Here is a 56,636-nt window from a genome sequence, read left to right on the forward strand (position 1 = left end):
GGTTGCGGGGGCGTGAGCCGCATGGGCCCGAGGCATGCCTCGGGCGGGTTGGGCAGGACGCCCAACCCCGGTCTTGCCGTGTGCGCAGGATTGCGCACACGAGCAAGCGGCGACCGAGCTTACATGGACGTACTTGCAGCGGCCCCTGCAAGCGGACCCACCCCGCCATCCCACGGATAGTCAGCTTTTGCCTTTGCCTTTACCGTTGCCTTGGCAGGTGCAGGGCTGCAAGCCCTGCCGCAAGCACACCCCTCATACCACCGGAATGCTGTGCTGCCCCAGATTCCGGTACGGCGGCGTGGACATGACCATCTCCGCCAGCGAATAGGCCAGCTCGCGCTCGGCCATCACCGTGCCATCGGCACCATGCTCCAGCAGATGCTTCACTTCGGCATCGCTGTGCGCACGTGCCAACAGGGTCAGGTCCGGGTTGATCGCACGCAGCTTGGCCAGTGCCTCGCCGGCTTCCAGCGGCTGTGGGATCGCCAGCACTGCGATCTTGGCCCGCTCCGGATGGGCCTCGGCCAGCACCCGGTCGGCGGCGGCGCTGCCGCGGATCGCTGCCAGGCCCCTGGCGTGCGCCTGCTCGACGTGCTCCTTGTTGTCATCGATCACCAGCACCGGCACGCCGCGATCGCGCAGCACCTGTGCCAGCTCGCTGCCGACCCGGCCATAGCCGATCACGATGGCGTGGTCATGCAGGTCGCGCGACGGGCCGGTCGCCTCTTCCGGCTCCGGCGTTTGCGGCTGTGTTTCCTGCTTGGCCTGCCAACGGTCGAGCAGGCCGAACACCAGCGGGTTGAGCATGATCGATACCAGCGCGCCGGCCAGCACCAGCGACTGGCCTTCCTTCGGCAGGATCTGCAGCGCCACGCCGAGGCCGGCGATGATGAAGGCGAACTCGCCGATCTGGGCGAGGCTGGCCGAGATGGTCAGCGCAGTGCTGGTCGGGTGGCCGAACGCACGCACGATGAAGAACGCGGCTGCCGACTTGCCGAACATGATGATCAGCACCGTGGCCAGCACCTGCCACGGATGCTGGACGAGGATGTTGGGGTCGAACAGCATGCCGACCGAGACGAAGAACAACACCGCGAACGCATCGCGCAGCGGCAGCGAATCGTGCGCGGCCTTGTGGCTCAGTTCCGATTCGTTGAGCAGCATGCCGGCGAAGAACGCGCCCAGCGCGAACGAGACGCCGAACAGCATCGCCGAGCCGAACGCCACCCCCAGCGCGATTGCCAGCACCGACAGGGTGAACAGTTCGCGCGAACCGGTACCGGCGATACGTTCGAGGATCCAAGGGATGACCCGGCGCCCGACCACCAGCATCACCGCCACGAACAGGCCCAGCTGCACGAAGGTCCAGCCGATGTCGGCCAGCACGCTGCCCAGCGAGTGCGACTCCTTGGCCGCGTTGGGGCCGAACACACCGGCCATCACCGGCATCATCACCAGTGCCAGCACGCAGGCCAGGTCTTCCACGATCAGCCAGCCGACCGCGATCTTGCCGCGCATGGTCTCCAGCAGACGGCGTTCCTCCATCGCCCGCAGCAGCACCACGGTACTGGCGGTGGCCAGCGAGAAACCGAAGATGACGCCATGGATGGCGGGCCAGCCCATCAGCGAGGCCACGCCCCAGCCGAGCAGGGTGGCGACCGCGATCTGCCCGATGGCACCGGGAATGGCGATGGCCTTGACCGCCATCAGGTCCTTCAGCGAGAAGTGCAGGCCGACGCCGAACATCAGCAGCATCACGCCCAGCTCGGCCAGCTGGTTCGCCAGCGCCTGGTCGGCGACGAAGCCGGGTGTGAACGGACCTACGCAGATGCCAGCAACCAGGTAACCGACCAGAGGAGACAAGCGGAGCTTGTTGGCCAGCGCGCCGAAGATGAAGGCGAGCCCCAGGCCAACGGCCACGATGTTGATCAGGTCGGTGTCATGGTGCATCGGCACTCGCAGGAAATCGGGGGAATGCCCCGATTTTCACCGATGCGGCCACATACGGCAAACCCGGCCAGCGTATCGGATCGTTGAGTGGGCGGAGCCATCAGTGGTCGGCGTCCGGCCTGGCGTGTGCGGCGCGATCGAGGGTGGCGCTGTCGGGATCGGACCTATTTGGGGTGGCCAGTGGCTCTGGACCGTGAACCGCAGCCAGGCCGACGCCACCCGAGAAAGGCACAGGAAGGGGATGGGTTCGATACGCGGCGGTGCCATCGCAGGACCCTTTGCCCCTGTGCGCCAAGGTTTTCAGTCGATGCGACAGCATCCAAGGGCCGGTGGCCGGCCGGGAGGCGCAGGCGAGGGGGCTGAAGTTTGCAATCTGGCGGAGGGTTCCTCGAGTCCGGAACACGTCACCATGTGTCCGCTACTCCGTTCTGCTGACCAATCAGAGGGGCCTGCTCTCTCCAGACCGCATGGGCGAACGACCACGTGAAGCTTCCCGCCATTGACGTAGTGATTCAGGCGATAGGTCAAGACACAAGCTCGGCGCCCCTGTCCCGCTTGTTCCTTGATCTGGAAATTGGTGAGCGCGACTTTCGTCACTATCCGTTGAAGTTGGCGGGAATGCGGTTCTGGACTGACGAGGAAAATACGCTGCAGTTGGAATTCAAGGACGTCGGGCTGCTGGTGGGCATTCCTTGCCACGACCTGGGCGAAGGGCCCTGGGTACTGACGAGCGTAGCGCTCTGGGGAGCGAGAGTGAGTAAGAAGAACAGAGTCAGGAAGGAGAATCCTGCCTACTCAGGCCCGTTGCCCTGTGGACTGAGCTTTTCCATGCTGCGCCAGCATGTAAGGGAGCGACTCGCCGCGTTGAGTGCAGGGAATGCTGTTGAAATGGGACTTGATGGTGAGGTGGATGTCTGGTGCATCAGTGGCTTGGAGCTTGCGGTTGATTTCTCTGGTCCAGATGACTCGATTCGCTGCATCTCGTTGAGCATCCCCATCAAGCGTAGCGATCACCATCCGTAAGCGCTACGTAGGCGCATCTCGCCCATACAGATAGGCGGAATTTCATGAATCATCCCACCGTTGAAGAGTTCATCGCCGCGATCGGTAGAGATTCGGAATCGAAGGAGCTCGAAACCATCTTTTCCAGGATCGGAATCCAGCTTCAGAATCTGGATGATTACCGCCTGGGTGTCAGTGGTCGCCGGATCTGGGCAGATGACGCTGCTGGACTGCAGCTTGAATTCAAGGATGCCGGTCTGGTCTCAGAGACCGCCTATCACGACATCGATGATGGCCCCTGGATGCTCACCGACGTGATCTTCTGGGGCTGGCGAAATGACACCGGCACCCAGTATGAAGGGCCGATGCCTTTCGGCCTGAACTTCCTGATGTCCAGGCACCAGATCAGGTCGGACGCATCTGCCGATCTGGGGGCGCCAATGGTGTTTGGTCTGTCTGGCAATGTCGACGCATGGATGCTCGGAAAGCTGGAGCTGGCTGTCGACTACGACGGTGAAAGGGGAGTCCGCTGCGTCAGCCTGGGGCTGCCACAAGAGGAATGAATGGACCTACAGGCGATAACGGCCCTGTTTGGCAGAAGCGCCACTGACCCAGCCGTCTCAACGATGCTGCAGTCGCTTGGCGTCAGGCGAAGGCCAGAGCTGGCCCGTCCTGCCAAAAGCCCTTACGAGGCGATTGTGCGTGTGAGCGCGCGGGGCATGCTGTTCTCCTTCAGCGAGCGCAACTACTGGAACGGGCGATCCATTGCTTCGCACGGCAAGAGCGGTGAGCTGATCTTCACCAACGTTGCGGTGACGGCCGGCATTCCGGATGTCATGCGCAGGTACGAAGGCGACCTGCTGTTTGGCCTGCAATGGGAGGACGATAGGACGACAGCGCGTGAAAGGCTCGCCACGGCGGGCTTTGGGGACAGCTTGCACGCCGGCAGGCGTGACGCGTGGTGGTTGCCTGACTACCGCATCCGTCTGACGTATCAGGCTGGATGCATCAAACAGGCAGGAGCGTGTGGGATCTTTGATATCAGCTTGGGAATTCCCATGCATCCATTGGCTTGCGCACCGGCAACGCGCGAGTACCCTTCGGCGGAGCAGGTGCTCGCTGTCCTCGGCAGATCGACCAATGACCCCGATTTCCAGGTCGCGTTCCGGGACCTTGGTCTTGCGAGTCTGATGGCGGAGGCGAGCAGCGAGGTCGTTGATAGAGCCGACGAGCATGGCTTCATCCTTTACTTTGACAGTAGGCAGGGCGTGCCCGGTAGCCATCCGGTATGCACCGGCATCAGTTTCGTCCGCGATCGACTGGGAAACTCAAGAGCCTGGGCTGGGCCGCTGCCATTCGGCCTTCAATTCGATGATCCGCCGTCCATTCTCGAAGAGCGCATGGATCAACGAGCCAGTCGTTGGCTTGATGAAGGAACGTTTGGCAGCGCGAGGTGGTCGCTGCCTGGTCTTCAAGTGAGCGTGAATTTTGACAGTCTGGACAACTGTCTCGAGTCTGTCCGTGTGATCGCAGAAGGTCATCGCACGTCCAATTGCCAGCCGCGCGGCTGATCTTGCCCGCAGCACATAACAAAACACCCGCCGGATCACTCCGGCGGGTGTGAGAGATGTGGCTAGGAGTTGCCGGCCAGCGGCCGGCACTACCCCTTACCATGTGTACTTGATCCGCCCGTACACATACGCGCCGTTGAAGCCGAACGGCGAGTAGTTGCTGTACGGCAGCATGCCGAAGGTGGAGTTCTGCAGGTCTTCGGTGCGGTCCGGGTACTTGTCCAGCAGGTTGTCGGCGCCCACGGTCAGGGTCCAGTTGCTGCTCGGCTTGTAGCTGGCCGAGGCATCCACCACCCAGGCATCGCCGTAGGTCTGGTCGCGCAGCGCGGTGGCCGAGTTGCGCACGGTGAACTTGCCGTAGCGGGTGGCGGCCAGGCCCAGTTCCCAGTGATCCGAACGCCAGGTGCCACTCAGGATCGCCTTGTCGCGCGGGTAGCTGTCCTCGATGCGACCGATCTCATCACGGCCGATCAGCGACTGGGTCAGGCCCAGCGTGCCGAACACCGCCGGAGTGCCGCCGACGCGGCGCACTTCGGTGTCGTTGTAGCTGTAGGCGGCGGTCAGCTCCAGGCTGCTGGCGCTGAACGGCACCGTATAGCTGGACACGAAGTCGACGCCGCGGGTGCGCGTATCCAGGCCGTTGGTGAAGTACGAGAACGCGGTCACCTGCGGCAGGCCGAGGGTGCCCAGCAGCGCGCTGGTGGCGGCGTTGGTGGTGATGCTGGACGACAGCGCGATGCGGTCATCAATGTCGATCTGGTACGCATCGACGGTGATGTACAGGCGGTCGACCGGCTGCAGCACCAGGCCCAGGCTGTAGGAGGTGGAGGTTTCGGCCTTCAACGGCGAGGCGCCCAGCGCCTGCGCGGCCGGGCTGGTGGTCGGGAAGGTGCCACGCTCGACGAACACGCCATTGAGGAACTGGCTGGTCACCGCCTGGTAGCCCTGCTGCGCCAGCGAGGGCGCGCGGAAACCGCTGGAGGCGGTGGCACGCAGCGCGACCTTGTCGGTGAATGCATAGCGCGCCGACAGCTTGCCGGAGAAGCGGTCGCCGAAATCCGAGTAGTCCTCGTAGCGGCCGGTGATGCCGGCCGAGAACTTCTCGGTCAGGTCCGCTTCCAGGCCGGCATAGACCGCGTAGTTGTGGCGGTCGGCATGCACTTCATTGGTCGGGGTGAAGCCCGCGAAGCCCTGCGCGCCGCTGCCGGTGTACGAGTTCAGCTCGCCCGGGTTCTGGTCCCACTTTTCCTTGCGGTACTCACCACCGAAGGACAGCGTGACCGGGTAGGCCAGGCCCCAGTCCAGTGACTTGGTCAGATCGGCATTGAAGATGTCCTGCTGGTACTTCAGCGTGCCGTCGTAGAACGAGCGCGGGCTGGTCGCACCGAGGCTGTAGTTGATGCTGTTGCGGGTGTGGAAGTCGAGGGTGTTCTCGCCGTGGTTCAGGCTCAGGTCCCAGGTCCAGCCGCTGTCGGTGTTGCCCTTGACCCCGGCCACCAGCGAGCGGTCCTTGGAGTACTGGTTGATCTCCGGCACGTAGCCGTCCGGGTAGGTCTGCGCCAGCAGCGCGCTCTGCCCGCTGTGGTTGCGCGAACGGTAGAACGCGAACGAGGTGATGTCGCGGTTGCTGAGCAGCGCGCTGGCGTAGCCGGTCACGTGGTCGCTGAAGTCGAAGCTGGCGTTGGCCGAGGCGGCGGTGGCATCCACGCGCGGGTCGCCGACGATGAAGGTCTTCTGGCCGATGCTGGGGAAGTTGCCGGTATTCGGCGTGGTGCCGCGGTACGGGCCGGCGCGGTTGCTCTCGTCCTGCTGGCTGATCTGGCCAGCCACGTGCACGCGACCACGGCCGTTGCCGAACTCGACGCCGGTATCGCCGGAGAGCTGGTACTTGTTGCCGTCACCGGCCGAGTACTGGCCGTAGTCCACGGCCAGGCTGCCGCCACGGCCGCTGCCCTTGAGCACGATGTTGATGACGCCTGCAATGGCGTCCGAGCCGTACTGTGCCGACGCACCGTCGCGCAGCACTTCCACGCGCTCGATGGCGGCGATCGGGATCGCGTTGATGTCCACCGCCGACGAGCCACGGCCGATGCTGCCGTTGACGTTGATCATCGCCGAGGTGTGGCGGCGCTTGCCGTTGACCAGCACCAGCACCTGGTCCGGTGACAGGCCGCGCAGCTGCGCCGGGCGCACGCCACTGGTGCCGTCGGTCAAGGCCGGGCGCGGGAAGTTCAGCGAGGGCAGGGCGCGCGACAGTGCGGTGGCCAGCTCACTGGTGCCGGTGGACTGCAGCGCTTCGGGGGTGATGATGTCGATCGGCGACTGCGATTCGGCGACTGTGCGGTCGGCCACGCGGGTGCCGGTGACGATCACCGTGTCCAGGGTATTGGCGGCGGTGCCGGCCTGCTGGGCAGCGGCAAGGAACGGAGAGCCACCGAGTGCGACAGCGACGGCGGCGGCGATCAGGCTGGTCTTGCGGGTCATCGGGATGGGGCTCCGGTTGGCGGGGGCGGCACCGGAATCGACATCACGGGGGTGAGGCGGACGGCGGTTGTTGCGGTGCGCAATACAGCAATTAACGGGATATTCAGTGCCTGTCAAATGCCGGTCATCGGAAAAAACGTTGCAGCAGCAACCATTTAGCCCGGACAGGCATCGGCGGGGAGGAGACCCGGGACGCGCGCGGCGAGGACGTGGGAGAGAGGAACGTCGGCCACTGCGCATCCCGGGACGCGTCAAGTATTCGTTAACGCTAGAATTGCGTCGCAGGAACAGTGCTCACCAGCACATTCCATCCGGTTATATGGACCCCTTCCCCGATGATCTCCCTTCGTAATTTCGCCTTGCGCCGCGGCGAGCGGCTGCTGTTGTCCAATGTCGACCTGACCCTGCACGCCGGTTACCGGGTAGGTGTGGTCGGCCGCAACGGTGCTGGCAAATCCAGCCTGTTCGCGGCGGTGAAGGGCGAACTGGAGGCCGACAAGGGTGACGTCGACCTGCCCGGCAAGGTCCGTATCGCCAGCGTGGCCCAGGAAACCCCGTCGCTGCCGGACCCGGCGCTGAGCTTCGTGCTGGGCGGCGATACCGAGGTGGCCGCGGTGCTGGCCGAAGAGGCCGAGGCGACCGCCCGCGAAGACTGGGAGGCGGTGGCCAACGCACACACGAAGATGGCCGAGATGGGCGCCTACGACGCCGAAGCGCGCGCCGGCAAGCTGTTGCACGGCCTTGGTTTCCCGGCCGAGACCCACCACCGCGCGGTGTCCTCGTTCTCCGGTGGCTGGCGCGTGCGCCTGAACCTGGCCCGCGCGCTGATGATGCCCAGCGACCTGCTGCTGCTCGACGAACCGACCAACCACCTCGATCTGGACGCGGTGTACTGGCTGGAACAGTGGCTGCTGAAGTACCCGGGCACCCTGCTGCTGATCTCGCATGACCGCGAGTTCCTCGACAACGTGGCCACCCACACCCTGCACCTGCACGGCGGCGGCGCCAAGCTCTACCCGGGCGGCTACACCGATTTCGAGCGCCAGCGCGCCGAACAGCTGCGCCAGCAGCAGATCGCGCACGAGAAGGAGCAGGCCGAGCGTGCCCACCTGCAGAGTTTCATCGACCGCTTCAAGGCGCAGGCCAGCAAGGCCGCGCAGGCGCAGAGCCGCATGAAGCGCCTGGCCAAGCTGGCCGGCACCGAAGCGGTGCGCGCCGAACGCGAGTTCCGCATCGAGTTCGCGCCGCCGGCCAAGCTGCCGTTCTCGCTGATCCGCCTGAATCACGTCGAGGCCGGCTATGGCCAGGACGCGGTGATCCTGCACAACGTCGGCTTCGGCCTGGAAGCGGGCCAGCGCATTGGCCTGCTCGGCCCGAACGGCGCCGGCAAGACCACCCTGGTGAAGACCCTGGTGGGTGAACTGGCGCCGATCGTCGGTGAGCGCATGGCGCACCCGGACCTGAAGATCGGCTACTTCGCCCAGCACACGGTGGAGTCGCTGCACGAAGGCCAGTCGCCGATGGAGCACTTCCGCGAGATTGCCCCGGATGCGCCGAACCAGTCGTTCCGCGATTTCCTTGGCAAGTGGAATTTCCCGGGCGACCGCGCGTTCGAGCCGGTGGATGGCTTCTCCGGTGGCGAGCGCGCGCGCCTGGCGCTGGCGCTGATCGCCTGGCAGCAGCCGAACGTGCTGCTGCTGGACGAACCGACCAACCACCTTGACCTGGAAATGCGCGAAGCGCTGGCCGAAGCACTGGCCACCTTCGAAGGCGCGATCGTGATGGTCTCGCATGACCGCCACCTGATCGGCCTGGTCTGCGATACCTACTGGCGCGTGGCCGATGGCGTGGTCGAGCCGTTCGACGGTGACCTGGATGCATACGCCGCGTGGCTGCGCACCCGTCCGCAGGCGCAGGGCACGAAGGCCCGCATGGAGCAGGTGGAAGAACCGGTGGTGGTCAAGACCGCCCCGGTGGCACAGGTGGTGCAGAAAAAGCCCGTGAACCCGCACAAGCTGGCCGCCGCCGAGGCCAAGGTGGCCGAGCTGGAAGGTGTGCTGGCCGAGCTGGACCGCCAACTCGCCGACCCGGCCAACTATGCCGATGCCACGCGCATGGCCGTGCTTGGCCGCGATCGCGAAACCGCCGCCGCGCAGCTGGAAAAGGCCGAAGCCGCCTGGATGGAACTGCTCGAGTCCTGACCGGTAGTGCCGGCCGCTGGCCGGCAGCGCGATGCGCCCACAACGATCAAGGGATTGCCGGCCAGCGGCCGGCACTGCCTACGCGCCCTGCGCCTGCAGCCACTCGCGGAAGCGCTTGGCCGGCTCGCGCTCGGCGCGCGAACGTAGCCGCGTCAGCCAGTATCGGCCCAGCTCCAGCGTGGTGTCGAACGGCTGCAGCAGGCGGCCTTCGGCCAGTTCCTGCTCGAACATGCGCAGCGGCAGCAAGGCCACGCCGGCACCGCCGGCGGCGGCCATCGCCACCGTCAGCGAGGAATCGAACACCGGCCCACGGGCTTCCACACCGCTGACGCCGGCCGCCTGCAGCCAGCGCGGCCATTCGTCGCTGCGATAGGAACGCAACAGCGGCAGCGTGGCCAGGTCGCGCGGCTGCTTCAGCCGCCGCGCCAATGCCGGGGCGCACAGCGGCGCGAAGGGCGCATCGAGGATCGCCGTGCAGGCCTGGCCCTGCCAGTCGCCATCACCGAAGCGGATGGCCAGATCCAGCCCTTCGCCGGCCAGGTCGATGCGGTTGTTGTGGGTCTGCAGGCGCAGCTCGATGTCCGGATGCGCGGCCTCGAATGCGGTCAGCCGTGGCAGCAGCCAGCCGGTGGCGAAGGTACCGACCACGCCCAGCGTCAGCACTTCACGGGCCGGCCCGCCGGTGTAGCGCGCGATGCTGGCCGAGATGCGTTCGAACGATTCGTTGAGCACCGGATACAGCGCTGCGCCTTCATCGGTCAGCGCCACGCCGCGCGGCAGGCGATGGAACAGGCGGATGCCGAGCCGGTCTTCCAGGCCCCGGATCTGGTGGCTCAGCGCCGCCTGGCTGACACACAGCTCCAGCGCGGCACGGGTGAAGTTCTGATGGCGGGCGGCGGCTTCAAAAGCACGCAGCGCGTTCAGTGGCAGGGTCGGGTGCAGCATCGGAAAGCCGTGAGCCATGGTGATGGTTGATCCTACCGTTCAATAAGGAATTTCGTAAATATCAACAAGTTGGTTACGACAGGCATGAGTTCAACTTATGGCTTTCCTTGATTTTTCGCGCTGGTCGGCTGCAGGGGAAGCGCCAATAATCGAGCGGTCACCAGGAGAACCCCTATGCTCGCCCGTCGCCGATTCCTGCAGTTCAGTGGTGCTGCCGTTGCTTCCTCGCTGCTTGCCCCGGCGTTGGCGCGAGCTGTTTCCCCATCGTCCGGCATATCCGCCGCGAACGCCGCCATTGCCGACGCCGCCGATTTCGCCGCGCTGGAGAAAGCCAGCGGTGGCCGTCTGGGCGTCACCGTGCTGAACGCCGGTAACGGCCGTCGCATCGGCGGACATCGTCAGGACGAGCGCTTCCCGATGTGCAGCACGTTCAAGTCGATGCTGGTTGCCCATGTGCTGAGCCTTGCCGATGCAGGCCGCGTTTCGCTCGACACACGTGTGCCCATCGCCGAAAAGGATCTGCTGTCCTACACCCCGGTGGCGCGCCGCCATGTGGGCAAGGACCTGACGGTGCGCGACCTGTGCCGGGGCACGCTGACCACCAGCGACAACACGGCGGCCAACCTGCTGCTGGAGGTGGTGGGCGGGCCGTCGGCGCTGACGGCATTCCTGCGCGGGCAGGGCGACAGCGTTACCCGCAATGACCGCAACGAGCCGGACGTGAATCTGTTCGCGAAGGGAGACCCGCGCGATACCACTAGCCCGGCCGCGATGGCCACCAGCTTGGCCCGCTTCGCGGTGGGCAATGGCCTGCAGCCGGCATCGCGCCAGCAGTTCACTGATTGGCTCATCGACAACCAGACCGGCGATGCCTGCCTGCGCGCCGGGCTGGGCAAGCGCTGGCGGGTGGGGGACAAGACCGGAAGCAACGGTGATGACACGCGCAACGACATCGCCGTGCTGTGGCCGCATGCGGGCGGCGCAGTGTGGGTGGTCACCGCCTATCTGCAGGGCGCGTCGGTCGATGACGACCAGCGCGCAGCGGTGCTTGCACGGGTGGGGGCGCTGGCCGACGCGATGATCGGATGAGGTAACCGGGGTCATTCGAAAACGGCTTGCCGGATCGGTTCAGCGCGCGCATCCTGCGCGCGTTCCAACCCCACGGAAGACCCCATGAGCCATGAACTGATCTACCTGCTGCTGATCTTCGCGCTGCTGGTGATCCCACGCGCGTTGCAGCGTTTCAGCCTGCCTGCCCCGTTGACCTGCCTGCTGTTCGGCATCATCGGCATGCTCTGGCTGGGGGATCAGGCACATGATGCGGTGATCGGACTGCTGGCCACCCTGGGCATTTCCTCGCTGTTCCTGTTCGCCGGCCTGGAAGTGGATCTGCAGGCGCTGCGCCGGGGCATGTGGCCGCTGCTGGCACATCTGGTCATCCGTACCGGCACGCTGTTCGGCGTCGGCTGGTTGGCCTGGCGTTACGCAGGATTGCCGTGGCAGGCCGCCGGGCTGCTGGCGTTGGCGCTGCTGACGCCCTCCACCGGCTTCATCATGGACTCGCTGTCGCGGCTGGGCCTGAGCGAGGACGAACGGTTCTGGGTGACCAGCAAGGCCATCGCCGGTGAGCTGCTGGCGCTGGCGGCGTTGTTCATCGTGCTGCAGGCCGGCGACCCGGGGCACATGGCGCTGTCCAGCCTGGCGCTGCTGGCGATGATGGTCGGCCTGCCGCTGCTGTTCATCGCGCTGGGCCGCTGGGTGGCGCCGCACGCGCCGGGCTCGGAGTTCTCGCTGTTGGTGATGGTCGGCATGGTGGCGGCCTACATCACCTACCTGCTGGGCGTGTATTACCTGGTGGGCGCGTTCATCGCCGGCCTGGTTGCGCGCCTGCTGCACCAGCGCATGCCGCTGCTGGCCTCGCACGAGAACCTGCACGCGCTGCGCCTGTTCGCCTCGTTCTTCGTGCCGTTCTACTTCTTCAACGCCGGCACCAAGGTGCCCAGCGAAGCGTTGAGCTTCGAGGCGCTGGGGCTGGGCATCGTGATCACCCTGGTGGTGCTGCCGCTGCGCATCGGCGTGGTCTGGCTGCAGCGCCGGGTGATGTTCGGCGAGAGCTTCCGCAGCAGCCTGCGCGTCTCGCTGGCGCTGGCTCCGACCCTGATCTTCACCCTGGTGCTGGCGGCGATCATGCGCGAGCGTTTCCAGATTCCGGCGGTGCTGTTCGGCGCGCTGCTGCTGTACGCCGCACTGACCACGCTGCTGCCGTCGCTGGTGTTCCGTACACCGTTTGACGTTGATCCGGTGGAGCAGGAGCCGGCCGGCGAGGGCGAGGCCGCGCCGGTAGCGGCGGCGACCGAAGCACTGCCGGCAGCACCGTCTGCCGAGCGCTGAGCGGGACTGGCGCGCGGTTTGCGCCCATCGTCCATGGCCGTTAGGGTTGGGGTATGAGACCGATTGCCGTTGCCACTACCGCCGCCCTCCTGCTCAGCCTCGCTGCGTGCACGCAGCGCTCCGACACGGTCGCCCATGACCTGGCGACCGCACCGGCCGATGCGTTCATGGCCGCCATCGCCGCACATTGCGGCCAGGCCTACGTCGGCAAGGTGGTGGAGGACACGCCTGCACCGACCGCCAAGGATCCGTTCGCCGGGCAGCGCCTGGTCATGCATGTGCGCGGCTGCGCCGACCCGGCGCACGAGCTGCGCATCCCGTTCCATGTCGGTGATGACCACTCGCGGACCTGGGTGCTGACCCGCACGCCGAACGGGCTGCGGCTGAAGCACGACCATCGCCACGAAGACGGCAGCCCCGACGCGATCACCCTGTACGGTGGCGACAGCACGCCGCCGGGCACCGCCGAGCGCCAGCAGTTCCCGGCCGATGCCGATTCGGTGGCGATGTTCCGTCGTGCCGACATGCTGGCCTCCACGCACAACACCTGGGCGATGGAGATCGACCCCGACCAGACCTTCGTCTACGAGCTGGGCCGCCCGGACGGCCGCCGCTTCCGCGTGAAGTTCGACCTGAGCAAGCCGGTCGACCTGCCACCGCCACCGTGGGGCGACGACAAAGCGCCCGCACCGTGATCGCGGGGTCGGATGCCTCCTGTAAAGCGCTCCGCCCCCGGAAAGACCCCCAGTAGATCCGCGCCATGCGTGGAAGCGGGATACCTGGTCGGGTCAGAGCCCCGGCCGCTGGCCAGGGATCCGACCCCGTAACTCAACGTGTACCGAAGCGCGCCCGGCAACCGTTGCTCACCCACACCTGGCCCCGTGCGTAGCCCCAGCTGCGGCCCTCCTGGCAGGCGCTGCCGGACAGCTGCTGCTGCAGCATCGGCCGGCCCTGGCGCTCATCCCAGTCGCAGTTCTGCGTGCGGTTGTTGTTGCTGCTGCAGGTGATGGAGTAGTTGCTGTTGCCGCCGCCCCAGCCACCGCCCCCGCCGCCACCCCATCCGCGAGCTTCGGCGAATTCGGCGCGGCAGCCGTTGCTGACCCACACCGCGCCGTTGCGCACCCCCCAGGTACGGCCTTCGTCGCAGGGGCTGCCGGACAGCTGGCGGACCAGGCGGGCATTGCGCCAGCCGACCGGGCAGCTGCGTTCGCGATTGTTCTGGCTCTCACAGCGGATGGTCTCGCCGGGCCGGCCGTTGTTGCCGCCCCAGCCACCGCCGTTGCCGCCGCCCCAGCCACCACGGGCCTCGACGAATTCGGCGCGGCAGCCATTGGTGACCCAGATGCTGCCATTGCGGCTGCCCCAGGTGCGGCCCTCGTCGCAGGCGCTGCCGGACAGCTGGCGGACCAGCTGCGCATTGCGCCAGCCTGTGTTGCACACGCGTTCTCGGTTGTTCTGGCTCTCGCAACGGATCACACCGCTTTGCGCGGCGGCCGGGGCGGAGGGCAGGGCGAGCGTGGTGATGGTGCCCAGGCTCAGGGTCACGGCCAGGCGGGCCAGGGACAGCGGATTCATGGCGGCATCCCATACGGTGGCAGGTGCCTGACTATAGGGAGGGGGATGATCAAGCCGGTGTGACTGGCCGGATTTGCCCCGGCCGGGGCCTCGGCCGCAGAATACGGGGCTTTCCGGCCCCCATCCGGTGCCGGCGTTCTCCAGCGGAGCTTCCCCCAATGCGTACCCACTTCTGCGGCCTGGTCGACGAGACCCTGATTGGCCAGACTGTCACCCTCGCCGGTTGGACCGACGTGGCCCGTAACCAGGGCGGCGTCTGCTTCATCGATCTCCGCGATCATGAAGGCATCGTGCAGGTGACCGTGGAGGTCGACAACGCCGAAGTGTTCGCCGTGGCGGCTTCGCTGGGCTACGAAGACGTGCTGCAGGTGGAGGGCGTCGTGCGCGCCCGCCACGCGGTGAACGACAAGATGCGCACCGGCAAGGTGGAAGTGATCGCCACTGCCATCACTGTGCTGAACAAGGCCGCGCCGCTGCCGTTCCACGCCCACGAGAACCCGGGCGAGGAAACCCGCCTGAAGTACCGCTACCTGGACCTGCGCCGTCCGGAAATGCAGCGCATGCAGCGCACCCGCATCAAGCTGGTGCAGGCCCTGCGCCGCCACCTGGACGAGAAGGGCTTCCAGGACATCGAAACCCCGATCCTGACCAAGGCCACCCCGGAAGGCGCGCGCGACTTCCTGGTGCCGGCGCGCATGCACCCGGGCGAGTTCTATGCCCTGCCGCAGAGCCCGCAGCTGTTCAAGCAGATCCTGATGGTGGCCGGCTTCGACCGTTACTACCAGATCGCGCGCTGCTTCCGCGACGAAGCACTGCGTGCCGACCGCCAGCTGGAGTTCACTCAGCTGGACATGGAATTCGCCTTCGTGCGCGAGCGCGACGTGCAGGACTTCGTCGAAGACATGATCCGCGCCATCTTCAAGGAAGTGGTCGACGTCCAGCTGGATGCCAGCTTCCCGCGCATGACCTGGGCCGAGGCGATGCGCCGCTACGGTTCGGACAAGCCGGACCTGCGCATCGCGCTGGAGCTGGTCGACGTGGCTGAACTGGTCAAGGACAGCGAGTTCGCAGTGTTCACCGGCCCGGCCAACGATGCCGAAGGCCGCGTCGCCGCGCTGCGCATCCCGGGCGGTGCAGCGCTGAGCCGCAAGCAGATCGACGAGTACGCCGCGCACGCCGCCAAGTACGGCGCCAAGGGCCTGGCCTACATCAAGATCGCCGACAACGGTGAAGTCAGCTCGCCGATCCAGAAGTTCTTCAGCGAGGCCTCCTTCGCTGCGCTGGTCGCCCATGTTGGCGCCGGCAACGGCGACATCGTGTTCTTCGGTGCCGGTGGCTACAACAAGGTCTCCGACTTCATGGGTGCACTGCGCCTGAAGGCCGGCAAGGACTTCGGCCTGATCGCCGATGGCTGGGCGCCGCTGTGGGTCACCGACTTCCCGATGTTCGAATGGGACGAGGAAGAACAGCGCTACGTCGCCCTGCATCACCCCTTCACCGCACCGGCCGTGGACGACATCGCCGACCTGCGCGCCAACGCCCGTACCGCCGTCTCGCGCGGCTACGACATGGTGCTCAACGGCAATGAAATCGGCGGCGGTTCGATTCGTATCCACCGTCCGGACATGCAGAGCGCAGTGTTCGAGCTGCTCGGCATCGGCCCCGAAGAGGCCCGCGCCAAGTTCGGATTCCTGCTCGACGCGCTGAACTACGGCGCGCCGCCGCACGGTGGCATCGCCTTCGGCATCGACCGCATCGCCGCGCTGATGGCCGGCACCGAGTCGATCCGCGACGTCATCCCGTTCCCGAAGACCACCGGTGCACAGGATCTGATGACCGACGCGCCGTCGCCGATCGTCGACGCGCAGCTGGCCGAAGTGCACATCCAGGTTCGCCCCAAGACCAACTGATCAGGAGATCCAGGCAATGACCGAGTTTGCGTTTTCGCTGGAGTGGGAAAAGCTGGGCAATGAAGGCTCCGAGGCCAACCTGGTCACCGAGCGTGCACGCGTGTTCGGTGGTTGGCTGGTCCGCGTCGGTACCAACCCGGCGGCGATGGCCCTGACCTTCGTCGCCGACGGCGAAGGCCGTTGGGACGGTGAAGACTTCGGCGTCGAGGATTACGAGGACGACGAAGAGGAAGAGTACGAAGAGGACGAGGAAGAAGAGGACCAGGACGAGGACGAAGAGGAGTACGAGGAAGAGGACGAGGAAGAGGACGAGGAAGAAGAAGCGGAGTCGCCTGAAAAGGCTTGACCCCCGCTTCGCGCTGGCGTCAACTTCCTGCATGTATTCGATCCGCCGCGCCACCGTGGACGATGCGCCGACCCTGTCGGCGCTGGCCTCCCGCACATTCACCGAAACCTTCGGCCATCTGTACCCGCCGCAGGACCTGCAGGCCTTCCTGGAGGAGGCCTACACGGTCGAGCGCCAGCGCGTGATCCTGGCCCACCCCGATTACGCGGTGTGGCTGCTGGAACTGGATGGGGAGGCGGTCGGCCATGCCGCCGCCGGCCCCTGTGGCCTGCCGCATCCGGATGTGAAGCCCGGTGACGGCGAACTCAAGCGCCTGTACCTGATCAAGACGCAGCAGAGCTGCGGCTGGGGCAGCCGCCTGCTGGAAACCGCGCTGGCCTGGCTGGAGCGCGAAGGCCCGCGCACGCTGTGGCTGGGCGTGTGGTCGGAGAACTTCGGCGCGCAACGCTTCTACGCGCGCTATGGTTTCGAGAAGGCCGGCGAGTACCTGTTCCCGGTCGGCAATACCAACGATCTTGAATTCATCCTGCGCCGCGCACCGCGCGCGGCCTGACGTTCACCGCCGCTTGCTGCGCGCGCGTGTTCAATCACCTCACGTTCCTGCCCCGCTGACCGCCAGGCTGTTTGCATGACTCCCCCCGTATTGCTGCTGCATGGCATCTGGAATGCCCGCGCCTGGGTCGGGCCGCTGGCCTGGCGCCTGCGCGCGCGTGGTTTCCAGGTGCATGCGTTCGGTTACTCCTCGGTGTTCGGTGGTCCCGACGTGGCGGTGCCCCAGCTGCTGGAACGGTTGGCCGATGCCGGGCCGTTGTCGCTGGTCGGCCACAGCCTGGGAGGGTTGCTGGCGCTGGAAGCGCTGCGGCGCAATCCGCAGCTGCCGGTGCAGCGGGTGGTCTGCCTGGGTTCACCGCTGCGTGGCAGTGGCACCGCACGCTCGTTGTCCGAGCATGGCTGGGGCCTGGCGCTGGGACGCAGCAGCGAGCTGCTACTCGATGGCCTGCCGGACTGGCAGGGTAGGGCCGAGGTTGGCCTGATCGCCGGCTCGGTGCCGCATGGTCTGGGCAGCTTGTTGGGTGCCATCGACGATGCCTCCGACGGCACCGTGGCACTGGCCGAGACCCGGCTGCCGGGCCTGGCCGACCATTGCGTGGTCCGCACCAGCCACAGCGGCCTGGTGGTGTCGCCCGACGCCGCGCGGCAGACCGCGCATTTCCTGCGTCATGGCAAGTTCGACCACAGCCGCGACGCGGCGGCAGCATAGGGGCAGGGGAGGCAGGGTCGCCCTGTGGAGCCGAGCCCATGCTCGGCTGCATTCCGTCGGGCCCATTGGGCCGAGCATTGGCTCGGCTCTACAACAATACGGGCCTAGACACGGTTGCAGCGCCCGATCAGGTAGAATCCGCGCCTTGATCCTGAAGCAGCCAGACGGTAGCACCCATGGGTAGAGGCCCCTCCATCGAAGCCCGCAAGAACGCGTCCGACGCGAAGCGCGGCAAGATTTTCACCAAGATCATCCGCGAGATCGGCGTTGCCGCGCGCGGCGGTGGAGGCGACCCCAACAACAACCCGCGCCTGCGCGTGGCCGTGGACAAGGGCCTGGCCGTGAACATGTCCAAGGACGTGATCGAGCGTGCCATCAAGAAGGCGACCGGTGAGCTGGAAGGCGTCGACTACGAGGAAGTCCGCTACGAGGGCTACGCCCCGGGTGGCGTGGCTGTGATCGTCGACTGCCTGACCGACAATCGCGTACGCACCGTGGCCGATGTCCGCCATGCGTTCAGCAAGTGCGGTGGCAACATGGGCACCGAGGGCTCGGTGGCCTTCATGTTCAAGCGCCTGGGCGTGCTCAGCTTCGCCGCAGGGGCCGACGAGGAAGCCATCACCGAAGCGGCCATTGAGGCCGGTGCCGATGACATCGTGGTCTACCCCGATGACGGCTCGATCGATGTGGTCACCAGCCCTGACGCGTTCAACGCGGTGAAGGATGCGATGGCCGCCGCCGGCCATGTCGCCGACCACGCCGAGATCACCTTCCGCGCGGACAACGACATCAAGGTTGAAGGCGACGTCGCCCTGCAGGTCAAGAAGCTGTTGGACATGCTCGAAGACCTGGACGACGTGCAGGACGTGTATTCCAACGCCGAACTCGGCGCCGACGCCTACGCCTGAGCCGTCTTCGACGGCCTGGGCGCGGGCCGTTGAACGGTCACCGCGGAAAGTCATGAGCCTCTACGCCTGCCAGCGCATCCCGTTCCGCCCCGCCAGGAGTGCAGCATGACCCGCATCCTCGGCATCGACCCCGGTTCGCAGCGGACCGGGGTCGGCATCATCGATGTCGATGCCGCCGGCCGCGTCACCTACGTGCACCACCAGCCACTGGTGCTGCTGGGCGCCGACGACTTCCCGCAGCGCATGAAGCTGCTGGTGCTGGGCCTGGCCGACCTGTGCCGCGAGTACCAGCCACAGGAAGTGGCCATTGAAAAGGTGTTCATGGCCCGCAATCCCGATTCGGCGCTGAAGCTGGGCCAGGCCCGGGGCGCGGCGATCTCGGCCGTGGTGCTGCGCGACCTGCCGGTGCACGAATACGCCGCCAGCGAAATCAAGCTCGCCGTGGTTGGCCGTGGTGGCGCCGAAAAGCAACAGGTTCAACACATGGTCGGGCTCATGCTCAACCTGAAAACCAAGCTGCAGGCCGACGCGGCCGACGCGTTGGCGGTGGCGATCACCCATGCCCATGTACGGGCAACGGCCAACCGCCTGGGGCTCAGTGCCCGCCAGGCGTGGGGCCGCAAATGAGGAGCTGCACGCAATGATCGGTCGACTGCGCGGCATCGTCGCCTACAAGGCGCCGCCGTGGCTGGTGGTGGACGTGAACGGGGTGGGCTACGAACTGGAGGCGCCGATGAGCACCTTCTACGACCTGCCCGAGCTCGGCCGCGAGGTCACGTTGTACACCCACTACGCGCAGAAGGAAGACAGCGTTTCGCTGTACGGCTTCCTGCGCGAGGGGGAGCGGCGCCTGTTCCGCGACGTGCAGAAGGTCAGTGGCATTGGCGCGAAGATCGCGCTGGCGGTGCTTTCCGGCGTTTCCGTCGAGGAGTTCGCGCGCATGGTCCAGGCCGGTGACATCACCGCGCTGACCCGCATTCCCGGCATCGGCAAGAAGACTGCCGAGCGCATGGTACTGGAACTGCGTGACCGTGCCGCCCAGTTCGGCGCCGGCGGCGCGTTGCCCACCGGCAGCGGCCCGGCCCCGGCCGACCCGCTGTCCGATGCCACCGTGGCCCTGCAGCAGCTGGGCTACAAGCCGGCCGAAGCGGCACGCATGGCCCGCGACGCCTTCAATGAAGGCGACGAAGTGGCCACCGTGATCCGCAAGGCGCTGCAGTCGGCGCTGCGCTGAGCCGCGTCCCTTTCCTTCAACGAACCGCCTGAGCGTCGCCAGGAGTCCCATGTCCAGCAGTCAAACCCCGCACGCAGCTGCCCCCGGCAGCCACGGTCACGCCCCTCCAGCAGGAGGCATGGCGCTGATCATCGGTGCGATCGGCGTGGTGTTCGGCGATATCGGTACCAGCCCGCTGTACACGCTGAAGGAGGCGTTCTCGCCACACTACGGGCTCAACAGCGACCACGACACCGTGCTGGGCGTGCTGTCGCTGGCGTTCTGGGCGCTGAACATCGTGGTCACGCTGAAGTACGTGACCATCATCATGCGCGCCGACAACGACGGCGAGGGCGGCATCATGGCGCTGATGGCGTTGACCCAGCGCACGCTGCGCAACGGCTCGCGCTCGGCCTACGTGGTCGGCATCCTCGGCATTTTCGGTGCGTCGCTGTTCTTCGGCGACGGCGTGATCACCCCGGCGATATCGGTGCTGGGTGCGGTGGAAGGCCTGGAGGTGGCCGCGCCGGGCCTGCATGCCTTCATCGTGCCGATCACGGTGGTGGTGCTGTTGATGGTGTTTGCGGCGCAGCGCTTCGGTACCGAGAAGATCGGCAAGGCCTTCGGCCCCATCACGTCGGTCTGGTTCATCTCGCTGGCGGCGATCGGCATCTACAACATCGTCGATGCGCCGGAAGTGCTCAAGGCATTCAACCCGTGGTGGGCGATCCGCTTCTTCATGGAGCACAGCTGGCATGGGATCTTCATCCTCGGCGCAGTGGTGCTGGCGGTGACCGGTGGCGAGGCGCTTTACGCCGACATGGGCCACTTCGGTGCCAAGCCGATCCGACACGCCTGGTACTTCTTCGTGCTGCCGTGCCTGGTGCTGAACTACCTGGGGCAGGGCGCACTGGTGCTCAACCACCCCGAGGCGCTGAAGAACCCGTTCTTCGAGGCAGTGCCGTCGTGGGCGCTGTACCCGATGATCATCCTGGCCACGATGGCGGCGGTGATCGCGTCCCAGTCGGTCATCACCGGCGCGTTCTCGGTCTCGCGTCAGGCGATGCAGCTGGGCTACATCCCGCGCATGCGCATCAAGCACACCTCGCACGACACCATCGGCCAGATCTACATCCCGGGGATCAACTGGGGCATCGCGGTGATGGTGATCGGCCTGGTGCTGGCCTTCCGCAGCTCGTCCAACCTGGCGGTGGCCTACGGCATCTCGGTGTCGGCCACCATGCTGATCGACACCCTGCTGCTGGCCCTGGTGGCCCGTTCGCTGTGGCCGAAGGCGCGCGCCTGGCTGCTGCCGCTGTGCGTGGTGTTCTTCATCATCGATCTGGGCTTCGTCATCGCCAACGGTGCCAAGCTGCTGCAGGGCGCCTGGTTCCCGGTGGTGCTGGGCATCTTCCTGTTCACCATGATGCGCACGTGGCGCCGTGGCCGCGAGCTGCTGCGCGATGAGATCCGCAAGGACGGCATCCGCCTGGATACCTTCCTGCCGGGCCTGATGCTGGCACCGCCGGTACGCGTGCCGGGCACCGCGGTATTCCTCACCGCCGACCCGACCGTCGCCCCGCATGCGCTGATGCACAACCTCAAGCACAACAAGGTGCTGCACGAGCGCAACGTGTTCCTGCACGTGGAGACCCTGCCGATCCCGTATGCGATGGAAGGGCAGCGGCTGAAGATCGAATCGGTGGGCGACGAGTTCTACCGCGTCTATGTGCGCTTCGGCTTCATGGAAACCCCGGACGTGCCGCTGGCGCTGATGCGCTCGTGCGACCACGGTGGCATCTACTTCGACCCGATGGACACCACCTTCTTCGCCAGCCGCGAAACCATCGTGGCCACCGCCAACCGCGGCATGCCGATCTGGCGCGACAAGCTGTTCGCGCTGATGCATCGGAATGCCGCGCCGGCCACCGGCTTCTTCCGTATTCCCGGCAACCGCCTGGTCGAACTCGGGGCCCAGGTCGAGATCTGAGGTCTGGTAGTGCCGGCCGCTGGCCGGCATCCGCCGCACCACCGGTGTTCATGGGGTTGCCGGCCAGCGGCCGGCACTACCGTGCTTCCGGCCCCGGAATGCAACCATTTACCGCATAATCACGGTATGACCGACGACCGCATCATCGGCGCCGGCGCCACCCGCGAGGATGACGCCGCCGACGCCAGCATCCGCCCCAAGCGCCTGGCCGACTATCTCGGCCAGGCCCCGGTGCGCGAGCAGATGGAGATCTACATCGAAGCGGCCAAGGGGCGCGGCGACGCGCTCGACCACGTGCTGATCTTCGGGCCGCCCGGCCTGGGCAAGACCACGCTCAGCCACGTCATCGCCAACGAACTGGGCGTTGCCCTGCGGGTGACCTCCGGCCCGGTGATCGAGAAGGCCGGCGACCTGGCCGCGCTGCTGACCAACCTGCAGCCGCACGACGTGTTGTTCGTGGATGAGATCCACCGCCTGTCGCCGGTGGTCGAGGAAGTGCTGTACCCGGCGATGGAAGACTTCCAGATCGACATCATGATCGGTGAGGGCCCCGCGGCCCGTTCGATCAAGATCGACCTGCCGCCGTTCACCCTGATCGGTGCCACCACCCGCGCCGGCCTGCTGACCGCGCCGCTGCGCGACCGCTTCGGCATCGTCCAGCGGCTGGAGTTCTACAGCGTCGAGGAGCTGACCCGGATCGTGCGCCGTTCGGCCACCATCCTCGGCATCGACTGCACCGCTGATGGCGCCGGCGAGATCGCGCGGCGCGCGCGCGGCACCCCGCGTATCGCCAACCGCCTGCTGCGCCGCGTGCGCGACTACGCGCAGGTGAAGGCGGGCGGCCACATCGACGAGGCCGTGGCGCAGGCCGCGATGAAGATGCTCAAGGTTGATCCGGAAGGCTTCGACGAGCTCGACCGGCGCCTGCTCAAGACCCTGGTCGACTACTTCGATGGCGGCCCGGTCGGCATCGAGTCGCTGGCCGCGGCGCTGTCCGAGGAGCGCGGCACGCTGGAAGACGTGGTCGAGCCGTACCTGATCCAGCAGGGCTTCCTGGTGCGCACCGCGCGCGGCCGCATGGCCACCCACAAGGCCTACCGGCACATGGGCTTGAAGCCGAAGAACCCGCCGCAGGATCTGTTCGCGGAGGTTCCCGATGTCGGTTGAGCCACTATTCAGTTGGCCGACACGCATTTACTGGGAAGATACCGACGCAGGCGGCGTGGTCTACCACGCTCGCTACGTGGCCTTCATGGAACGGGCCCGGACCGAATGGATGCGTGCGCTCGGCTACGGCCAGGAGCGCATGCGCGCCGAGCATGGGATGGTCTTCGCGGTGCGCTCGATGCAGATGGATTTCATCAAGCCGGCACGGCTGGATGACACCCTGCAGGTGAGCGCCCGCCTGGTCCAGCTGAAGAAGGCCAGCATGGTCTTCGACCAGCAGATCCTGCGCGACGGCGAGCTGCTGCTGTCGGCCCGGGTCCGCATCGCCGCACTGGAAGCGGCCAGTTTCCGCCCCCGTGGCATGGACGAGGCCGTCCTTGCCATGCTGCAACCCCACCTCCACCCCGAATCCGAACACTGAGGAACAACGGATGATCGCAACGCTCCTGGCCCTGCAGGCCACGGTCACCGAGGCACTGCCGGCCGACGTCAGCAACGCCGCGACACAGACCCTTGCCCAGGCCACCACCGGCGGCGGCATCAACTACCTCGAACTGATGGCCAAGGCCAGCCTGCCGGTGAAGATCATCGTGCTGCTGCTGCTGGTCGGCTCGTTCGTCAGCTGGGTGATCATTTTCCGCAAGGCCCGCGTGTTCAAGCAGGCCACCCGCGAAGCCGACGAGTTCGAGAACCGCTTCTGGTCCGGCGCCGACCTGGGCAAGCTGTACAGCGCCGCCACCGACCGCAGCCGCAGCGTGACCGGCCTGGAAGCCATCTTCGAAGCTGGTTTCCGCGAGTACACCCGCCTGCGCGACAAGCGCCGCCTGGATGGCCGTGCGCAGCTGGAAGGCGCGCAGCGTGCCATGCGCACCACCTACACCCGCGAAGTGGACCAGCTTGAGCGCAACCTGGAACTGCTGGCCAACATCGGTTCGACTGCCCCGTACGTGGGCCTGGTCGGTACCGTGTTCGGCATCATGGTGACCATGCACGACATGATCAGCAGCGGTGCGCAGGCCGGTATCGCCGCCGTCGCGCCAGGCATCTCCGAAGCCCTGTTCGCCACCGCCATCGGCCTGTTCGTGGCGATCCCGGCGGTGTGGGCCTACAACCGCTTCACCACCCGCGTGGAGCGCATGTCGGTGCGGTTCGAGACCTTTGCCGAAGAGTTCAGCTCCATCCTGCAGCGCCAGAGCGCTGGCGACGAGTAAGCGCCTGACCCGGGAGTCCAAGCCATGTCCGCTGCCATCGGTCGCCGCAAGCGCCGCAAGCTGAAATCGGAAATCAACGTCGTTCCCTACATCGACGTCATGCTGGTGCTGCTGATCATCTTCATGGTCACCGCGCCGCTGCTCACCCTGAGCTTCGACGTCGACCTGCCGCAATCCAACGCCAAGGCGCTGGAAAGCAAGCAGGACCCGGTGATCGTCTCGGTGCGCCAGGACGGCCAGCTCAGCCTGAAGCTGCCCGACGCCAAGGAACCGACCGCCGTGTCGGCCGAGGAACTGGAGGGCCGCCTGGCCGGCATCGCCGCCCAGGACAAGGGCGTACGCGTGATCGTCGCCGCCGACCGTGCCGTGGCCTATGAAAAGGTCATCGCCGCGATGGATGTGATCAAGCGCGCCAAGGTAGACAAGGTAGGCCTGGCCACCGATGCACGCTGACGCCCTGCCACCTCCGCAGCAGCGCGAACCCGGCTGGGGCCTGCCCCTGGCGCTGGCGTTGCTGGTGCACCTGCTGGTCGCGCTGGTCTTCATCGTGGCCTGGTTCTGGTCACCCGAGCGCAACACCGACGCCGCCGCCGGTGATCCGTCGGTGGAGGCCAGCCTGGCGCTGTCCGCGTCCGAGGCGTCCGCCGCCCGCCAGGCCCTGCGCCAGTCCGAAAAGCTGGAGGACCTGCCGCCGCCGGTGGCCGAGCCGGTTCCGGTGCCGGAAGACACCATTCCGCCGCCACAGCCGATTCCCGAGCCGCGCCCACAGGACGCCCCCACGCCGCAGCAGCAACAGGCACAGGAGCGTGTCGCGCAGCCGGATACCAAGGACCAGGAAGCGGTCAGCGCGTTGGCCATCTCGCAGGAGAAGGCCAGGCAGGAGCAGGAAGCCAAGCGCCGCCAGGAGCAGATCGACCTGACCGAACGCAAGCGCCAGGAAGAGGCCGAGCAGAAGCTACGCCTGGCCAAGCAGCAGGAAGAAGACGCGAAGAAGAAGCTGGCCGATCAGGCGCGTCAGGCCGCGGACAAGGCCGAGGCCGAGAAGCAGAAGAAGATCGCCGAGATCCGTGCCCGCCGCGAACAGGCCGAAAAGGAAGCCAAGCTGGCTGAGCAGAAGCTGCGCCAGGTCGCCGCCGCGCGCAATGCCGCGGGCAGTGCCGCCGCCGGTTCCAGCGGTGCGTCCCAGCCGGCCGCCGGTGGTGGTGGCAACAGCGATGATCTTTCGGCCAAGTACGCCGCGGCGATCCAGGCCAAGGTGCTGTCGCAGTGGGTGCGGCCGGACACGGTGCCGCTGGGCCAGCGCTGCCAGATCACCATCACCCAGATTCCGGGTGGCACGGTGATGCAGGCCAAGGTCAGCCCGAACTGCCCGTACGACGAGGCCGGCAAGCGTTCGATCGAGGCCGCCGTGCTCAACGCGCAGCCGCTGCCGTACCGTGGCTTCGAGTCGGTGTTCGCACGCACGCTCAACTTCACGTTTACTGCCCAGGATCGCTGAGGTGGCGGGCCGGGGCGGCTCTCGAGCCACCCGCGCCCACGGTTGTCGCGCTTGCCTCTGGTGTGCTCGGTTTCGACCGGGCAGGCTGTGGGCTGCTGTCGAACACCGTCCTCCGGGGCGGCGTGACCAGGGCAGACGGTGCGATGTTAGCCACGACGTTAACGGTGCGTGAGAAGACGGGCTGGAACTGACCCGGAATTCACGTACCCTTGGTTCATGATTGCGAAGCGGTTCACTCCCGCTTTGTTATCCCTCGTTCCGGTTTCCCCTTATTGAGCGCTCCATGAAAAAGATGCCTCGCTGGCTTGCCGTGTTTGCGGCCCTGTTGCTGCCCTTTGCTGCCGTCGCGCAGCAGAAGGGGCTGGATATCGACATCATCGGCGGCAATGCCTCCGCGCTGCCGATCACCATCGTGCCGATGCCCTATCAGGGTTCGTCGGCCGCTCCGCAGACCGACGTCGCCGGCGTGGTCCGTGCCGATCTGGAGCGTTCGGGCCAGTTCCGCACGCTGCCGGAAGCGCAGATCGTCGAGAAGCCCGTGCGGGGGGGGGATATCCAGTTCGCGACCTGGCGCGCGCTGAAGCAGAACTACATCGTGGTCGGCCGCGTGCTTGATGCCGGTGCGGGTGCCTACCGCGTCGAGTACGAACTGTTCGACGTGCCCAAGGGCGAGCGCCTGCTGGGTCTGGCGATGACCGCCCGTGGCAACGCCATGCGCGACGTTGCCCACCAGATGGCCGACGCCATCTACGAAAAGATCACCGGTGTGCGCGGCGCCTTCTGGACCCGCATCGCCTACGTGACCGCCAGTGGCAAGGGCGACGCCATGCGCTACGCGCTGATGGTGGCCGATTCCGATGGCTTCAACCCGCAGACCATCGTGCGCTCGGCCGAGCCGCTGCTGTCGCCGTCGTGGAGTCCGGATGGCAGCAAGCTGGCCTACGTCAGCTTCGAGCGTGGCAATTCGGCCATCTACATCCAGAACATCGGCACCGGTGCGCGCGAGCTGGTCACCAGCTTCCGCGGCATCAACAGCGCCCCGGCGTTCTCGCCGGACGGCCGCAAGCTGGCCCTGACCCTGTCGCGCTCCGGTAACCCGGAAATCTACGTGATGGACCTGGGCAGCAAGCAGCTGACCCAGCTGACCAACCACTTCGCCATTGATACCGAGCCGACCTGGGCACCGGACGGCAGCGCGGTGTACTTCACCTCCGATCGCGGCGGCCGTCCGCAGGTCTACAAGGTCGGTGCCGGTGGCGGCAGCGCCGAGCGCGTCACCTTCCAGGGCAACTACAATGCCAAGCCCTCGGTGTCCTACGATGGCAAGAAGATCGCCGTCGCCCAGGGCTCGGGCAACAGCTACAAGATCGCGATGATGGACAGCTCGCTGGGGTCGCCCCGCTGGAGCACGCTGTCCCCGGGTTCGCTGGATGAATCGCCGAGCTTTGCGCCCAACGCAAGCATGGTGCTGTACGCCGCCCGCGAAGGTGGCCGTGGTGTGTTGTATGCCGTTTCGGCCGATGCGCGGGTTCGCCAGCGCCTGGTCCTGGCTGACGGTGATGTGCGCGAACCGGCATGGTCCCCATACCGTACCCAGCGCTAAAAGAGTGTTAATATTTTCGTTGTCTTGAACCCCTCATCGGCTTAGGAGCCACAAAGGTATCGCCATGAACAAGTCCACCCGCGTTCTGCTTGTTTCCCTGCTGTCTGTGGCCGTCCTGGCCGGTTGCTCGAAGAAGGTGAAGGAAGAGCCGGCAGCCCCGGTCGACACCGGCACCTCGACCACCACCCCGACCGGTCCGTCGACCTCCGGCCTGTACGGCCCGGGCGATCTGGACACCGACGCCTGCCTGCGCCAGCGCGTTGTCTACTTCGACCTGGACAAGGAAGACGTGAAGCCGGAATTCCAGGCCATCATGGCGTGCCACGCCAAGTACCTGCGTGACCGTCCGTCCTCGCGCATCACCCTGCAGGGCCACACCGACGAGCGCGGTTCGCGCGCGTACAACCAGGCCCTGGGTGAGCGTCGTGGCAACGGCGTCAGCTCGGCCCTGCAGGCCAACGGTGGTTCGGCTTCGCAGCTGACCGTCGTGTCCTACGGTGAAGAGCGTCCGGTCTGCACCGAGTCGAACGAGTCGTGCTGGTCGCAGAACCGTCGCGTCGAAATCGTCTACACCGCGCAGTAATCCATGCGCATTGGCATCAAACTGATGCTGGTCGTTGCGGCAGCCCTCGTGGCTGCCGCACCGGCGCACGCACAGCGACAGAGCCTGGCTGACCGTGTCGGCGCGCTCGAGCAGCAGATGTACAACAACAGTGCCAACCAGGACCTGTTGAACCAGATCAATCAGCTGCGGCAGCAGGTCATCAGCCTGCAGGCCTCGATCGAGCAGTTGCAGCATGACAACGCCCAGCTCAAGCAGTCCGCCCAGGACCAATACCTGGATCTGGACAGCCGCCTGAACCGGTTGGAAGGGGGCAACGCCGCCCCGGCCCTGCCGCCCGTTCCGGCGAGCGCGCCGAAGGCCGCACCGGCCCCGGCAAAAACCGCAGCGGCGGCCACTTCCGAGCGGCCGCCTTCCGTCCATGGTGATGCTGGCAGCCTTGCCGCCACCGGCGACGAGCGCACCTCCTACAACGTTGCCTTCGATGCGTTGAAGGCCGGCAGGTACGACGATTCGGCGCAGCTGTTCCTGAGCTTCCTGGAGTTGTACCCGAACGGCGTCTACGCGCCGAACGCGCTGTACTGGCTGGGCGAGAGCTACTACGCCACCCGCAATTTCCCGATGGCCGAGACCCAGTTCCGAGAGCTGCTCTCGCGCTATCCGACCCACGACAAGGCCGCGGGCGGCCTGCTCAAGATCGGCCTCTCGCAGTACGGCGAGGGAAAGGTCGACCAAGCCCAGCAGACGCTGGAGACCGTCGTGGCGCAGTACCCCGGCTCGGACGCCGCGCGCACCGCGCAGGACCGCCTGCAGTCCATCCGCCTGGGCAGGCAGATCCGCTGATCCGCTGGGCGGGCGTACAATAGGTGCCCTGTAGAGCCGAGCCCACGCTCGGCTGCTTTCGTTTCCGGACCAGCAAAGCCGTCCGGTTGCTGTTGTAGAGCCGAGCCATGCTCGGCTGCTTTCGTTACCGGCCACGGTAGCCCACCCGCCACGTGTCCCACCAAGAAGTACCCGCCATGACCGCCGTTACCCCGTCAAACGCCGTCGCCACCCCCAGCGACATCGTGCAGTCGCCGCTGCCGCGCCTGAAGATCACCGAGATCTTCACCTCGCTGCAGGGCGAGGCCGATACCGCCGGCTGGCCGACCGTGTTCGTGCGCCTGACCGGCTGCCCGCTGCGCTGCCAGTACTGCGACACCGCCTATGCCTTCCACGGCGGCACCTGGTGGGACATCGACGACATCGTGGCCGAGGTGCTGGCCCAGGGCGTCCGCCACGTCTGCGTGACCGGCGGCGAGCCGCTGGCGCAGAAGCGCTGCCTGGTGCTGCTGCAGAAGCTGTGCGATGCGGGCATGGATGTCTCGCTGGAAACCTCCGGCGCGCTGGATGTCAGCGCAGTGGACCCGCGCGTGTCGCGCGTGGTCGACATCAAGACGCCGGGTTCGGCCGAAGTGGCGCGCAACCGCTGGGAAAACCTGCCGCTGCTGACCGTCCGCGACCAGATCAAGTTCGTCATCTGCAACCGCGAGGACTACGACTGGGCCAAGGCCATGGTCGCCGAGCACGGCCTGGTGAAGCGTTGCACCGTGTTCTTCTCGCCGAGCAAGGGCGAGATCAGCGCGCGGCAGTTGGCCGACTGGATCGTCGAAGACCGGCTGCCGGTGCGTTTCCAGATGCAGTTGCATAAAATCCTGTGGAACGACGAGCCGGGCCGATGAGCCGGCGCAGCGTTCCCTGATGTAGCTCCGGCGCGGGACAGCGTGCTGGCTTTCCCCTCCCAACCGGAAGATTTCCCATGAAGAAGGCTGTCGTGCTTCTCTCCGGCGGCATGGATTCAGCCGCCGTCATCGCCATGGCCCAGGAACAGGGCTTTGCCGTGCATGCCCTGAGCGTGCGCTACGGCCAGCGCCACACCTCCGAACTGGATGCCGCCGCCCGCGTGGCCAAGGCCCAGGGCGTGGTCGCGCACAAGACCGTGGACGTGGACCTGCGCAGCATCGGTGGCTCGGCGCTGACCGATGACATCGACGTACCGGAGGCGGGCGGAGCCGGCATTCCGGTCACCTACGTGCCGGCGCGCAATACCATCATGCTGTCGCTGGCGCTGGGCTGGGCCGAAGTGCTCGGTGCCAATGACATCTTCTGCGGCGTCAACGCCGTCGACTACTCCGGCTACCCGGACTGCCGCCCCGAGTTCGTGGCCGCGTTCCAGGCGCTGGCCAACCTGGCCACAAAGTCGGGCGTGGAAGGCGCCGGCATCAAGGTGCATGCCCCGCTGCAGTTCCTCAGCAAGGGCCAGATCGTCAGCGAAGGCGTGCGCCTGGGCGTGGACTTCGGCCTGACCGTGTCCTGCTACAACGCCGACGCCAATGGCGCTGCCTGTGGCCACTGCGACGCCTGCCGCTTGCGCGCGCAGGGTTTCGCCGAAGCCGGCGTGCCCGACCCCACGCGGTACGCCTGACCGCTTCCGGTAGAGCCGGCCGCTGGCCGGCTTCACCGGTGGGGCAATCACTCCCTCGGTGGGTGCCAAGCGCTTGTCCGCACTCCTTGATCTACCGGGCCTGCAACCATCCCGATGCCTCGATGAAGGCCCGCACCGCAGCCGGATCGGCATAGTCCAACTCGATCATCCGCGCGACAGCAGTCCTCTCGTCGGTCTGCCGGCGCATGTACTCCTGCGCAATGCGGTAGCCGGCGTAGTAGCCCAGGTCACTCACCCCGAACGGATTGCGCGCGCTGTTGTACAGCCAGTTGTCCAGGTTGTTCCCGTGCATCTCCGCACGGAAGCGCGCGCGGATTTCCGCTTCGTGCGCTGGCCCATAGGTGTACAGCGGCAACGCCGGGCGGCGCCCGCTGATGCGCTCTGCCACGTATTCGGCCACGCCTTCGCGTACCGCGTACTGGGCCAGGCTGCCGGTGGTCTCGCGCTGCTGGGTATGCACGTATTCGTGCAGGTTGTTCTGCGCGTTGTTCGCACCCGGCCGGCTGTCGTAGAAGACCCGCAGGCGGCTGCGCATCGGCTCGGGCAGCTCGCTCACGTCCACGCGCTCATCGCCGAGCGCCATCTCCGCGCCGATCAGCACCTTGTCGTCCAGCGTGGTACCGCCGGTGCGCAGGACACCGATCGCATAGGTGATGGTGGCTGGACGCAGTGCCGGGTAGAGCACCCGGAACGCAGCCAGGTCGCGCTCCAGCGTGGCGCTGGCCAGCTGTGCGTTGGCGGTGAGCGGCCGCACCGACGTCCAGAAGCGCGGCCACGCCCACATGGCCTCGGCGTATTCGCGGGCAGTGTAGTGGCGCACCTGCATCAGCGCATGCAAGCCGGGGCTGCCCGGATCGATGTAGCGCTGCTGGACCAGCGCCACCCGGCGTTCGCCATCGGGCTCGGCGCGCACCGCATCATAGGTGGCCCAGAAGCGGGCGATGTCGTCAGTGACGACCTGGGATGGGGCGGCCAGGGCTGCGCAGGGCAGCAGGGCGGCAAGCAGGCTGGCGATAAGGCGCATCCATGGCTCCGGGGAAGGATCACAGATGGGATGCGACAATGGCCCGAAAGGTTTAAGCCCGCTGGTAGTGCCGGCCGCTGGCCGGCATCCTCGACACACCGGGGTTTCACGCGACCGGCCAAAGTAGGGTAGAATGCCCACCCCGCCGAAAGGCTGGGGCAGTGCAATGGGCCGTTAGCTCAGTCGGTAGAGCAGAAGACTTTTAATCTTTTGGTCGAAGGTTCGAATCCTTCACGGCCCACCATTGCATTCAACGACTCAAGTCATTCAAAAAGGCACCGCTCAGCGGTGCCTTTTGTGTTGTTGCCCGCAAAATGCCTATTTCGCCTTGGCGCCGCGCGCCCGCGCCACCTCGCGTTCCGCCGCCACCTGCGTGGCAACGGCTGCAGCATTGGCGGCGGCATTCGCAGCCCGCTCCGCCGCAGCACGATCCGCATCGAACCGCGCCTGCCGCTGGGCGCTGTAGGTGCGTTCCAGTTCCAGCGAGGCGAGGAAACTGCCTGGATGCTTTGCGGCGCACGCCCGCTGTACCAGTTGCACAGCATGATCGGACAGCCCGGGCTGGATATTGGCCAGCAGGCAATCGGCATACGGTACGGACGCAGCAGGGCCAGCGGCCAGCGCGGCAACGATCAGAACATTCAACATGCAAACCTCCTTGTAGGTTTCGATGGGACCCGGTACCGGTCGGTCCGGCCCCAGTATGGCCCGGTTCGCGGCACAGGGTGAGGCTACTCCGGCCGCACGTCCCGGCACACCAGCTCGGCCAGACTGCGGCAGGCAAAGAACAGCCCTTCAACCACGCCGGCATCCAGATGCCGGTCCGGCGTGGCCCGGCAGCGGTCGGCGGCGTGCAGCATTTCCGCCACGGTCAGCATGCCGATGGCGGCCCGTTCCACCCGCGACAGGGCAACCCCGCGCCCTGCAGATAGGCTGGTTTCAGGCCAGGGCAGGCCATCGGCGCCTTCGCCCGCGCGGATGCGTTTGAGGCAGCCCAGAAACGTGCTCAGTTCGGGCGCAGGGTTGTCGTCGTCATCGTGGGTGCTGGCGGCGTATGAAGCATAGGGCGGACGGTCGGTCATCTCGGCTTCCTCAGCTCTGGAGTGGGCGTGCCACCGCGCAGGGCGGGTGGCAGGCGATGCGTGGCTGCAAGCCGGAATGACATCACGCAGTAACCGGCGGGTCCGAAGACCCCCACGCACCGCCCGCCATGAAGGCCGACGGATCACCCACCGACACGGTCCAAAGACAGTGTCGGCGGGTGAGCGCAAACAACAGCGTGAATGTCATTACGGGCTTGCAGGCCCGCTGCCACCCGTTGTCGGTGGCGCAGCATGGTGTTTACGCCTGCGCCTGGAGCTCAATGAGGATTTTCCGAAGAACGATGCGGAATCCAGGCGCGCGACGATGTTGGTGCAGGCCGCGCCGACGCAGCAAGCGACAGGGCGGGACGCATGTGCTCATGCGCTCGGCCGGTCGCGTTGGACAATGTCGGCAACTGCCGCTGACGGCACGTTTGCCGTGGTGGGGAACATGGAAAGTGCGCGCCACGTTTGCCAGCCGTGGTGGTACGGAACAGCGGGTCACGCACTCAAAAAGCGGTGCATCTGCGACGTCCAAGGTGTTGTAGAGCCGAGCCATGCTCGGCTGCGGTTTGCGCGGTGGGCTGAGCCGAGCGTGGGCTCGGCTCTACAGTGATCCGTCCCATCCGCGACGGTTGAACTGTTGTAGAGCCGAGCCATGCTCGGCTGCGATTTGCATGGGAAACCGAGCCGTACCCGGTTGCGCGCGGGGAGGTCATCCCCCGCATGGCATGGATCTATGCATCTGGCAGGGATGCTGAGCGTGCAGAAGCCGCCAATGCCTGCCGCTGGGCGCTATGCTCGGCCTCTTTCCCAGGACGGGTCACCCCATGCGCTTGATCATGCTGTCGCTGTTGTTGTCCGCCGTCTCCGTCGCGCCGTTGATGGCCGCCGAACCGGCGCCGTCCGTGCAATCAGCGGCCGCAACCCCGCTGGTGATCGGCGAAACCTTCACCCTCGAATCGAAGGCGTTGGGCGAGACCCGCCGCATCAATGTCTACCGCCCGCAGCCCTGGGGCCTGGACCCGAAGGCGCCGCTGCCGGTGCTCTACATGCCCGACGGCGGCATCGGTGAGGACTTCCTGCACGTGGCAGGACTGGTGCAGGTGCTGAGCGGCAATGGCAGCATGCGCCCGTTCCTGCTGGTCGGCATCGAGAACACCGAGCGCCGTCGCGACATGACCGGCCCCAGCAGCGATCCGCAGGACCAGAAGATCGCGCCGCGCATTGGGGGTTCCGCGGCCTACCGCACGTTTCTGCGCGATTAACTGATGCCGCAGGTACGCCAGCGCTACCCGACCACCGACGAGCGCGCGCTGATCGGTGAGTCGCTGGCCGGCCTGTTCGTGGTTGAGACGCTGCTGCAGGAGCCGACGCTGTTCAACAGCTACATCGCGCTGGACCCCAGCCTGTGGTGGAACCGTGGCGCAATGCTGGCCGGCGCGGCCAAGCAGCTGCCGGCGGTGACGCGTGCGCAGCCGCGCGTGTTCCTGGCCAGCAGTGGGCAGCCAGAGCTGGCTGCGTCCGCCGCGCAGTTGGCCACGCTGCTGCAACAGGCGTCGCCGTCGCCGCTGGTGAAGTACCTGCCGTTGCCGGAGGAAACCCACGCCACGATCTATCATCCGGCCGCGTTGCAGGCGCTGCGCACGCTGTTCCCGGCGCCGCCGCCGGCCTCGCCCTGATCGCACTGGCAGCGGGTCGAGCAGCATCCAGGGTTGTTGGAGATAGAAATTAGGTCACTGCCGGATCGATCATGGCCGCGATGGCAATGGTCGGGCCGACGGAATCAAGTCTGCCCGTCGAGGTGAGCTCGGTAGTCATTCTTGGCAGTCACTCAGCAACGGCCCTCCGATGGGTACGACCAGATAAACGGAAGTCGTCTTTGTAGTTTCATCTCTGTTCTCTCCGTTGGGTGCAAGGTGCGGCGCGCACCATTCTCTTGGCGGTTGCACTGCGATCGAGCTGGAGTGAGTGCGGTGATGATCACGCTTGATGCGTATGCTCGCAGTGAGCTGTGGAACGACACATGCTTCTAAAGTGCCGCATTTGGCCTGTTCTTACAGAAAGGGGGGATAGATGGTGCGGGCATTTGTGTGCATACCTCAGGCCGTATGTACGTGCGGAGGACTACTGCAGTCGGATAGCGACCGGCCCATCCTCAAAATCAAACCTACGCACCGCTTGGCTCAATCCACATCCATCCGACATTGCCGGGCGACACCGGGTCAATTGCGAAAGTTGATCCCTTTTTTGAGAATAATCTGAAAAGTTCAGGGGCGACCCCTCGGTCCCGCAAGCTGTGCTAGCTTCATCGCCCTCACGACATGGAACGAGGTGCAGTCAGTCGCTATGAGTTCTCTTGCGCTTATGGATAATGTTGGAACGCAGTCTCACTTCCCGCTACGCGTAACTGTATACAAGGTGCTCGCGGGAGATCTGATACATGTGCAGACGCCGAATCAAGAGAGTCTCCTTATTGATTGCGGTTTTCACCATGGAAAGCCATTTTGGAAGATGTTCTGGGGCAGAAGTGTCGTCTAGATGTCATTGTTGTCACTCATCAGCATCTCGATCACTTCGCAACCCTTGCGAGCTTTGTCTCATCGTCGGAGGTGCGGCCGCGGATCTATCATTCTGGAGTGTCGTATCCCCCTGGCTACACCCCCTCTGTTTCGCTAAGCACATGTCCTCACTACGGTGGCTTGGAAGCTCCTCTTTGGCAGCAATATTCAACCTACATACGCGGTACGGATCGTTGGACGGTGATTGATGGCCTGTGCGGTGTAAAGGTGTCGAATCTCTTGCCGTCTGAACAGTTTCAAGTGAAGTCGGATGGCGAGTACCATTCGCTCAATCGATCAGCGACACCCGTCCTTATTGAATATGCCGGACATCGCATTATGATCGGTAGCGACGCTGAAGCTGATCAACTGATAAGCGCGATCGAGCAGAATGGCGTCACTGCCGCCCTATACATCGCGAGCTCACATGGACGACCGACACACAATGACGCCTCTGCGCTGCAGGCATTGAGCCCAACCTTTATTTGTCTCACGGATTCTTTCGAAGGATCTGACTTCACTGAACACTATCGTAAGGCCGTTCCTGGCGTCGACGTCAGGAGCGTCAACATCGACGGGAGTCAGTGTTATTCGTTCTGGAGCGATGGTCGTGTGGAACGGGAGTCCGTGGGGGTGTGTGGATGACGAGTCAAGTCGCAGTGCTAGGAGTCAGTTCATTTCAGGGCGATAGCGAGCTACTGGCTCGCTCAGTACTTGAAGATGTTGTACGGATCGCGAAACATCATCGATCTACTCTGCTGACTGGCACCGGCGGAGGCGTGTCTACTCTGCTGGCAAAAGTGGCGGCCCAGGGCGATGTCCCAGTAGTCGGCATCTCTCCTGCCACAGATGCCAGATCGCATATCGACCTCACCGGCGAAGATCCGTCTCTCTATGCAACGATGATCTATACCGGGATGGGATACAAAGGACGAAATGTTACGCTGGTTAGATCCGCAGACGTCGTCGTAGCGGTCGGAGGGCAAACTGGCACGCTCAATGAGCTAACGATCGCTTGGGATGAAGGCAAGCGTATCGCCATAGGTCAAGATGGCGACGCACTGGGCTGTGCCCCCACGATTTTCAGGGATCTGGTGCCGCGCGTTAGCAGGAAGGCGCGTAATGCCGAGCTTTTTGATGCACCAAGTGTGGCAGCCGCACTTGATGCTGCCTTGATCTCCATTGAGACCTTGCCGAGGCTTGCACCGGCTATGGAATGCTCAATTGAGGATCTGTTCCGCCAGGCTGGTGCGATCAGCGAAGGTCATTTCGCGATCAAGTCTGGTCATCACACGGTCGAGTTTTGGGAGAAGGCTCGATTGCTGGCAATGCCCGATCTCGTCGCTGAGATTGCCCGCCGTATGGCGTCGATAGTTAAAGAAACCGGCGCAGAAGTTCTAATTGGCCCTCCGATTGGCGGAGCTATCCTCGCTCATGCGGTAGGCCTACATTGCGAACTCCCCGCTCTGTTCTTCGATAAGGGGCCGGAGGGCGAGATGATGGTCTTGCGCGGTGTATAGCTTGAAGAAGGGCGCAAGAGCTTTGATCGTCGACGACATCGTGTCAGTGGGAGGTACGATCGCATCAGCTGAAGAAGCCATTGAATCGCTTGGACTTCAGAGCGTGGGCTCTCTAGTGATTGTTGACCGACGTGGCGGATCACCCCAGGGATCCCTGGCGAAGCTAAGGCATCCGTTACGGGCGCTCTTGGTGAAGGACACTCCTCGCAACGAATCACCTGATGATTGTTCAGCGTGTAAGCAGGGAGTGCGATTCGAAGTGCATAAGGAACGGCTAGCCTTGGCCGACTGACGATGGAAGTCCCAAGTGATGAGCGATGGATGCGTTGCGCACTACTGGCAGGTCGACGTGCGCAGGGAATTTCCTATCCAAACCCGCCCGTTGGAGCCGCATTGGTCCACGAGGAAAAATTACTCGCCGTAGGTTGGACTCAAGCTCCTGGTCACGAACACGCTGAAGCCATGTGCTTTAGGCAGCAAGCAGCGGTCCCACCCAATAGCACACTGTACGTCACCCTGGAGCCGTGCAGCCATGTAGGAAGAACGGGGCGATGCACGGACCTGGTTATAAACGCTGGGATCGCCCGGGTGGTCGTGGGCCTTGAGGATCCGAACCCGTTGGTTGCAGGAACCGGAGTTTCCCGATTGCGCGCCGCTGGGATAGATGTGGCCGTGGGCGTTCTAGCGAGCAGGCTCAGGGAAGATCTGGCGGAATACTTGTATCGGGTAGGAGAAGGTCTAACTAGTGGCTTTCTTCAGCAGTCGCGCCAACGCTGGGATGATGCAGCACGGTCCTGGGAGCAGCATAGAGCCGGAAATCGCTGGACCGAAGAGCTAATTTACAGACAAAGCCTGAGAGAGCAGCTTGGCAACGTAAGCGGACTAAGGATCCTGGACTTCGGTGCCGGGAGTGGCGAACTCTCGGAGTTCCTGCATGAGAATGGCGCGATAGTGACGTATGTCGATCATTCCGCACAAATGCGGGAAATTGCGAGGCACAAGACGAATGGGGTCCTTGCGGCATATTGCTTAATCGAAGATCTGGAAGGTTCGGCTCGGTCGCCACTGTTCGACGTTGTTGTCGCCAATATGGTGCTTCATGACGTTGAAGATCTTGGTGGAACGCTAGGCTGGCTCGCGAGTCGACTGGAGGTGGGAGGGCGTTTGTTCGTGACTATATTGCATCCTTGCTTCAAGCCCCCAGTGCACGGATGGGGCGCGCTGAGTGAGTCGAGCGTCCGGTACATGATCGATCGATACGGCAATATAGGTTTGAATCTTACGGCGGCTTCCGGCGGCGGCCCCTCGGGCATTCCCACGCTCAACATTCATCGCCGGTTGTCTGACTATCTGACTGCTCTCTTGGCTGTCGGTCTCGTACTCGAGTCCGTCTTCGAGCCCGATGGTCGTTGGCACCCAGATTATTTTTCGAGTCCGTTGGCATTGGCTGATGATTGGTTTAGGCGCGCTCCTGTCTTGGGATTTTTGGCTCACAAGACCTAATGCTAGCCACTGCGATCAATTTCCAAGTTCATAATGATAGAGAGCTTAGACGAAGCGAGCGAGTGCTTGGCAACCGTATTGCGGAGTACGACTCAGTCAGCATGTTCTCTATTGAATTGGTGGAGGTCTGTAAGCGCTACCTTTCTGAACGAGCGAATGAGCTAGGTGGAATTGCGCGGGCGGGAAAGCTGCACCAACTCACCCAATCCTACCTGTCAATACTGCGCCCCATCCCGTTGCCGTTTGCTGGTCGGCTTAGGAACATCGCTGACCTTCACCTAGTGCTTAGTGGTTCGGGTAGCATTCGTGAGTTGCAAGCCACCGTTTGGCGAACCATATGTTTTGTCCTTTTCCCGGATCTCATAGCAGGAGGAGCTCGGTCAAAGGCTGCCAGGGCCGCACGAAACGCCGGGCTGGACGTCGACTTTTGTCTGGAGTTGATCGAACACGCAAAATCGAAGCTACAAAGGTCGCAGCTCCTCTCTCACCGGGAGGTTCTCTGTCCGCCCGCAGACCCGATCAAGTTCTGGCAATCCGACACTAGGATCCGCCCTCCCGACCTAGGCCGATCCAGCCGGTGCTGGAGCGGACATCGCCGTACCGATTTTCTGCGCGAAGGTGGCGCGTTCAGTGGTGTCGAGATTGCACTGAGAAGCCCTCGCGGCGAAGAATATGTTCCTTGGCTGGACGGAGCTCGTCTGGTGTGTATACGGTCGAACTCGGTATTTGCTAAGGCTGCGGCAGCTTTGCAAGAGCCTGTGATAACCGGCCCCTCAAACACGGCGGCGGATATGATGAAGTTTGCCCGTATTCTCGGTGCCGATGGCGACCCTCGGCTCACGCCTGCTGCCATTGCCTACTTGCTTCCGACTGGATCACATTCGCTCTTCGAAGTTCTATTTGGATTGAAGATGGGTGCTGCTTTCCCTGATGTCCACGAGCTGGCCTATTGGCGAGGTCAGGCACTAGGTGGAGATCCCTATAACAATCATTCCGATTAAACGATAATCTGCTATGCATTCACGTTTAGCGCCAGCCTACGTGGCGGTGTTCTTGGATCATGTCGCCTTTGGTTTGGCTGCACCCACGATTCCCATTGCGTTGAATGAAATTTCAGGTGATGCATCTTCTAGTGCCGTACTAATCGGGATATCGGTATCGGTGTTCGCGCTCGCTCAACTCATTGCTTCGCCTCTTGCTGGATGGTGCTCTGATCGCCTAGGTCGCAAACGGCTGTTGGTCGTGGGGAGTGTGTTGCTCAGTAGCGGGTTTATCGTCATGGCTGCTGCGCAAACTGCTTCTTCCTTGATCATTGGTCGACTAATCTGCGGGATTGGAGCAGCAAATGCTGGGGTAGCTTCTGCTTATGTGGCGGACTGGACCGCGCCGGAAGAGCGGGCGCGCGCGTACGGCTGGTTGGGCGCGGCTTTCGGCTCTGCCTATGTTGTTGCCCCAGCTGTAGGCGGCCTCCTGGGGGATATTAGTTGGCGCCTGCCTCTTGCGGTTGGCGCGCTCGTCGCCATGCTGAATGCTTTGGCTTGCAGATTGTTTTTGACGAATCCTGCACCGTCGCTTACCGCGAGCCTCGCGGATTTGGTGGAGCCGGGGATTGCCGCTAGAGTCCAATGGCGACGATTGATGTTCATCACATTCTTGTCATCATTAGCGAACACTGTTTATCCGACAGCCCTTGCGTTACTTGTCATGAGTCGGTATCAGTGGAGTGTTAAAGACATTGGTGCGCTATTGGCTGCTGTTGGGTTTTGCACACTGATAGTGCAGGTTGCTGTCTATCAAAGGGCCGCGAGAAGGTTTAGGCCAAGTTTCATGCTGGTTGTCGGTTTAACGTGTGGCATTGTAGGATTCGTTGTTTACGCTTTGGCGCCCACATCAGGATGGTTCTACGCAGGGGTTCCAATCATGGCGTTATCTGCATTTGGCCCGCCTGCGTTGCAATCGATGCTCGCAGACGCAGCGGCCGCGCGTGACGCTGGCCGTACGCAGGGTATTTATATGGCGACTTCGGCAGCGGCTAATCTGGCTGGACCTGCGACCTTTTCCCTGTTATTAGCGGGGCAGCTTCGAGGTGGCACATCCCTCGATTACATCGCCTATCCCTTTCTGGCATCTGCACTTATTCTCGTAGTCGCTTTGATCCTTTCGCTTAAAGGATTGAACGACCGGCCGAGTTGCTGCACCAAGCCTCGCCGTCGCCGCTGGTGAAGTACCTGCCACTGCCGGAGGAAACGCACGCGACCCTCTATCACCCGGCCGCAATGCAGGCGCTGCGCACGCTGTTCCCGGCACCACCGCCGGCCTCGCCCTGACCGCACTGGCACCGGGCTGCACGCCATGCAAGGATGCGGCAGCGGTGCCATGCGGTGCGCCGCCCGCAATGGGAGAGTGTGGATGCAGCGTGTGCGTGGATGGAGTATGGCGGCCTGCTTGGCCATGAGTGGCTGTGCGATGTCGGTGGCGCCACCGGCAACGCAGAATGAAGCGAAGGAAAGCGCGGCCACCGCTGCGCCGGGCGTGGTGCTGCCGGATACCGAAGCGGTGCGCGTGCACGATCCGGTGGGCCGCGATTATCCGATCTGGGTAGCACTGCCGGCTGACTACGCGGCGCATCCGGAGAAGCGCTATCCGGTGCTGTACGTGACCGATGCGCTGTACAGCTTCCCGCTGGTGCGCAGCGTGCGCAACATGGTGGGGCAGAAGGGCGTGAACCTGGAGGATTTCATCCTGGTCGGGCTACCGCCGCAGGAGGGCCTGACGTCCAAGCAGAGCCGCTCGCGCGATTACACGCCCAGCGACCCGGCGCGCACCGATCCGCGTGATTACAGCGACGACGTCAGCTACGGAGGCGCGGCGCACTACCGCGATTTCCTCGCTGAGCAGGTACTGCCGATGATCGATGCGCGCTACCGCACCGATCCGGCGCGGCGCGCCTATGCCGGTCATTCCTATGGTGGCTTGTTCGGTGCCTATGTGCTGACCACGCGCCCGGACATGTTTCACAGCTACATCCTGTCAAGCCCGTCGCTGTGGTTCGACAACCATCGGGTGCCGCGCATGCAGGCCGGGGCCAAGGCGCCCACGCAGCCGACCACGGTGGTGCTGTCGGTGGGCAGCTTCGAAACGGTAAAGCCGGAGCCGCGCTATTTCACCCGCAACGACATGCTGCGCCACAACGCCGAATTCGCCGAGCAGCTGCGCGCCAGCGGGCGCTCGTTGACGGTGGACAACATGGTGATCGATGACGAGGATCACTTCACCGTGTATCCGGACATGATCACCCGCGCGCTGCTGAAGGTGTTCCCGGGTACCGGACCGTACAGCAGCGGTTGATTGCAGGTTCAATCCACGCCATGCGTGAATGATTGCCTCAGGCCGCGCTGGCCTGCGGCGGCGGCATCAACGTGGCATCCGCTGCATGGCGGAAGCACAGGCGGATGGCATCGAGCAGCTCGCTCATGCTGTACGGCTTGGGCAGGAAGTGGATGCCGGCGCGCAGCTGCGGCAGCACATGATGCTGGTCCATGCCGGAGGTGACCAGGATCGGCAGCTGCGGCAGATGCTCGCGCACGCGGTTGGCGGTTTCGATGCCGCTGATCCCGCCCAGGCAGACGTCGGTGAACAGCAGGTCGAACGGCTCGCCGGCGTTGAGCAGGCCCAGCGCGGCCTCGGCACTGCTGACAGCGGTGACCTGGCAGGCCTGGCTTTCCAGGGCGAGGCGGCTGAGTTCCTGGGTTTCCTCGGCGTCCTCGATCAGCAGGACGCGCGGTTCCACAAAGCGCTTGGACAGCAACATGACGCGGCAACTCCGGACAACAGGGGGAGCAAAAGGCGCGCAAGTATGCGCAAGCCGGGGGTGATCCCGGCGTGCACGCCAGGCTAAGTGGGCGTTACAGCCGATGCTGCTGCCGGCGGCGTACCTGCCAGGCCAGCACCGCCAGCGCCAGCAGCGCGGTGCCGATACGCAGGCTGGTGGCCTGCCAGCCCAGCGCGACGGCGTCGTTGAGGCTGAACGCGTTCCACGCCATGTTCATCGATACATGCAGCACCAGGCCGCACCACAGGGTGTCGCCGTCCAGATGGTCGAGCCAAGCGAAGATGAAGCCGCCCAGTGCGATGACCGCGCCGACGAACAGGGCAGTGCCGCCGCCGTCGAAGCCGCCGAAGCCCAGCCAGTGCACCCAACCGAACAGCAGCGCCTGCGGCAGCGCAAGCAGGGACCACGGGCCACGCATGAGCTTCACCAGCAGCACGAAGCCGAGGCCGCGGAACAGCACTTCCTCGGCCAGTGGGAACAGCACGGCGAGCATCGTTGCATCCAGGGGGGGCAGTGCGGTGTTGGGCGTGCCCAGCAGCGCCAGGCCCAGCCAGCAGGGCAGGCTGGCCAGCAGCACCCACATCGGGCCGCGCCAGCCGTTGCCGCGCAGCCCCAGGCTGGCCATCAGGCCTACCCCATTGGGGCGCAGCAGTGCGGCCAGTAGCAGTGCCAGCAGCACGGCCAGTGCGTTGTCCAGCAGGCTGCCGCCGTAGGGCATGGGCAAGGCGGGAATCGGCGCGCCTGCGGCCGCAGCGACATCGCGCAGATTGAGGCCCAGGCCGACGCCGAGGAGCACCAGCAGCAGGCGCGCCGCGTTGGGCAGGCGGGACAGGACGGTCATGCACGCACTCCCTGCGGAACCAGCGTGCAGTGTGGAAGGCGGCCGGGGACGCTGGCACGCGCCGGAAGTCCCTGTGCCATCGGTCATGTGTTGCCGCACAGTCATCCGTGGGCAGGTAGAGTCGTTGCCAGACCTTCAGGAGCCATGCCCATGCTGTGCCCCGTGTGCAAGACCCAGACCCTGCAGATGGCCGAGCGCCATGGCATCGAGATCGATTACTGCCCCGGTTGCCGTGGCGTGTGGCTGGACCGTGGCGAGCTGGACAAGATCATCGAACGTGCCGGCGCCGGTGCTGCGGTGCCGCCGCCCGCCCCTGTGCAGGCACAGCCGGCCGCTGCGCCGCCGCCGGTGATGCATCGCGATACCCGCCACCTGGGCCAGCGCTACGAGGACAACCGGGGCCAGCAGTACGGCCATGGGTACAAGAAAAAGAAGAAGGACAGCTTCCTGTCGGAGTTGTTCGACTTCTAGGCGCTTCGCTTTTGTAGAGTCGAGCCATGCTCGACTGGCTGTTGCCAAAGCAGTCGAGCATGGCTCGACTCTACATGTGCAGCATGGTCACCGCCGGCGCAGGATGAACTCGCGGTCGCGCGTATCCCCGACGATGAAGTCGTACTCGCCGACCTTGCTGCAGCCGTAGCGCGCGTAGAAGCGCTGCGCGCCGAAGTTCTCCTCCCAGACGCCCACCCACAGGGTGCGGCGCTGCGGCTGGTCCAGCCAAGCCATGAACGCGTCCATCAGGCGCGCGCCGTGGCCGCCGTTCTGGTAGTCGGCCAGGATGTAGAAGCGCTTCAGTTCGATGTCGCCCTCGCGGGCCTCGGCATGCGGCAGGGTGTTGGCACCGGCAGCCAGGTAGCCGACCACGTTGTTGCCGTCCATCAGCAGCCAGATCGCGCTGCGCGGGTCGGACAGTTCGGCGCGCTGCGGTTCGCTGCTGTAGTGCGCCTGCAGGAAATCCTGCAGCTCCTGCGCCGGATACGAGTCGCCCCAGGTTTCGTTGTAGGTGGTGATGGCGATGGCCGACAGCGCGTCGACATCGGCAAGGGTGGCGCGGCGGATCTGCAGCGACATGGCGGAGCCTGCATTGGAACGTGGCGCAGTGTAGCCGGCCCCGGCGTTTGCCGGGGCTGGCGGTTGCTCACAATCCGCTGATCAGAACCACATGCGAACGCCGGCCACCCAACGCGTGTCGCGCGCGTGGTCACCGGCGTAGTCGGCGGTGTCGCCAAACGTGCGCTCGTGGCTGATGCCGATGTACGGCGCGAAACGGCGGCTGAACTCATAACGCAGGCGCAGCCCGGCTTCGACCTTGTTCAGTCCGCGACCAATGCCGTACTCCGGTTCATCCTTGGCTGCGATGGTGGCTTCCAGCAGCGGCTGCAGGATCAGGCGGTTGGTCAGCAGCACGTCGTACTCGACCTCGGCCTTGGCCAGCACCTGGCCGCCGGAACCCATGTACAGCGTTGCCGAGCTCTCGAACTTGTACGGTGCAAGGCCCTGGATGCCGATGGCCGCCCAGGTGCGCGAGTCGGCCGGCTGGAAGTCCTGGCGCACGCCGACCAGCACGTCCCACCACGGCGATACGCTGCGACCATACAGTGCTTCCAGTGACGACGATTCCGTGCGGCCGCGGCTGCGTTCGCCATCGGTGCGCAACCACAGGCGGTTGATGTTGCCACCGATCCAGCCGGTGGCCTCCCAGGCCTGGCCGGTGCTGTTCTTGCCGTCCCAGTGTTCGAGGCGATCGATCAGCAGCAGGCTGTTGATCTGCGGTGCATGCTCCATCGCATCGTGCGCGATCGGTGGGAATGCGGCAGCGCGGTCGGCATCGGTGGGAACCGGGATCGGCTCGCGCGGTTCGATCGGTGCGGGCGTGCCGTGACCCATCGCCTCGTGGTCCATCTGTGAATGGTCCATCTTCGAGTGGTCCATCGTGGAGTGGTCCATCGTGGAGTGGTCCATGCCGGCGTGATCCGCCGCACCCATGTCCATCTTCGAATGATCCATCTTCGAATGATCGACCAGTTCGGCCGGCGCGTTGGCGGTCTTTGCGGGCGGATCTATCGCGCCCATGTCATGGCCAGCATGCGACTGCGCGAACACCGGCAGTGCGGCGGCCAGGCCCAGGGCCAGCAGGCTGGGGGAAAGCAGTGAGCGGCTCATTCTTCGATCCTCACTTCGCGCATCATGCCCGCTTCCATGTGGTACAGCAGATGGCAGTGGTAGGCCCAGCGACCGAGCGCATCGGCGCGCACGCGGTAGCTGCGGCGGGTGCCGGGCGGCATGTCGATGGTGTGCTTGCGCAGCTGGAATTTGCCCTGCGCGTCCTCCAGATCGCTCCACACGCCGTGCAGGTGGATCGGGTGCTGCATCATGGTGTCGTTGACCAATACGATGCGCATGCGCTCGCCGTAGTTCAGTCGCAGCGGCTCGGCGCTGGCGAACGGAATGCCATCGAATGACCAGGAGAACTTCTCCATGTGGCCGGTCAGGTGCAGCTCGATCTCGCGGCTCGGCTCGCGGCCATCGGGGTCCTCGAACAGGCTGCGCATCGCGCCGTAGGTCAACACTTGGCGGCCGTTGTCGCGCAGGCCGATCCCGGGATCGTCCAGCTTTGGTTCGGTGGCCGAGCTCTGCATGTCCACCAGCGGGTTGTTGCGTTCGCTGGCCGGGTGCTTCGGTGCCCTGCTGGCGGTATCGCTACCGCCGTGCGCACCGTGGCCCATGCTGGCGCCGCAGCCGCCTTCCATGCCCTTCATCGCGGCCATGTCGTGGCCACCATGGCCACCACTACCCATGTCGTGTCCCATGTCGCTCATCGTCAGCAACGGGCGTGGGTCGCGCGCGGGAACCGGTGCCTGCAGGCCATGGCGGACTGCCAGCGTTCCGGCGGCAAAGCCGGTACGGCCCATGTCCTGGCAGAAGATGGTGAACGCGTCCTGCCCGGTCGGTTCCACCAGCACGTCGTAGGTTTCGGCCGGCGCGATGCGGAACTCGTCGATGCTGACCGGATGGATGTACTGGCCGTCGGCGGCGACCACGGTCATCTTCAGGCCGGGAATGCGCACGTCGAAGTAGGTCATCGAGGCGCCGTTGATGAAGCGCAGCAGTACTTTCTCGCCGCTGCGGAACAGCCCGGTCCAGTTGCCGGCCGGCGCGGTGCCATTCATCAGGTAGGTGTAGGTGTGCGCATTGATGTCGGAGATGTCGGTGGGCGTCATCCGCATCCGCCCCCACATGCCACGGTCGGACAACGCGGCCGACCAACCGTCGCGCTTCACGTCACGCAGGAAGTCGGGCAGGGTGCGCTTGTAGTAGTTGTCATGCTCGGCGAGCTTCTTCATGCGCCGGAACAGCGCGCCGGGGTCCATGTCGGTCCAGTCGGACAGCAGGATCACGTGCTCGCGGTCGTGCTGGTAGGGCGCCGGCTCGGCCGGGTCGATGATCAGCGCGCCGTACAGGCCGGCCTGCTCCTGGAACATCGAGTGGCTGTGGTACCAGTAGGTACCCGACTGCTTCAGTTCGAAGTGGTAGTGGTAGGTCTCACCGGGGCCGATGCCATTGAAGCTCAGGCCGGGCACGCCGTCCATGTTGGCCGGCAGCAGGATGCCGTGCCAATGGATCGAGGTCGGGTGGCGGTCCAGCGTGTTGCGCACGAACAGGTCCACGGTCTGGCCTTCGCGCCAGCGCAGGATGGGTGCCGGCAGCGATCCATTGACGGTGATCGCCGGACGGGTGCGGCCAGTGAAGTTGGCCAGCGATTCGCCGATGGCCAGTTCGATGCGGGTGTCGCTGAGCACGGCGGGGGCGCCGGCCAGGCGTGGGGCGGCAGTGGCGGCGGCGAGCGCGCGCTGCGGCACGCCGACAGCGGCGATGCCGGCAACCACGCCACCGGCGGCCAGGCCCTGCACGAACAGGCGGCGCGACGGCATGGGCACAGCGCCCGGACCGCGGGGGATGCGGGTATTCATGGTGGTGACTCCAGACACGTAAAGACGCCGGCAGGCGGCCGGCTGCGGTGCGCAGGGCGCACGGTGCGTGTGGAATCAGCCGATGGGAGGGCGTGAGATCGGCGGCAGCGGCGGCGCGGGCCGGCCGGTGGCCGGCATCGGCTGCGGGGCCAGCGACAGTGCCGGTCCGGCAATGAACGGCAACGGCTGCACCACCAGCAGCGGGTGCTGGGCGCAGCTGCGCACGCAGTCCTTGATCTGGCAGTGGGCGTCGTGGGCCGGGGCCTTGGCCTGCGGGGCCGGGTCGGCCTGCATGCCGGCGTGGTGGTGGCAGTCGACGGTGCCGCCATCAGCAGCGGCGGCCACGGCGTGGGCCATCCGCCCCATTTCTTCGTGACCACGGGCCATGGCCGCGTTCAGCCCGTTGAGCAACAGGCTGAGCATGAGCACGACGCGGAGCAGGGTCGAGGCCAGGGACATGGCGCTAATTTAGCCGCAAGCGGGTGCGGATGCACTTCCGGCTGAATGGCCGGTTCAAGGTTGGAGCCGCACCAATGTAGAGCCGAGCCCGGCTTACCCCTCTTCGCGCACGATCTCGACCAGGCGCGGGCCATAGCGGCTCAGCTTGGTACCGCCGATGCCGCCGACCCGGGCCAGTTCATCCAGGCTGGTCGGGCGCCGCTCGGCGATGTTGCGCAGCGTGCTGTCGTGGAAGATCACGAACGCCGGTACGTTCTGTTCCCGGGCCAGTTCGGCGCGCAGGCCGCGCAGCGCGTTGAACAGGGCCAGGTCCTGCGGCAGTACCGACAGGCCGGTGCGCTGCGCGCTGCGCTCGCGTCCGCTGCTGCTGCTGGCCGGGTCGCGGCGCATGCTGATCTGGCGGCGGCCGGTCAACACGTCGCGGCTGGCATCGGTCAGGCGCAGGCCACCGTGACCCTCGCTGTCCACTTCCAGCAGGCTGGCCGCGACCAGCTGGCGGAACACGCTGCGCCAGGTGCGTGCATCGAGGTCGCGGCCGATGGCATAAGTGCTCAGCTTGTCGTGGCCCTGCTGCCTCACCTTCTCGTTCTCGCTGCCGCGCAGGATGTCGATCAGGTGGCCGACACCGAAGCGCTGGCCGCTGCGGTAGACGCAGCTCAGCGCCTTCTGTGCCGGTATGGTCGCGTCCCACGAGGCCGGTGGCGTCAGGCAGTTGTCGCAGTTGCCGCACGGCTGGGGGTAGGTCTCGCCGAAGCCGGCCAGCAGCACCTGGCGGCGGCACTGCATCGATTCGCAGTAGCCCAGCAGATGGTCGAGCTTGGCCCGCTCCAGCTGCTTGCGCTCTTCGCCCGCCTCGGACTGCTCGATCATCTGCTTGAGCAGTACCACATCACCCAGGCCGTAGCACAGCCAGGCCTCGGCGGCTTCGCCATCGCGGCCTGCGCGTCCGGTTTCCTGGTAGTAGCCCTCCATCGACTTGGGCAGGTCGGTATGCGCGACGAAGCGCACGTCCGGCTTGTCGATGCCCATGCCGAAGGCGATGGTGGCACACATCACGATGCCGTCCTCGCGCAGGAAGCGGCGCTGATTGCTGGCGCGCACTTCCGGCGGCAGGCCGGCGTGGTAAGGCAGAGCGTTGAAGCCCTGGCCGCAGAGGAATTCAGCGGTCTCCTCGACCTTGCGCCGCGACATGCAGTAGACGATGCCGGCCTCGCCACGGTGGCCGCGCAGGAAGTCGGTCAGCTGCTTGCGGGCGTTGTCCTTCTGCACCACGGTGTAGCGGATGTTGGGGCGGTCGAAGGAACTGACAAAATGGCGCGCTTCCTGCAGATCGAGGCGCTCGGCGATCTCGCGCTGGGTCGGCGGATCAGCGGTGGCGGTCAGCGCGATCCGCGGGATCTGCGGCCAACGCTCGTGCAGCACGGTCAACTGGCGATATTCGGGGCGGAAGTCATGGCCCCACTGCGACACGCAGTGTGCTTCGTCGATGGCGAACAGGGCGATCTGGCTGCGCGACAGCAGCGACAGGAAACGCCCGGTCAGCAGCCGCTCAGGGGCGACATACAGCATGTCCAGTTCGCCGGCGAGCAGCTCGCGCTCGACGCGGCCGGCGGTCTCGGCATCCAGGGTTGAATTCAGGTACTCGGCGCGCACGCCGAGCTGGCGCAGGGCTTCGACCTGGTCCTGCATCAGTGCGATCAGCGGCGAGATGACGATGCCGCAACCGTCACGCAGCAGGGCCGGGACCTGGTAGCACAGCGATTTGCCGCCGCCGGTGGGCATCAGCACCAGGGCGTCGTGACCGGCAGCCACATGCTCCACGATGTCCTGCTGCGGACCACGGAAATCGTCGTAACCAAAGACGCGTTGAAGCAGGTCGTGCGCGGGACGGGAAGCCATCGCGCTAGTTTACCCCGGCGGGGGAGTCGGCAGGGCTGCGCCCTGCACCTGCAGAAGCCTTCAAGCCAGAGCAACGTCAAAGGCAACAGCCGGCTCTGGGGTGTCTGCTGGTTGGGCGGGGCGGTGTGGGCTTGCAGGACACGCCGTAAATCCCCAGACCGGCCCAGCCGCTGGCGGCTGTGCGTTCGGGCGCTTGCGAAGCAGTGCTTCGCAAGCAAAGCGCCCTCACCCCTGGGGGCTCGATGGCGCCATCCATGGCGCCAACGGTCCTGCAAGCCCACACCGCCCCGCCTTCGACGGTTTCCCGGTCACGGAGGGTCCATCCACGCCATGCGTGGATGAAAACAGTCAGATATCGACAAACAAGATGGGGTCAGATCCGTTCTCCTGCGGAAAACGGATCTGACCCCAATGGCTTTGCTGGCAGATCGCGGAAAACTGTCGAAGGCGGGGTGGGTCCGGTTGCGGGGGCGTGAGCCGCATGGATGCGGCGACCGAGCCTACATGGACGTATTCACGGCGTCCCCCGCAACTGGACCCGCCCCGCCAACCCACGGATAGCCCGCTTTTGACGTTGACGTTGACGTTGCAGTTGCCTCTGCGGGTGCAGGGCGCAGCCCTGCCGCCCCCCCAACCCTTACTGCAGCAGGGAACGCAGCATCCAGGCGTACTTCTCGTGGGTCTGCAGGCGCTGGGTCATCAGATCCTCGGTCGGGGCGTCGTCCCCTTTGGCCGCCACGTCCAGGACTTCACGCGCCGTACGGCATACCGCTTCGTTGGCGACCACCAACTGGCGTACCATTTCACGCCAGTCCGCACTGTCGGTCAGGCCCGGTTCCTCGGCGATCGAGGTCAGCGCAGCGAATTCCCGGTAGGAGCCCGGGGCATTGAAGCCCAGCGCGCGGATGCGCTCGGCCACGTCGTCCAGTGCCGCCCACTGCTCGGTGTACTGCGTCTCGAACATGGTGTGCAGCGAGTTGAACATCGACCCGGTCACGTTCCAGTGGAAGTTGTGCGTCTTCAGGTAGAGCGTGAACGCGTCGGCCTGGAAGCGCGACAGACCGTCGGCGATCTTCTTGCGGTCGCCCTGGGTGATCCCGATATCGATGTTCGGCGCCGACGGTGCCGCCGCTGCAAGCTTCTGCTTGCCGGTCTTGGCCTTGGTCGTGCTCTTGGTCTTCGCCATGGGGTTCCTCCTTGTGGAATCGTTGGCCTTCACAATAAACCGGTCGTGATGACTGGTCGCTTTCAAAGTTTTGAACGAACCGATTGATGAACTCTATCGATAAAAATCCATCGCCCCGCCTGCGCCAACAGCGCGCCGCCATCGACGGCGCCATGAGCCGCGACCGGGGCCGTTTGCTGGGAATGCTCTCGCGTTGCCAGGCCAAGCCGCAGGATGCGGCACTGGCCGCTACTTTCGAGCAGGCCTTGCAGGCGTCGGTGCAGCGCCGGCAGGTGCGGGCGCAACAGCAGCCGTCCATTACTCTGGACCCGCAGCTGCCGATTGCGCGTGAAGCCGACGCGATCATCAAACTGATCCGCGACCACCAGGTGGTGGTGATCGCCGGTGAAACCGGTTCGGGCAAGACCACCCAGCTGCCGAAACTGTGCCTGGCCGCAGGCCGTGGCCAGGCCGGCATGATCGGCTGCACCCAGCCGCGACGGATCGCCGCACGTGCGGTGGCCAGCCGCGTGGCGCAGGAACTGCAGAGCGAACTGGGCCAGCTGGTGGGCTACCAGGTACGCTTCAATGACAAGGTCAGCGACGACAGCCGCATCAAGTTCATGACCGACGGCATCCTGCTGGCGGAGATCGCCAGCGACCGCTGGTTGTCGAACTACGACACGATCATCGTCGACGAGGCACACGAACGCAGCCTCAACATCGACTTCCTGCTGGGCTACCTGAAGCAGCTGCTGCGCAAGCGCCCGGACCTGAAGCTGATCGTCACTTCGGCCACCATCGACACCGAACGCTTCGCCCAGCATTTCGACAATGCGCCGGTGATCAGCGTCGAAGGCCGTACCTACCCGGTGGAAGTGCGCTACCGGGCGCTGGAAGGCGAGGGCGAAGACCAGGGCGAGCGCACCGTCAATGACGCCATCGTGTCGGCCATCGACGAGATCACCCGCCTGGACGCACGCGGCGACGTGCTGATCTTCCTGCCGGGCGAGCGCGAGATCCGCGATGCGCACCAGTCGCTGGAACGGCGCAAGTACCGCAATACCGAGGTGCTGCCGCTGTACGCGCGCCTGTCCAACCAGGACCAGGACCGGGTGTTCAACCCCGGGCCGAACCGGCGCATCGTGCTGGCCACCAACGTGGCCGAGACCTCTTTGACGGTGCCACGCATCCGCTACGTGGTCGATCCGGGCTTCGCCCGCGTCAAGCGCTACAGCCCGCGCAACAAGCTGGATCGCCTGCACATCGAGCCGATCTCGCAGGCCAGCGCCAACCAGCGCAAGGGTCGCTGCGGCCGTATCGCCGAAGGCATCTGCTACCGCCTGTACGCCGAGGCGGATTTCCAGGCGCGGCCGGAGTTCACCGATCCGGAAATCCGCCGCTCCAGCCTGGCCGGCGTGATCCTGCGCATGCTGCAGTTGGGCCTGGGCCGCATCGAGGAGTTCCCGTTCCTGGAGGCACCGGACGAGCGCGCGGTGGCCGATGGCTGGCAGCAGCTGACCGAGCTGGGCGCGATCGATGCCGAGCGGCGCATGACCACCATCGGCAAGCAGATGGCGCGCCTGCCGGTGGACGTGAAGCTGGCGCGCATGCTGGTCGCCGCGCAGGCCGCCGGCTGCCTGCGGCCGATGCTGGTGATTGCCTCGTTCCTGGGCATCCAGGACCCGCGCGAACGCCCGCCGGAAGCGCGCGGTGCGGCCGACAGCGCGCATGCGCAGTTCGCCGATGGCCGCTCCGAGTTCGTCGGCGTGCTGCGCCTGTGGGATGCCTACCGGCAGGCCCACGAAGACCTGACCCAGTCCAAGCTGCGCGACTGGTGTGGCCGTCATTTCCTCGGCTTCCTGCGCATGCGCGAGTGGCGCGAGCTGCATCGCCAGCTGCGGCTGCTGTGCGAGGAACTGGGCTGGAAGGAAGAGGCCAGCGAGGCGTCGATGGCACCGTTGCTGGCCGGCAGCAGTGCGCCGGCACCGGCGCGTGATGACGCGGCCGCAGTAAAGGCCACCCGCGGCCAGTTGCATCGTGCCGCGCGCCTGGCCCGCGAAGGCAAGGCCGAGGCCGCACCGGCACCGGCGGCCGCGCGCGCGCAGAAGGAACAGGCGCCCGTCGGCGGCGGCTTCAGCGAACGTGTACGCGCTGCTGCCTACCAGACCCTGCACCGGGCACTGGTGGCGGGCCTGCCGACGCAGATCGGCCACCGCACCGAGAAGGGCGATTTCCAGGCACCACGCCAGCGCCGCTTCCTGCCGTTCCCCGGTTCGGCGCTGGCCAAGCGGCCACCGCCGTGGCTGCTGGTGGCCAACCTGCTGGATACGCAGAAGGTATGGGGCATGACCCTGGCCGCGATCGAGCCGGACTGGGTGATCGCCGAACTGCCGCACCTGCTGCTGCGCAAGCACTTCGACCCGCACTGGTCGCGCGCGCAGGGCCAGGTGCTGGCGTCCGAGCAGATCAGCCTGTTCGGCCTGGTGCTGGCACCGAAGAAACCGGTCCATTACGGCCGCATCGCGCCGGGCGAGGCGCATGACATCTTCGTGCGCCAGGCACTGGTGACCGGCGAGATCAATACCCGCGCCAGTTTCGTCGCCGACAACCAGAAAGTGCTGGAGGTCGCGCGCGAGGAAGAAGCCAAGCTGCGCCGCGCCGGCATCGTTGCCGACGAAGACTGGCAGGCACGCTGGTACCTGGACCGGGTGCCGCCGCAGATCCACTCGGCGGCGGGACTGGATAGCTGGTGGAAAGGGCTGGCGCCGGAACAGCGCAAGGCGCTGCACTGGTCGTTGGCAGACCTGTTGCCCGGTGAGGGCAGCGAACAGGAGCGCTATCCGAAGTACCTGGCGCTGGGCCAGGCGCGCTTGCCGCTGCACTACCGCTTCGAACCGGGGGCCGACGACGATGGCGTCACCCTGGACGTGCCACTGCACCTGCTCAACGCGTTGGACCCGGTGCAGCTGGGCTGGCTGGCGCCGGGCTTTGTCGCCGACAAGGCCTCGGCACTGATCCGCAGCCTGCCCAAGGCGATGCGCCGCAACTACGTGCCGGCGCCGGACTTCGGTCGCGCGTTCTACGAGGCCTTCCCGCAGCCCAGCGCCGATGCCATCACCGGCGAGCTGGCGCGTTTCCTGTCACGTGCGACCGGCGCGACGGTGACCGCACTGGATTTCGAGCCGGGTTCGATCGAGCCACACCTGCACATGAACCTGCGGCTGCGCGACGAACAGGGCAAGGTGCTGGCCACCTCGCGTGATCTGGAAGCGCTGCGCGCGAAATTCGGTGGCCGTGCTGGCGATGCCTTCGCCGCGCGTGCCGGGCGCGAGATGGCGGCTGACGGCCTGCGCACGTTCCCGGCCACGCCGATTCCGCTGCAGGTACCCGGTGAAGCCGGCGTGCCGGCCTATCCGGCGCTGCTGGACGAGGGCGACAGCGTGGCGCTGCGCATCTTCGCCGATCGCCAGCAGGCGCAGGACGCCCATCCGCTGGGCGTGCGCCGCCTGCTGGAGATCGCCCTGGCCGACAAGGTGAAGCAGGCACGCAAGCAGTTGCCGGTCGGTGCCAAGACCGGCCTGTTGTATGCCGCGATCGAATCGCAGGAGCGCCTGCGTGGTGACCTGGTCGATGCAGCGATGAACGCGGTGCTGGCCGAGGGCCTGGAAAACATCCGTGATGCGGCGGCCTTCGAGCAGCGTCGCGAACACGCCGCCAAGGCCCTGTTTGGCGAGGCGATGTCGCGGCTGAAGCTGGCCGAATCCATCCTGGCGCTGGTGGCGGAGCTGAAGCCGATGCTGGAAGCGCCGTTGATGGGCTGGGCGCGCGGCAACCTGGACGACATGGAAGCGCAGCTGGCCGGGCTGATCCACCCCGGCTTCCTGCGCGACACGCCGGCCGACGCGCTGGCGCAGTACCCGCGTTACCTGAAGGCGATGATCCTGCGCACCGAACGTGCCAAGCGTGATCCGCCGCGCGACCAGGCGCGCATGCTGGAACTGCATCCGTTCCTGGAAGCACTGGCGGCGGGCGAGCAGCAGGGCCTGCGTGATCGCCCGCAATGGCAGGCGCTGCGCTGGGATCTGGAAGAACTGCGGGTATCGCTGTTCGCGCAGGAGCTGGGTGCACGCACCGGTATCTCGGCGAAGAAGCTGGCGCAGCGCGCGGCTGCATTGCGCCAGGCCTGAGCGCGCCCCCGGTTGCCCCCTCGGGCGACCGGGGCCGGCCGGGCAGGGAGCCGGCACAGCCGGAATGCCCGGACGTTACTTGGTGCGGCGAACCTTCGGCTGCACGTTTACCCCGTCCACCTTCATATACCAGGCGCCCATCACCCCTGGGCGCATGCTGACGCGCGGGGCGTCCTTGCGGCCACCGGAATAGTGCGTGGCGTCTATCTGCTCCCACTCCTGGCCGTTCTGCAGCACGTAGCGGCGGCCCTGGCCGAATCCACGGAATTCACCCTGCAGGTTGCTTTCGATCGGTTCGCTGCTGCCGAAGTCCAGGAAGCCGCGGTTCTTCTTGATCACTTCCTGGCGGCCTTCTTCGCGCGCTGCGGCGACGGCCTGGTTGGTGGCCGCCTCGACCTTGCCCTGCAGCCAGCGGTTGAGCGTGGCCAGTTCACCGGCACTGAGCTTGTCCAGCCCGGCGGCCTTGAACTCGGAGGGCGACATCTGCTGCTGCAGGTCGCCCTCCACCACGCGCTGGGCCAGCGCAGGCGCGGACAGGGACAGCAGCACGGCGGCACAGGCCAGCAGCCGTGGACGGACGCGCGGGGCAATCGAAGGCATGGCGGGTCTCTCCTGGGTGTGTGGGCGAGTGTAGCGGCATGTCTTCATGCCGGGTGATGGTAGGTGCAGTGATTGTCCCTGAACGGCGCCGGCGCTAGTGTAGGGGCCTCTGTCTTGCCTGCTCGATGCTGTGAACCGCGCTTCCGTCCCCGGCCTGGATGCCTTGTTGAACCGTCCCTCGGCAGCGGTGCTGCCTGCTCCGCTGCGCCAGGCCCTGCGTGAGCATTGGGAAGCGCCGGATTGCGACCACCAGATGCGTGCCAGCTGGTCGGTGCTGGGCGATACCCTCGATGCGCTGGCGATGCTCTCGGCCGACGAAGGCGCGGTGGTGGCCGCATTGCTGTTCGACCTGCCGGGCCTGCGCGCCAGCCTGGACCAGCTGCCGCTGGGCAACCACAAGGCGGCGGTGACCGGCCTGCTGGATGGCCAGGATGCGGCCGATCCGGTGTGGGCGCTGCATGCCGGCCGTGAGGCGGGGCGCAACAGTGAGGGCCTGCGCCGGCTGCTGCTGGCGATCATCCGCGACCTGCGCGTGGTGCCGATCCTGCTGGCGCGCCAGCTCGCGAGGATGCGTGCGGCCGACAAGCTGGACGAGGAGCAGCGGCGCGCGCTGGCCCAGCTGACCCGCGACATCCACGCGCCCCTGGCCAACCGGCTGGGCATCTGGCAGCTGAAGTGGGAGCTGGAGGACCTGGCGTTCCGCCACCTGGAACCGGAAACCTACCGCCGCATCGCCCGCGAGGTGGACGAAACCCGCATCGCCCGCGAGCGTTACGTCGAGAGCGTCAAGAAGGTGCTGTCGCGCGAGCTGGTCGCCCAGGGCATCAAGGCCGAAGTCAGCGGCCGCCCGAAGCACATCTACAGCATCTGGCGGAAGATGCAGAAGAAGCGGCTGGCCTTCGACCAGTTGTATGACATCCGTGCGGTGCGCGTGATGGTCGACGACGTTGCCGCCTGTTATGCCGCGTTGGGCGTGGTGCACGCGCTGTGGGCACCGGTACCGAGCGAGTTCGATGATTACATCGCACGCCCGAAGGCCAACGACTATCGCTCGCTGCATACCGCCGTGGTCGGCCCGGAAGGTCGCACCATCGAAGTGCAGATCCGCACCCATGAAATGCACTCGCAGGCCGAGCTGGGCGTGGCCGCGCACTGGAAGTACAAGGAAGGTGGCAAGGGCGCGGAGAAGTCCTTCGACCGCAAGATCACCTGGATGCGCCAGTTGCTGGAACAGGCGCAGGACGGGCAGGGCAATGAACTGGCCGGGGCGCTTGATGCCGAGCTGACCGAGGACCGGGTCTATGCGCTGAGCCCGAAGGACGAGGTGCTGGACCTGCCGCAGGGCGCTACGCCGCTCGATTTCGCCTACCAGGTGCATACCATGGTAGGGCACCGCTGCCGCGGCGCCAAGGTCAACGGCCGCATCGTGCCGCTGACCTACCGCCTGCGCAGCGGCGACCGCGTCGAGATCCTGACCGGCAAGGAGGCCGATCCGCGCCGCGACTGGCTGATGCCGGCCAACGGCTTCCTGGCCAGCAACCGCTCGCGCGAGAAGGTGCGCAGCTGGTTCCACAAGCTGGACCGCGCGCGCAACGTGCAGGCCGGTCGCGAGCTGCTCGAGCGCGAGCTGAAGCGGCTGGGCCTGCAGCACGCGGACCTGGCTGTGGCGGCGAAGAAGTTCCATGCCGACAGCGTCGATGACCTGTACATCCAGGT

At 65.6% G+C, this 56,636-nt stretch carries 50 protein-coding genes, 1 tRNA gene and 3 pseudogenes (1 of these 54 running past the window's edge); 38 read left to right on the plus strand and 16 right to left on the minus strand.

Annotated elements, in window-relative coordinates; translation table 11 throughout:
• Positions 1-252: 252 nt before the first annotated feature.
• Positions 253-1,950, minus strand: a complete 1,698-nt coding sequence (gene ybaL / locus ACM0PY_RS16110; protein WP_134972391.1) for a YbaL family putative K(+) efflux transporter — start codon at positions 1,948-1,950, stop codon at positions 253-255.
• A 483-nt stretch (positions 1,951-2,433) separates the two neighbouring features.
• Between ybaL and ACM0PY_RS16115 the strand changes: the two genes are divergently transcribed.
• The 3 genes from ACM0PY_RS16115 to ACM0PY_RS16125 all read left to right on the plus strand — a co-directional run bounded on the left by ACM0PY_RS16115 (position 2,434) and on the right by ACM0PY_RS16125 (position 4,523).
• Positions 2,434-2,973 (plus strand): hypothetical protein, encoded by a 540-nt coding sequence (locus ACM0PY_RS16115; protein ID WP_180884014.1) that lies wholly within the window; start codon positions 2,434-2,436, stop codon positions 2,971-2,973.
• Positions 2,974-3,017: 44 nt separating this feature from the next.
• Positions 3,018-3,515, plus strand: coding sequence for a hypothetical protein (locus tag ACM0PY_RS16120; protein ID WP_180884016.1), 498 nt, complete (start codon positions 3,018-3,020; stop codon positions 3,513-3,515).
• Between the two features lie 63 nt (positions 3,516-3,578).
• Positions 3,579-4,523: a hypothetical protein gene (locus tag ACM0PY_RS16125; protein WP_229301563.1), complete on the plus strand. Its 945-nt coding sequence runs from the start codon at positions 3,579-3,581 to the stop codon at positions 4,521-4,523.
• Between the two features lie 96 nt (positions 4,524-4,619).
• Here ACM0PY_RS16125 and ACM0PY_RS16130 read toward each other — a convergent pair whose 3' ends face one another.
• Entirely contained in the window at positions 4,620-7,007 is a 2,388-nt protein-coding gene (locus ACM0PY_RS16130) for a TonB-dependent receptor plug domain-containing protein (RefSeq protein ID WP_180884018.1), read from the minus strand.
• Positions 7,008-7,342: 335 nt separating this feature from the next.
• Between ACM0PY_RS16130 and ACM0PY_RS16135 the strand changes: the two genes are divergently transcribed.
• On the plus strand, positions 7,343-9,208 hold the full coding sequence (locus ACM0PY_RS16135; RefSeq protein WP_180884020.1) for an ABC-F family ATP-binding cassette domain-containing protein: 1,866 nt from the start codon (positions 7,343-7,345) through the stop codon (positions 9,206-9,208).
• 78 nt (positions 9,209-9,286) lie between these two features.
• Here ACM0PY_RS16135 and ampR read toward each other — a convergent pair whose 3' ends face one another.
• Positions 9,287-10,153 (minus strand): LysR family transcriptional regulator AmpR, encoded by an 867-nt coding sequence (gene ampR, locus ACM0PY_RS16140; protein ID WP_180884031.1) that lies wholly within the window; start codon positions 10,151-10,153, stop codon positions 9,287-9,289.
• A 174-nt stretch (positions 10,154-10,327) separates the two neighbouring features.
• Between ampR and blaL2 the strand changes: the two genes are divergently transcribed.
• From blaL2 to ACM0PY_RS16155, 3 genes are all read left to right on the plus strand, one after another.
• Complete coding sequence (gene blaL2, locus ACM0PY_RS16145) at positions 10,328-11,242, plus strand: L2 family extended-spectrum class A beta-lactamase (protein ID WP_180884023.1); 915 nt, start codon at positions 10,328-10,330, stop codon at positions 11,240-11,242.
• 84 nt (positions 11,243-11,326) lie between these two features.
• Positions 11,327-12,544 carry a cation:proton antiporter gene (locus ACM0PY_RS16150; RefSeq protein ID WP_072167665.1) on the plus strand — a complete coding sequence of 406 codons (1,218 nt, stop codon included), beginning with the start codon at positions 11,327-11,329 and terminating at the stop codon, positions 12,542-12,544.
• Between the two features lie 53 nt (positions 12,545-12,597).
• On the plus strand, positions 12,598-13,239 hold the full coding sequence (locus ACM0PY_RS16155; protein WP_134972794.1) for a hypothetical protein: 642 nt from the start codon (positions 12,598-12,600) through the stop codon (positions 13,237-13,239).
• Between the two features lie 133 nt (positions 13,240-13,372).
• Here ACM0PY_RS16155 and ACM0PY_RS16160 read toward each other — a convergent pair whose 3' ends face one another.
• A complete protein-coding gene (locus tag ACM0PY_RS16160; protein WP_180884025.1) occupies positions 13,373-14,119 on the minus strand; it encodes a DUF3011 domain-containing protein in 747 nt (248 codons plus the stop codon).
• A 158-nt stretch (positions 14,120-14,277) separates the two neighbouring features.
• On the opposite strand from ACM0PY_RS16160, the gene aspS reads away from it, so the two are divergent.
• The 18 genes from aspS to queC all read left to right on the plus strand — a co-directional run bounded on the left by aspS (position 14,278) and on the right by queC (position 30,252).
• Positions 14,278-16,029, plus strand: a complete 1,752-nt coding sequence (aspS, locus tag ACM0PY_RS16165; RefSeq protein ID WP_134972607.1) for an aspartate--tRNA ligase — start codon at positions 14,278-14,280, stop codon at positions 16,027-16,029.
• Positions 16,030-16,045: 16 nt separating this feature from the next.
• Positions 16,046-16,375 (plus strand): DNA primase, encoded by a 330-nt coding sequence (locus ACM0PY_RS16170; RefSeq protein WP_134972608.1) that lies wholly within the window; start codon positions 16,046-16,048, stop codon positions 16,373-16,375.
• 31 nt (positions 16,376-16,406) lie between these two features.
• Positions 16,407-16,928 carry a GNAT family N-acetyltransferase gene (locus tag ACM0PY_RS16175; protein WP_180884027.1) on the plus strand — a complete coding sequence of 174 codons (522 nt, stop codon included), beginning with the start codon at positions 16,407-16,409 and terminating at the stop codon, positions 16,926-16,928.
• Between the two features lie 75 nt (positions 16,929-17,003).
• Positions 17,004-17,636: an esterase/lipase family protein gene (locus tag ACM0PY_RS16180; protein WP_032954421.1), complete on the plus strand. Its 633-nt coding sequence runs from the start codon at positions 17,004-17,006 to the stop codon at positions 17,634-17,636.
• A 176-nt stretch (positions 17,637-17,812) separates the two neighbouring features.
• Positions 17,813-18,544: a YebC/PmpR family DNA-binding transcriptional regulator gene (locus ACM0PY_RS16185; protein WP_005418519.1), complete on the plus strand. Its 732-nt coding sequence runs from the start codon at positions 17,813-17,815 to the stop codon at positions 18,542-18,544.
• A gap of 105 nt (positions 18,545-18,649) precedes the next feature.
• A complete protein-coding gene (gene ruvC, locus ACM0PY_RS16190; RefSeq protein ID WP_005418518.1) occupies positions 18,650-19,171 on the plus strand; it encodes a crossover junction endodeoxyribonuclease RuvC in 522 nt (173 codons plus the stop codon).
• 13 nt (positions 19,172-19,184) lie between these two features.
• The gene (ruvA, locus tag ACM0PY_RS16195) at positions 19,185-19,778 is read left to right on the plus strand and encodes a Holliday junction branch migration protein RuvA (protein ID WP_005418517.1); all 594 of its coding nucleotides are present in this window, start codon (positions 19,185-19,187) and stop codon (positions 19,776-19,778) included.
• A gap of 49 nt (positions 19,779-19,827) precedes the next feature.
• Positions 19,828-21,747: a potassium transporter Kup gene (locus ACM0PY_RS16200; protein ID WP_134972610.1), complete on the plus strand. Its 1,920-nt coding sequence runs from the start codon at positions 19,828-19,830 to the stop codon at positions 21,745-21,747.
• A gap of 126 nt (positions 21,748-21,873) precedes the next feature.
• The gene (ruvB, locus tag ACM0PY_RS16205) at positions 21,874-22,914 is read left to right on the plus strand and encodes a Holliday junction branch migration DNA helicase RuvB (RefSeq protein WP_005418515.1); all 1,041 of its coding nucleotides are present in this window, start codon (positions 21,874-21,876) and stop codon (positions 22,912-22,914) included.
• Positions 22,904-23,335 (plus strand): tol-pal system-associated acyl-CoA thioesterase, encoded by a 432-nt coding sequence (gene ybgC / locus ACM0PY_RS16210; RefSeq protein ID WP_049413323.1) that lies wholly within the window; start codon positions 22,904-22,906, stop codon positions 23,333-23,335. The genes ruvB and ybgC overlap by 11 nt, the downstream gene beginning before the upstream one ends.
• 10 nt (positions 23,336-23,345) lie before the next feature.
• On the plus strand, positions 23,346-24,125 hold the full coding sequence (gene tolQ / locus ACM0PY_RS16215; RefSeq protein WP_005410752.1) for a protein TolQ: 780 nt from the start codon (positions 23,346-23,348) through the stop codon (positions 24,123-24,125).
• Positions 24,126-24,149: 24 nt separating this feature from the next.
• Positions 24,150-24,578: a protein TolR gene (gene tolR, locus ACM0PY_RS16220; protein WP_005410751.1), complete on the plus strand. Its 429-nt coding sequence runs from the start codon at positions 24,150-24,152 to the stop codon at positions 24,576-24,578.
• Positions 24,568-25,623 carry a cell envelope integrity protein TolA gene (gene tolA, locus ACM0PY_RS16225; RefSeq protein ID WP_069139342.1) on the plus strand — a complete coding sequence of 352 codons (1,056 nt, stop codon included), beginning with the start codon at positions 24,568-24,570 and terminating at the stop codon, positions 25,621-25,623. Before tolR ends, tolA begins: the two co-directional genes overlap by 11 nt.
• Before the next feature lie 283 nt (positions 25,624-25,906).
• Complete coding sequence (gene tolB / locus ACM0PY_RS16230; protein ID WP_005418511.1) at positions 25,907-27,226, plus strand: Tol-Pal system beta propeller repeat protein TolB; 1,320 nt, start codon at positions 25,907-25,909, stop codon at positions 27,224-27,226.
• Between the two features lie 64 nt (positions 27,227-27,290).
• Positions 27,291-27,809: a peptidoglycan-associated lipoprotein Pal gene (gene pal / locus ACM0PY_RS16235; RefSeq protein WP_005418510.1), complete on the plus strand. Its 519-nt coding sequence runs from the start codon at positions 27,291-27,293 to the stop codon at positions 27,807-27,809.
• 3 nt (positions 27,810-27,812) lie between these two features.
• The gene (gene ybgF / locus ACM0PY_RS16240) at positions 27,813-28,631 is read left to right on the plus strand and encodes a tol-pal system protein YbgF (protein WP_180884033.1); all 819 of its coding nucleotides are present in this window, start codon (positions 27,813-27,815) and stop codon (positions 28,629-28,631) included.
• A gap of 176 nt (positions 28,632-28,807) precedes the next feature.
• Positions 28,808-29,509 (plus strand): 7-carboxy-7-deazaguanine synthase QueE, encoded by a 702-nt coding sequence (queE, locus tag ACM0PY_RS16245; protein WP_134972427.1) that lies wholly within the window; start codon positions 28,808-28,810, stop codon positions 29,507-29,509.
• A 77-nt stretch (positions 29,510-29,586) separates the two neighbouring features.
• Positions 29,587-30,252, plus strand: coding sequence for a 7-cyano-7-deazaguanine synthase QueC (gene queC, locus ACM0PY_RS16250; protein ID WP_061480332.1), 666 nt, complete (start codon positions 29,587-29,589; stop codon positions 30,250-30,252).
• Between the two features lie 91 nt (positions 30,253-30,343).
• On the opposite strand, the gene ACM0PY_RS16255 is transcribed toward queC, so the two are convergent.
• Positions 30,344-31,297 (minus strand): DUF2268 domain-containing putative Zn-dependent protease, encoded by a 954-nt coding sequence (locus tag ACM0PY_RS16255; RefSeq protein ID WP_134972428.1) that lies wholly within the window; start codon positions 31,295-31,297, stop codon positions 30,344-30,346.
• A 168-nt stretch (positions 31,298-31,465) separates the two neighbouring features.
• On the opposite strand from ACM0PY_RS16255, the gene ACM0PY_RS16260 reads away from it, so the two are divergent.
• Positions 31,466-31,541: transfer RNA gene (locus ACM0PY_RS16260), tRNA-Lys, on the plus strand.
• Positions 31,542-31,615: 74 nt separating this feature from the next.
• Here ACM0PY_RS16260 and ACM0PY_RS16265 read toward each other — a convergent pair.
• A complete protein-coding gene (locus ACM0PY_RS16265; protein WP_134972429.1) occupies positions 31,616-31,945 on the minus strand; it encodes a hypothetical protein in 330 nt (109 codons plus the stop codon).
• A gap of 83 nt (positions 31,946-32,028) precedes the next feature.
• Positions 32,029-32,379 carry a hypothetical protein gene (locus ACM0PY_RS16270; RefSeq protein ID WP_134972430.1) on the minus strand — a complete coding sequence of 117 codons (351 nt, stop codon included), beginning with the start codon at positions 32,377-32,379 and terminating at the stop codon, positions 32,029-32,031.
• Positions 32,380-33,209: 830 nt separating this feature from the next.
• On the opposite strand from ACM0PY_RS16270, the pseudogene ACM0PY_RS16275 reads away from it, so the two are divergent.
• From ACM0PY_RS16275 to ACM0PY_RS16320, 9 genes and pseudogenes are all read left to right on the plus strand, one after another.
• A pseudogene (locus tag ACM0PY_RS16275) lies at positions 33,210-34,061 on the plus strand (alpha/beta hydrolase).
• Between the two features lie 825 nt (positions 34,062-34,886).
• On the plus strand, positions 34,887-35,585 hold the full coding sequence (locus ACM0PY_RS21200) for an MBL fold metallo-hydrolase (protein WP_180884113.1): 699 nt from the start codon (positions 34,887-34,889) through the stop codon (positions 35,583-35,585).
• The gene (locus ACM0PY_RS16290; RefSeq protein ID WP_180884114.1) at positions 35,582-36,460 is read left to right on the plus strand and encodes an SLOG cluster 4 domain-containing protein; all 879 of its coding nucleotides are present in this window, start codon (positions 35,582-35,584) and stop codon (positions 36,458-36,460) included. Before ACM0PY_RS21200 ends, ACM0PY_RS16290 begins: the two co-directional genes overlap by 4 nt.
• Positions 36,453-36,752 (plus strand): phosphoribosyltransferase family protein, encoded by a 300-nt coding sequence (locus tag ACM0PY_RS16295; RefSeq protein ID WP_414609394.1) that lies wholly within the window; start codon positions 36,453-36,455, stop codon positions 36,750-36,752. Before ACM0PY_RS16290 ends, ACM0PY_RS16295 begins: the two co-directional genes overlap by 8 nt.
• 2 nt (positions 36,753-36,754) lie before the next feature.
• Positions 36,755-37,066: pseudogene (locus ACM0PY_RS16300) on the plus strand (deaminase); the annotation flags it as partial.
• Positions 37,067-37,105: 39 nt separating this feature from the next.
• Positions 37,106-37,963, plus strand: coding sequence for a methyltransferase domain-containing protein (locus ACM0PY_RS16305; RefSeq protein WP_495493278.1), 858 nt, complete (start codon positions 37,106-37,108; stop codon positions 37,961-37,963).
• Positions 37,964-38,977: 1,014 nt separating this feature from the next.
• Positions 38,978-40,186: an MFS transporter gene (locus tag ACM0PY_RS16310; RefSeq protein ID WP_134972406.1), complete on the plus strand. Its 1,209-nt coding sequence runs from the start codon at positions 38,978-38,980 to the stop codon at positions 40,184-40,186.
• A pseudogene (locus ACM0PY_RS16315) lies at positions 40,141-40,290 on the plus strand (alpha/beta hydrolase); the annotation flags it as partial. The gene ACM0PY_RS16310 and the pseudogene ACM0PY_RS16315, both read left to right, overlap by 46 nt.
• Before the next feature lie 82 nt (positions 40,291-40,372).
• Positions 40,373-41,311 carry an alpha/beta hydrolase gene (locus tag ACM0PY_RS16320; RefSeq protein WP_180884119.1) on the plus strand — a complete coding sequence of 313 codons (939 nt, stop codon included), beginning with the start codon at positions 40,373-40,375 and terminating at the stop codon, positions 41,309-41,311.
• A 37-nt stretch (positions 41,312-41,348) separates the two neighbouring features.
• On the opposite strand, the gene ACM0PY_RS16325 is transcribed toward ACM0PY_RS16320, so the two are convergent.
• Entirely contained in the window at positions 41,349-41,774 is a 426-nt protein-coding gene (locus ACM0PY_RS16325) for a response regulator (RefSeq protein WP_061480336.1), read from the minus strand.
• A 94-nt stretch (positions 41,775-41,868) separates the two neighbouring features.
• Positions 41,869-42,636, minus strand: coding sequence for a CPBP family intramembrane glutamic endopeptidase (locus ACM0PY_RS16330; protein ID WP_134972408.1), 768 nt, complete (start codon positions 42,634-42,636; stop codon positions 41,869-41,871).
• Positions 42,637-42,786: 150 nt separating this feature from the next.
• Here ACM0PY_RS16330 and ACM0PY_RS16335 point away from each other — a divergent pair, with 150 nt between their 5' ends.
• The gene (locus ACM0PY_RS16335; protein WP_061480338.1) at positions 42,787-43,107 is read left to right on the plus strand and encodes a TFIIB-type zinc ribbon-containing protein; all 321 of its coding nucleotides are present in this window, start codon (positions 42,787-42,789) and stop codon (positions 43,105-43,107) included.
• Positions 43,108-43,194: 87 nt separating this feature from the next.
• Here the strand turns inward: ACM0PY_RS16335 and ACM0PY_RS16340 are convergent, their stop codons facing one another.
• The 6 genes from ACM0PY_RS16340 to ACM0PY_RS16365 all read right to left on the minus strand — a co-directional run bounded on the left by ACM0PY_RS16340 (position 43,195) and on the right by ACM0PY_RS16365 (position 50,151).
• Positions 43,195-43,707, minus strand: coding sequence for a GNAT family N-acetyltransferase (locus tag ACM0PY_RS16340; protein WP_134972409.1), 513 nt, complete (start codon positions 43,705-43,707; stop codon positions 43,195-43,197).
• Positions 43,708-43,788: 81 nt separating this feature from the next.
• Positions 43,789-44,799 (minus strand): copper resistance protein B, encoded by a 1,011-nt coding sequence (locus ACM0PY_RS16345; RefSeq protein ID WP_180884121.1) that lies wholly within the window; start codon positions 44,797-44,799, stop codon positions 43,789-43,791.
• Positions 44,796-46,607, minus strand: a complete 1,812-nt coding sequence (locus ACM0PY_RS16350; RefSeq protein WP_180884122.1) for a copper resistance system multicopper oxidase — start codon at positions 46,605-46,607, stop codon at positions 44,796-44,798. Before ACM0PY_RS16350 ends, ACM0PY_RS16345 begins: the two co-directional genes overlap by 4 nt.
• A 75-nt stretch (positions 46,608-46,682) precedes the next feature.
• Positions 46,683-47,066, minus strand: a complete 384-nt coding sequence (locus ACM0PY_RS16355; RefSeq protein ID WP_180884124.1) for a CopL family metal-binding regulatory protein — start codon at positions 47,064-47,066, stop codon at positions 46,683-46,685.
• 93 nt (positions 47,067-47,159) lie between these two features.
• Positions 47,160-48,965: a DNA helicase RecQ gene (recQ, locus tag ACM0PY_RS16360; protein ID WP_180884125.1), complete on the minus strand. Its 1,806-nt coding sequence runs from the start codon at positions 48,963-48,965 to the stop codon at positions 47,160-47,162.
• A gap of 637 nt (positions 48,966-49,602) precedes the next feature.
• A complete protein-coding gene (locus ACM0PY_RS16365; protein WP_006439098.1) occupies positions 49,603-50,151 on the minus strand; it encodes a Dps family protein in 549 nt (182 codons plus the stop codon).
• An 86-nt stretch (positions 50,152-50,237) separates the two neighbouring features.
• Here ACM0PY_RS16365 and hrpA point away from each other — a divergent pair, with 86 nt between their 5' ends.
• Positions 50,238-54,320 (plus strand): ATP-dependent RNA helicase HrpA, encoded by a 4,083-nt coding sequence (gene hrpA / locus ACM0PY_RS16370; RefSeq protein ID WP_180884127.1) that lies wholly within the window; start codon positions 50,238-50,240, stop codon positions 54,318-54,320.
• A 75-nt stretch (positions 54,321-54,395) separates the two neighbouring features.
• Here hrpA and ACM0PY_RS16375 read toward each other — a convergent pair whose 3' ends face one another.
• Positions 54,396-54,920 (minus strand): hypothetical protein, encoded by a 525-nt coding sequence (locus ACM0PY_RS16375; protein ID WP_134972529.1) that lies wholly within the window; start codon positions 54,918-54,920, stop codon positions 54,396-54,398.
• Between the two features lie 130 nt (positions 54,921-55,050).
• Here ACM0PY_RS16375 and ACM0PY_RS16380 point away from each other — a divergent pair, with 130 nt between their 5' ends.
• On the plus strand, positions 55,051-56,636 hold the 5' portion of the coding sequence (locus ACM0PY_RS16380; RefSeq protein ID WP_180884128.1) for a RelA/SpoT family protein. 571 nt of this gene lie beyond the right edge of the window; only the first 1,586 of its 2,157 coding nucleotides appear in the window; the start codon lies at positions 55,051-55,053; its stop codon lies beyond the right edge, outside the window.

It is taken from the genome of Stenotrophomonas sp. BR163 (assembly GCF_047520985.2).
GTDB classification, from domain to species: Bacteria; Pseudomonadota; Gammaproteobacteria; order Xanthomonadales; family Xanthomonadaceae; genus Stenotrophomonas; species Stenotrophomonas sepilia.

Coding starts and splice junctions, on each gene's coding strand:
- ybaL (WP_134972391.1), bottom strand. CDS start 1,950: ATGCACCATGACACCGACCTGATCAACATCGTGGCCGTTGGCCTGGGG.
- ACM0PY_RS16120 (WP_180884016.1), top strand. CDS start 3,018: ATGAATCATCCCACCGTTGAAGAGTTCATCGCCGCGATCGGTAGAGAT.
- ACM0PY_RS16125 (WP_229301563.1), top strand. CDS start 3,579: ATGCTGCAGTCGCTTGGCGTCAGGCGAAGGCCAGAGCTGGCCCGTCCT.
- ACM0PY_RS16130 (WP_180884018.1), bottom strand. CDS start 7,007: ATGACCCGCAAGACCAGCCTGATCGCCGCCGCCGTCGCTGTCGCACTC.
- ACM0PY_RS16135 (WP_180884020.1), top strand. CDS start 7,343: ATGATCTCCCTTCGTAATTTCGCCTTGCGCCGCGGCGAGCGGCTGCTG.
- ampR (WP_180884031.1), bottom strand. CDS start 10,153: ATGCTGCACCCGACCCTGCCACTGAACGCGCTGCGTGCTTTTGAAGCC.
- blaL2 (WP_180884023.1), top strand. CDS start 10,328: ATGCTCGCCCGTCGCCGATTCCTGCAGTTCAGTGGTGCTGCCGTTGCT.
- ACM0PY_RS16150 (WP_072167665.1), top strand. CDS start 11,327: ATGAGCCATGAACTGATCTACCTGCTGCTGATCTTCGCGCTGCTGGTG.
- ACM0PY_RS16155 (WP_134972794.1), top strand. CDS start 12,598: ATGAGACCGATTGCCGTTGCCACTACCGCCGCCCTCCTGCTCAGCCTC.
- ACM0PY_RS16160 (WP_180884025.1), bottom strand. CDS start 14,119: ATGAATCCGCTGTCCCTGGCCCGCCTGGCCGTGACCCTGAGCCTGGGC.
- aspS (WP_134972607.1), top strand. CDS start 14,278: ATGCGTACCCACTTCTGCGGCCTGGTCGACGAGACCCTGATTGGCCAG.
- ACM0PY_RS16170 (WP_134972608.1), top strand. CDS start 16,046: ATGACCGAGTTTGCGTTTTCGCTGGAGTGGGAAAAGCTGGGCAATGAA.
- ACM0PY_RS16175 (WP_180884027.1), top strand. CDS start 16,407: ATGTATTCGATCCGCCGCGCCACCGTGGACGATGCGCCGACCCTGTCG.
- ACM0PY_RS16180 (WP_032954421.1), top strand. CDS start 17,004: ATGACTCCCCCCGTATTGCTGCTGCATGGCATCTGGAATGCCCGCGCC.
- ACM0PY_RS16185 (WP_005418519.1), top strand. CDS start 17,813: ATGGGTAGAGGCCCCTCCATCGAAGCCCGCAAGAACGCGTCCGACGCG.
- ruvC (WP_005418518.1), top strand. CDS start 18,650: ATGACCCGCATCCTCGGCATCGACCCCGGTTCGCAGCGGACCGGGGTC.
- ruvA (WP_005418517.1), top strand. CDS start 19,185: ATGATCGGTCGACTGCGCGGCATCGTCGCCTACAAGGCGCCGCCGTGG.
- ACM0PY_RS16200 (WP_134972610.1), top strand. CDS start 19,828: ATGTCCAGCAGTCAAACCCCGCACGCAGCTGCCCCCGGCAGCCACGGT.
- ruvB (WP_005418515.1), top strand. CDS start 21,874: ATGACCGACGACCGCATCATCGGCGCCGGCGCCACCCGCGAGGATGAC.
- ybgC (WP_049413323.1), top strand. CDS start 22,904: ATGTCGGTTGAGCCACTATTCAGTTGGCCGACACGCATTTACTGGGAA.
- tolQ (WP_005410752.1), top strand. CDS start 23,346: ATGATCGCAACGCTCCTGGCCCTGCAGGCCACGGTCACCGAGGCACTG.
- tolR (WP_005410751.1), top strand. CDS start 24,150: ATGTCCGCTGCCATCGGTCGCCGCAAGCGCCGCAAGCTGAAATCGGAA.
- tolA (WP_069139342.1), top strand. CDS start 24,568: ATGCACGCTGACGCCCTGCCACCTCCGCAGCAGCGCGAACCCGGCTGG.
- tolB (WP_005418511.1), top strand. CDS start 25,907: ATGAAAAAGATGCCTCGCTGGCTTGCCGTGTTTGCGGCCCTGTTGCTG.
- pal (WP_005418510.1), top strand. CDS start 27,291: ATGAACAAGTCCACCCGCGTTCTGCTTGTTTCCCTGCTGTCTGTGGCC.
- ybgF (WP_180884033.1), top strand. CDS start 27,813: ATGCGCATTGGCATCAAACTGATGCTGGTCGTTGCGGCAGCCCTCGTG.
- queE (WP_134972427.1), top strand. CDS start 28,808: ATGACCGCCGTTACCCCGTCAAACGCCGTCGCCACCCCCAGCGACATC.
- queC (WP_061480332.1), top strand. CDS start 29,587: ATGAAGAAGGCTGTCGTGCTTCTCTCCGGCGGCATGGATTCAGCCGCC.
- ACM0PY_RS16255 (WP_134972428.1), bottom strand. CDS start 31,297: ATGCGCCTTATCGCCAGCCTGCTTGCCGCCCTGCTGCCCTGCGCAGCC.
- ACM0PY_RS16265 (WP_134972429.1), bottom strand. CDS start 31,945: ATGTTGAATGTTCTGATCGTTGCCGCGCTGGCCGCTGGCCCTGCTGCG.
- ACM0PY_RS16270 (WP_134972430.1), bottom strand. CDS start 32,379: ATGACCGACCGTCCGCCCTATGCTTCATACGCCGCCAGCACCCACGAT.
- ACM0PY_RS16290 (WP_180884114.1), top strand. CDS start 35,582: ATGACGAGTCAAGTCGCAGTGCTAGGAGTCAGTTCATTTCAGGGCGAT.
- ACM0PY_RS16310 (WP_134972406.1), top strand. CDS start 38,978: ATGCATTCACGTTTAGCGCCAGCCTACGTGGCGGTGTTCTTGGATCAT.
- ACM0PY_RS16320 (WP_180884119.1), top strand. CDS start 40,373: ATGCAGCGTGTGCGTGGATGGAGTATGGCGGCCTGCTTGGCCATGAGT.
- ACM0PY_RS16325 (WP_061480336.1), bottom strand. CDS start 41,774: ATGTTGCTGTCCAAGCGCTTTGTGGAACCGCGCGTCCTGCTGATCGAG.
- ACM0PY_RS16330 (WP_134972408.1), bottom strand. CDS start 42,636: ATGACCGTCCTGTCCCGCCTGCCCAACGCGGCGCGCCTGCTGCTGGTG.
- ACM0PY_RS16335 (WP_061480338.1), top strand. CDS start 42,787: ATGCTGTGCCCCGTGTGCAAGACCCAGACCCTGCAGATGGCCGAGCGC.
- ACM0PY_RS16340 (WP_134972409.1), bottom strand. CDS start 43,707: ATGTCGCTGCAGATCCGCCGCGCCACCCTTGCCGATGTCGACGCGCTG.
- ACM0PY_RS16345 (WP_180884121.1), bottom strand. CDS start 44,799: ATGAGCCGCTCACTGCTTTCCCCCAGCCTGCTGGCCCTGGGCCTGGCC.
- ACM0PY_RS16350 (WP_180884122.1), bottom strand. CDS start 46,607: ATGAATACCCGCATCCCCCGCGGTCCGGGCGCTGTGCCCATGCCGTCG.
- ACM0PY_RS16355 (WP_180884124.1), bottom strand. CDS start 47,066: ATGTCCCTGGCCTCGACCCTGCTCCGCGTCGTGCTCATGCTCAGCCTG.
- recQ (WP_180884125.1), bottom strand. CDS start 48,965: ATGGCTTCCCGTCCCGCGCACGACCTGCTTCAACGCGTCTTTGGTTAC.
- ACM0PY_RS16365 (WP_006439098.1), bottom strand. CDS start 50,151: ATGGCGAAGACCAAGAGCACGACCAAGGCCAAGACCGGCAAGCAGAAG.
- hrpA (WP_180884127.1), top strand. CDS start 50,238: ATGAACTCTATCGATAAAAATCCATCGCCCCGCCTGCGCCAACAGCGC.
- ACM0PY_RS16375 (WP_134972529.1), bottom strand. CDS start 54,920: ATGCCTTCGATTGCCCCGCGCGTCCGTCCACGGCTGCTGGCCTGTGCC.